The following is a 56615-nucleotide window of genomic DNA, read 5'->3' on the forward strand; positions in this document are numbered from 1 at the left end:
GAGGCCGGGGATGTCAACATATCTGGCGTTGACTTTTGGCACGCTGTTGAGTTCTCAAGGAACGGACACTTCCTTCGGACCGCCTTCCAGCGGGCCCTCCGGGCGCTTCGTTCTTTCGTGTTTGAAGCTTATCAGATGCTTTCCGCTCCGTTTTCCGGAGTTTCATTCATCGGATTCGCTTTCCGCCGCCCCTCTCGGTGCGACTCCGGAACTGTACGGGGACCGCCCCGCCACATGCAAATCGTCCCGCCCTGCACCGGCAGGACGGGACGATCAGCGGTTCGGGCACGCGTCAGGCGCGGCCCATCTCCTCGGCAATGGCGGCCGCGAAGGCGTCGATGTCGGCCTCCGTGGTGTCGTACGAACACATCCAGCGGACCTCGCCGGTGTGCTCGTTCCAGAAGTAGAAGCGGTAACGCTTCTGCAGTCGCTCGCTGACCTCGCGCGGGAGGATCGCGAAGACCGCGTTGGCCTGGACCGGGCGGACGACGGTCACGCCGTCGATGTCCCGGACGGCCGCCTCCAGCCGGCTCGCCATGGCGTTGGCGTGGCCGGCGTTGCGCAGATAGAGGTCGCCCGCGAGCAGCGCCTCGAACTGGACCGAGGCGAAGCGCATCTTCGATGCCAGCTGCATCGAGGTCTTGCGCAGGTACTTGATGTTGCGGACCTTCTCGGGGTTGAGCACGACCACGACCTCGCCGAAGAGCAGGCCGTTCTTCGTGCCGCCGTACGAGAGCACGTCCACGCCCACGTCCGTGGTGAAGGCGCGCAGCGGCACGCCGAGCGAGGCGGCGGCGTTGGCCAGGCGCGAGCCGTCCACGTGCACGAGCATGCCGTGCTGGTGGGCGTGGTCGACGATGGCCCGGATCTCCTCCACGGTGTAGAGGGTGCCGAGCTCGGTGCTCTGGGTGATCGAGACCGCGAGCGGCTGCGCGCGGTGCTCGTCGCCGAAGCCCCAGGCCTGCTGGTCGATGAGCTCGGGGGTGAGCTTGCCGTCCGGGGTGGGGACGGTGAGCAGCTTGATGCCGCCCATCTTCTCGGGGGCGCCGCCTTCGTCCACGTTGATGTGGGCGGACTCGGCCGCGATCACCGCGCCCCAGCGCGGGAGCAGGGCCTGGAGGGCGACGACGTTGGCGCCGGTGCCGTTGAAGACGGGGTACGCCTCGGCCGTCTCGCCGAAGTGGCGGCGGAAGACCTCCTGGAGGTTCGCCGTGTAGTCGTCCTCGCCGTAGGCGACCTGGTGGCCGCCGTTGGCCAGGGCGATGGCGGCCAGGATCTCGGGGTGCACGCCGGCGTAGTTGTCGCTGGCGAAGCCGCGGACGGCGGGGTCGTGCCGCCGTACCGCGTCCGTGCGGGTGGAGTCGGTCATCGGGCTGTCAGCCACAGGTGCTGTCCGTTCAGTTCTGCTGCGGGGCGGTCCCAGAGGCCCGCCAGGTTCTCGGCGAGGTCGGCGGTGTCGGTGAAGCCGGCGAACTTCGCGTCCGGCTTCTCGGCACGCATCTCGGGGCTGACCAGCGCCTTGATCACCAGGATCGCAGCCGCGGCGGTGGGCTCGCCGTCCTCGGCGGTGGTCTCCTTCTTGAAGGAGTCCGCCATGGCGAGGGTCCAGGCCTCGGTGGCCGCCTTGGCGGCCGCGTAGGCGGCGCCGCCGGCGGTGGGCTTGTGGGCGGCCGAAGCGGAGATCATGGCGTAGCGGCCGGACTCGCTGCGGATCAGGGCCGGCTGGAAGGCCAGCGAGGTGTGCTGGAGGGTGCGCACCACGGTGTCGTGCAGGAAGTCCCAGTCGTCGATCCGGGTGTCGAAGAACTTCTTGCTGCCGCGCCAGCCGCCGACCAGGTGGAACAGGCCGTCGACGTGGCCGTGCTCGGCCTCCAGGTGGTCGGCCCAGTCGTGGACCTCCTGAGGGTCGAGCAGGTCGATGACCTGCCCGCTGACCCGCGCGCCGGGGACGGCGGCCCGGACGGCGTCGAGGGCCTTCTCCAGCCGCTGCGCGTCGATGTCCGCGCCGATCACGGTGGCTCCGTCGGCGGCGAGGCGGCGCAGGACCGCCTGGCCGGCCGGGCCACTGGCTCCGGCGACGGCGATGACCTTGCCTGCGAGGTTTGCGCTCATGCGGCGACTCCCTGGATGCCCGCGCCGGTGATGCCGGTGGTGGAGGCGATGACGCCACGGAGCTTCTTCGAGAGGGCCTCGAAGAACATGCTCAGCGGGAACTCGTCCGGGAGGACGGCGTCGCACAGCGCCTTGTTGAGTGCCTTGCCGTCGGTGATGTCGAGCGGCAGCGCGTCGGTGCCCTTCGCCCAGGTGGAGGCGGGGTGCGGGGTGAGGTAGCGGGAGACCAGCTCGTAGGCGGCGATCCAGTGGGCCGGCTTCGGGCGGTCGATGCCGTCCCGGTACAGGGTCTCGATCTCGCCGCAGAGGGCGTTGGTGACCTGCGGGGCGCGCTCCCAGTCGATGGTGAGGCGGTTGTCGCGCCAACGCAGCGCGTCGTGCTTGTGCAGGTAGGCGAAGAGCAGCTGGCCGCCGAGGCCGTCGTAGTTGCGCACGCGGTCGCCGCTGACCGGGAAGCGGAACATCCGGTCGAACAGGACGGCGTACTGGACGTCGCGGGCGTGCGGGTTGCCCTCGGCCTCCAGCTTCACGGCCTCCTTGAAGGTCGTGAGGTCACAGCGGAGCTCCTCCAGGCCGTACATCCAGAACGGGCTGCGCTGCTTGATCATGAAGGGGTCGAACGGCAGGTCGCCGTGGCTGTGGGTGCGGTCGTGGACGAGGTCCCACAGGACGAAGGTCTCCTGCGCGCGCTGCTGGTCCTGGAGCAGGCCCTCGGCGTCGGCCGGGATCTCCAGGCCGAGCTGCTCGACGGCGCTGGTGGTGACGGCGCGGAAGCGGGCGGCCTCGCGGTCGCAGAAGATGCCGCCCCAGGTGAAACGTTCCGGCGCCTTGCGCACGGCCACGGTCTCGGGGAAGAGGACGGCGGAGTTGGTGTCGTAGCCGGCCGTGAAGTCGGTGAAGGTGATCGGCACGAACATCGGGTTGTCGAAGCGGGTGCGCTCCAGCTCGGCCAGCCACTCCGGCCAGACCACGTTCAGCAGGACGGCCTCGAGGTTGCGGTCCGGGTTGCCGTTCTGGGTGTACATCGGGAAGACGACGAGGTGCTCCAGGCCGTCCTCACGCTGGTCCGCGGGCTGGAAGGCGAGCAGCGAGTCCAGGAAGTCGGGCTCCCGGTAGCCGGTGTCGGCCCACTTCGCGAGGTCCGCGTCGACGGCCACGAGGTACTCGGCGTCGTGCGGGAAGAAGGGGGCGAGCTCCTCCACGGCGCCGCGCACGGTGGCGACCAGCGGGTCGACCGTGTGCCGCTGCACGGCGGCGAGGTCGATCGAGCCGTCCTTGGACTGGAGCGGGCGCAGGGCCTCGACGGCTTCCTTCAGGCGCAGCCAGGCCGGGTGGCCGGCGAGGCCGGAGACCGGAGCGTCGGCCGCCACAGCGAGCTTTGGCGAAAGATTCTGCATCGGGGACTCACTTCAACAGGAGGGTTTTCAACGAGACCACCATAAGTACGAAAGGTTCTCCTGTTCAAGAGGGGGCCTACCGACAGATCTCCCGTGACCGGGGGTGTCCACCGGCCGACGACCGGATGTCCGGCATGTGGACGGGGATCTGGATCTTCTGGACAGATGCACCGTGGGGATGCGAACCTCCCGCCATGCTCCCGGCGGTGACCCTGGTGGCCCGGCGCCACATCGACCTGCTCCGGGTGCCCTCGTGTTGTCGCGCCTTCTGCTGCGCGCGCGGCCTCTGCTGCCGCTGCCGCTGATCCGGCTCGGGGGGCGCCGCGGACGCGGCCCCGTACGCCGACCATGCCGCCTGTGTTCCGGCGCCGCCACCGGGGGGAAGTGACCCGCCTGGGGTGCGGCCCCGCCCGGTGCCCGGCCGCCCGCCCCACGCCGTTCCCTCCCCGCCCTGCCCGGTCCCTCTCCCAGGAGCCCCGTCATGACCTCCCTCCGCAAGCCGTTCGCCGCTCTGCTGGTCCTCGCCGCCGCCGCGCTGACCGCCTGCGCCCCGCAGGACACCGCGTCCGACGCGGGCGCGACCGCGTCGGGGACGGCCGGCGGCTGCGCGCCGGGCGCGCTGGCCACCCGTACCGCGGGGACGCTGACCATCGGCACCGACAAGCCGGCCTACGACCCGTGGTTCACCGAGGACAAGCCCGAGAACGGCAAGGGCTTCGAGTCCGCGGTGGCGTACGCGGTCGCCGAGAAGCTGGGCTACCCCAAGGAGAAGGTGTCCTGGACCGTCGCGCCGTTCGGCAAGGCCACCACGCCGGGCGCCAAGGACTTCGACTTCGACATCAACCAGGTCTCGGTCAGCGCCGAGCGCAAGCAGGCGGTGGACTTCTCCTCCGGGTACTACGACGTGCGGCAGGCCGTGATCGCGCTGAAGAACTCCAAGGCCGCCTCGGCCAGGAGCATCGCCGACCTGAAGGGCGCCAAGCTGGGCGCGCAGGTCGGCACCACCAGCCTGGACGTGGTCACCAACACGATCAGGCCGAGTACCCAGCCGGCCGTCTTCGACTCCAACGACCTGGCGAAGTCCGCGCTGAAGAACGGGCAGATCGAGGCCCTGGTGGTCGACCTTCCGACGGCGTTCTACATCACCGGCGCCGAGGTGACGGACGCCCAGGTGGTCGGGCAGTTCGAGGGCGCGGCGCAGGGCGAGCAGTTCGGGCTGGTGCTGGACAAGGGGTCGAAGCTCACCGGCTGCGTCAGCCAGGCCGTGGACGCGCTGCGGGCAGACGGCACGCTGGCCAAGCTGGAGAAGCAGTGGCTCTCCGACGCCGTCTCGGCGCCCGTGCTGAAGTGAGCGACCCCGCGATGAGCACCGACCCCGCGATGAGCACGGACCCGACGGTGAGCACGGCCCCGGCGATCGGCACCGGGCCCGCGGCGAGCCCGGACCCTGCGGTGGACACGAAGCCCGCGGCGGGCACGAAGCCTCCGGGCACCGTGCCCCGGAAGCGTGGGCCGGAGGACGCGCCGGACGACGGCTACCGCCCGTCCGCGCGCCGGCTGGCGCACGAGGCGTACCGGCGCGGCCGGGCCCGGCGTTCGGCGCTGATCGCCGGGGTGTCGACCCTGGCGACCGCGGTGGCGCTGTACCTGCTGGTGGTCAACTCCCCCGGCTGGGAGGCGACCCGGAAGACCTTCTTCAACGCCCACTACGCCCGCCAGGCGCTGCCCGAGGTGCTGAAGGGGCTGCGGATCAACCTGGAGCTGATGCTCGGCTGCGGGGCACTGATCCTGGTCCTCGGCCTGCTGCTGGCGGTGCTGCGGACGCTGCGCGGGCCGGTGTTCCTGCCGGCCCGGCTGCTGGCCACGGCGTACGTCGACTTCTTCCTCGGCCTGCCGATGATCATCTGCCTGCTGGTGATGGTCACCGGTGTGCCGGCGCTGCGGCTGGCCGGGGTGACCACCGATCCGATCCTGCTCGGCGGCGCCGCGCTGGTGCTGACGTACTCGGCGTACGTCTCGGAGGTGTTCCGGGCCGGCATCGACGCGGTGCACCCGAGCCAGCGGGCGGCGGCCCGTTCCCTGGGGCTCAGCAACGCCCAGGCCATGCGGTACGTGGTGCTGCCGCAGGCGGTCCGCCGGGTGGGGCCGCCGTTGCTGAACAACCTGGTCAGCCTGCAGAAGGACACCGGGCTGGTGTCGATCGGCGGGGCGATCGACGCCGTCTACGCGGCGAAGATCATCGCCGGCCGCTCGTTCAACTACACCCCGTACATCGTCGCCGGACTGGTCTTCATCGTGCTGACCGTCCCGCTCACCCGGTTCACCGACTGGCTGACCCGCCGGATGAACCGCCGTCAGCACCAGGGAGGTGCGGTATGACCACCTCCGGGACGGTACGGCCCGAGGTGCTGCGGCTGGAGTCGGTGCGCAAGACCTTCGGTTCCCAGGTGGTGCTGCGCGACGTCGGTCTGACGGTGCCCGAGCACTCCGTGACCGCGCTGATCGGGGCGTCCGGCTCCGGCAAGTCCACGCTGATGCGCTGCGCCAACCTGCTGGAGCGGATCGACGACGGCGCGATCTTCCTGGACGGCGAGGAGATCACCGACCCGCGGACCGACGAGGACGCCGTCCGCCGCCGGATCGGCGTGGTGTTCCAGTCCTACAACCTGTTCCCGCACCTGACGGTGCTGGAGAACATCACGCTGGCCCCGCGCCGCGTGCACCGGGTCGCCCGGGCCGAGGCGGAGGCGAAGGCGCTGGCGCTGCTGGACCGGCTCGGGCTGGCGGCCAAGGCGGCGGAGTACCCGGACCGGCTCTCCGGCGGCCAGCAGCAGCGCGTCGCCATCGTCCGGGCACTGGCCACCGGACCGCGGCTGCTGCTGCTCGACGAGATCACCGCGGCGCTGGACCCGGTGCTCGTGGGCGAGGTGCTCGCGGTGGTGCGGGACCTCAAGGAACAGGGCATGACGATGGTCATCTCCACCCACGAGATGGGTTTCGCCCGCGAGGTCGCCGACCAGGTCTGCTTCCTGGACGCCGGTGTGGTGCTCGAACAGGGCCCGCCGGAGCAGGTGTTCGGCGATCCGCAGGAGGAGCGGACCCGGCGGTTCCTCAGCCGGGTGGTCGCCTCGGGACGGCTCAACCCGTAGGCCCCCGGCCCCGGGCGGGTGCCCGCCGGAGTCACGCACTCCGGCGGGCACCACCATGCGCCCCTGTGCGCGCCCTGCTGCACACGGCCCCGAGCGGTGATCGTGGACGGTACGCCCGTCCGCGCCGTCCGGGAGGCCGCCGTTGCACGGACCAGTCGTGGTCAGCTGGCTGCTGGCCCTCCTCACCGCCGCCGCCGGCGGCTACTGTCTCACCCGGCTGCGCCGCTCCCCCTGCACCGACGGGCCGGCGACCGGTCGGCTGCACGCCTACGAGTCCGACGCCGCCGAGGCGTTGATGGGGTTCGGGATGGCCGCGATGGCGGTCTCCGGCAGCGCCGTGCCCGCCGCGGTCTGGGCCTGGGTGTTCGGCGCCCCGGCGGTGGCCTTCCTCCTGGCCTCGGCGACCGGCCCGGCCCGGCGGGCGCACCGGCTGCACCACGCGATCGGCGGGCTGGCGATGACGTACATGGCCCTGGCGATGGGATCGGCGCCCGGACACGGCCACCACCATGCGGCGAGCACGGGGACGCCGCTGCTGACCGGCGCGCTGCTGCTCTACTTCGGCGGCTACTCGCTCTGGGCCGGCACCCGGCTGCTCGCCGCCCCGGCCGGGGGGCCGGCGGTGGGCCCCGGGGGGCCGGCGGTGTCCGTCGCGGGCCCGGCGGCGGTGACCGCGGGGCTGCCGCGGGCCTGCCGGCTGTCGATGGGCATCGGCATGTTCGCCATGCTCCTGACGATGTGACGCGAACGGCGACCGGGCGCGGGCAACCGGGCAACGGGCGTGACCAGGCAAACGCGCGCGACCGGGCGACGGACGCGACCGGGCAACGGGCGTGACCGCGAAGCGCAGTGGGCCGAGCAGCCCCGCATCACCGTGAACGCGGTGCGCCGCGCAGCCCGCGTGGCCGGGAAGCGGTGCGCCGTACATCGCGAGCGACCGTGAGAGCCGACGAGCCCGGGACCGCGAGCCGCCGTGGAGCGTGCGCGACCGACCGATGCGCCGGGCCTGCCTTTCGGCCTCGCGTGGCGTTGGTCACTGGGTGGCCGAAAGTCGTTCCACCGGGCGCCGGCAGCGCTTAGGTTGGCAGGGAGCGCGTTGTCGCGTTCCGTGCGTACTCGGGGAGCCCATGCCATGACGGCCCTGCTCGGCCTGCTGCTGCTCGGACTGCTGCTCTCGACCGTGGCACCCCGGCTGTTGGCCCGGGCCCGCTGGGCGGAGCGCGAACCCGTGCTGGCCCTGCTGGTCTGGCAGTGCCTGGTGGTGGCCGTGCTGCTGTGCTGCGCACTGAGCCTCGTCCTGGCCGCCTCCGCCGCACTGCCCGAGCTGCGGGCCCTGGTGTTCGCGGGCGCGCCGCACGGCGTGGAGGCCGCGTACGGGCTCCAGGACGGCGAGGGCTGGGGACGGCTCTGTGCCGCGGTGCTGGCGGCGGGCGGGGTGCAGACCCTGCTGGCGCTGACCCGGGAGGTCCGCTCGGCGAAGGCCCTGCGCAACCGGCGGCACGCCCAACTGACCAGCCGGGCGCCCGAACTGCCGGAGTCCATCGACGCCCTGCGGAGCCGGCGGGAGCGCCTGGTGGTGCTGGAGAACATCCGGCCCGAGGCCTGGTCGCTGCCCGGTCACAACTCCCGGCTGGTGGTCACCACCGGGGCTCTCCAGCAGCTGACCGACCGGGAGTTGGCGGCCGTGCTGAGCCATGAGCGCGGACATGTCCGCGCCCGGCACCACTGGCTGTCGCAGTGCTCCCAGGCGCTCGCCTCGGGCTTCCCCGGTGTCGGCGTGTTCAGCGCCTTCCGGGACCAGGTGGGCGAGTTGGTGGAGCTGGCCGCGGACGACCGGGCGGCCCGCCGGCACGGCCGGCACACCACCGCCCTGGCGCTGGCCGAACTCAACCTGGGGAGCGGGGTGTTCGGCTCCTGCCCGCCGGGGCTCGCGCAGTCGCCGAAGCGGGTGGACCGGCTGCTCGCCGGGCGGCCCCGGCTTCCGGTGACCCACCGCCTGCGGCTCACCGTGGCGGCCCTGGCCGCCCCGGCGGCGGCCGTCCTGCTGGCTGCCGCACCGGGGCTCTCCACCCTGTTCTAGCCCACCCCGGACCCTGTTCCAGCCCCACCGGGGAAGCACCCTGACCCCGCCCGGACTCCGGCCCGTCCGGCCTGCACCCCGGTCCCAACGGGCCAGCACCCCGACCCCGCCGTGGCCCCGACCTCACCCGGCCCGGCCCACACCCCGATCCGGCCCACACCCCGGCCCGGCCCAGGAAGCACCCGGCCGACAGTAGAGCCTGCGGAAGGTCAGCCCTGCGCGGAGCAGCCGCCCTCCAGCGGGCCGCCGAGGGTGAGCGCCAGCACCTCGCGGTGCAACGGACGGGCCTCGGCGTAGCGCCGGCAGCCCTCCTCGGTGAGCGCGACCTGGATGCCGCGCCGGTCGTCCGGGCATATCGCGCGCGTGACCAGGCCGGCCTTCTCCAGGCGGCCGATCAGCCGGGAGAGCGCGCTCTGGCTCAGGTGCACGGTGTCGGCCAGCTCCTGGACCCGCAGCGTGTGGGCCTTGTCCGCGTTCCGTTCCTCGACCAGGCGCTCCAGCACCTCGAACTCGCTCATGCCCAGGCCGTGCTTCTCGCCCAGTTCACGGTCGAGCAGGCAGGCGGTAGCGGCCTGCCTGGCCAGCAGGTCACGCCAGGACGCGACCAGGGCCGTGTCCGCGTTGGAGTCGAGTTCAGCCACGCCGCCACGCTATCACATGCGCATGAAACTTATGCGTTCACATCTTATTCATTTGCATTGAATGCACACGCATGTAGTGTCCTCCGCATGACCACCGCGACCGTCACCACAGCTGACGAATCATCAATGAGCGGGCCGAACTGGACTCCCCGCCTCTGGGGCACGCTGATCGTGCTCTGCGCCGCGATGTTCCTCGACGCCCTGGACGTCTCCATGGTGGGCGTCGCCCTTCCGTCGATCGGCTCCGAGCTCAACCTCTCGACCTCCGCCCTGCAATGGGTGGTCTCCGGCTACGTGCTCGGCTACGGCGGCCTGCTGCTGCTCGGCGGGCGCGCCGCCGACCTGCTCGGCCGCCGCCGGGTCTTCCTCGTCGCCCTGGCCGTCTTCGCCGCCGCGTCGCTGCTCGGCGGCCTGGTCGACGACGGCGGGCTGCTGATCGTCGCGCGCTTCCTCAAGGGCGTCAGCGCGGCCTTCACCGCGCCGGCCGGCCTGTCGATCATCACCACGACCTTCGCCGAGGGCCCGGCCCGCAACCGCGCGCTGTCGATCTACACCACCTGCGGCGCCAGCGGCTTCTCGCTCGGCCTGGTGCTCAGCGGCCTGCTCACCTCGGTCGGCTGGCGCTGGACCTTCCTGATGCCCGTCCCGGTCGCGCTCCTGGCCCTGGTCTTCGCCGTCCGGCTGCTCCCCCGCCCGACCGAGGAGAGGGCCAAGGGCGGGTACGACGTGCTCGGCGCGGTCACCGGCACCGCCACCGTGCTGCTGCTGGTCTTCACCGTGACCGAGGCGCAGGGCGCCGGCTGGCTGAGCCTGCGCACGCTCGGCTCGCTGGCCGTGGTGGCCGCGCTGGCCGCCGCCTTCCTGGTGGTCGAGAGCCGCACCGCGCACCCGCTGGTCCGGCTCGGCATCTTCCGCAACGGCTCGGTCGCCCGGGCCAACGTCATCGCCTTCACCATGACCGGCGCCTACGGCGGCTTCCAGTTCGTGGTCACGCTGTACCTCCAGCACCTGCTCGGCTGGTCGGCACTGGAGATGGCGCTCGGCCTGCTCCCGGCCGGGGCGTTCATCGCGCTCTCCGCACCGCTGATGGGCCCGATCGTGGACCGTTTCGGCACCGGCCGGCTGCTGCCGATCGGCCTGCTCGCCCTGGTCGCCGCGTTCGCGCTGTTCCTGCGGCTGGACGAGCACAGCTCGTACCCGGCCCTGGTGCTGCCGTCGATGATCCTGCTGGGCGTCGGCTTCTCGCTGGCCTTCCCCTCGGTCAACATCGCCGCCACCGACGGCGTGGCCGACGAGGAGCAGGGGCTGGCCTCCGGCCTCGTCAACACCGCGATCCAGGTGGGAACCGCGGTGGTGCTCGCCGGGGCCACCGCGATGATCACCGCGGGCAGCGCCGGCGGTGACGGCGCCCAGGCACAGCTGGACGGCTACCGGCCCGCGCTGGTCTTCGTCACCGGGGTCGCGCTGCTGGGCTTCCTGATCGCCGCGGCGGGCGCGGTGCTCGACCGCCGGAAGAAGGCAACCACCGTGTCGGTGGCGGACTATGATTATCCGTCAGCAGACCTTGACGGCGGCCGGAACGGCGGCCCGGACGGTGACCTGGACGACCGGCGGGGCGGGATCCTGGCCAAGAGCTGAACGCCCCAAGCGACCGGCTCCTCGCCTTCCGGGCGGGCACCGGCTCCACCAAACCCCCGTGTTGGTGGAGCCGGCGCCTCCGTACGATCCGGCCCGTGCGCGCCCTGCCGCGTGCGGTTGCCGCGGTTCGGCCTCTCGCCCCGCCAGTATATTGGCCGGGAGCCAACGAACGTACGGAGCAGACACGATGGCACCTCGCGGGGATTCGGTCAATGAGGAAATGCGTCAACGCTCCCGCCGGCGCATCATGCACGCCACCGTCGAGCTCGTCGACCGGCACGGCTACGCCGGCACCACCCTGAGCGACATAGCCGAGCGGGCCGGACTCGCCCGCGGACTGCTCTCCTACTACTTCGACGGCAAACGGCTGCTGATGCAGTCGGCGACCCACCGGATGATGCACCAGACGCTGTCGGCGGCGCTGGGCGAACTGGCGCCGGAGGCCACCCCGGAGGCCCGGCTGGCCCGGGCGATCGACGCGGTGCTGGGGCTGGCGATGGACCACCCCCGGGTGATGCGCTCGCACCTGGCGCTGATCCTGGACCCGGACGCCGGTGCGTTCGTCCAGGACCCGGAGCAGCAGCAGCTCGGCGCCATCCTCCAGGGGCTGCTGCGCGACTGGGGCGCGCCGGACCCGGTCGCCGAGCACGCGGTGCTGCGCAGCGCGCTGATGGGCGGCTGCATAGGCGTGCTGCTGCCGGGCGCCGAACTCCCGCTGGCCCCGATCCGGGCCGACCTGTTCCGCCGCTACGACCTGGACTGGCGGCTCGGCCGGCCGCCGCAGCGGACCCCGCCGGAACGCGAACGGCCGCCGGCCCGCGGCTGAGCGGGGGCCCGGCGGGCGTGGGTGGGCGTCGGGCCGGCGGTGCTCCGCGTTCCGGATCCGTCGTGCGTCCGGCCGCCGTAGAGCGGGCTGTCAGCGCTCCTTCAGGATCGACGCGAGCAGGTCGATGGTGCGCTCGGGCGTGAGGCTGTCCACGCAGAGCCGCTCCATGACCTGGATGTACGCGTCGACGTCGTCCCGCTTGTCGAGGTAGAGCGCGCTGGTGAGCTGCTCCAGGTAGACCACGTCGGCGAGGTCCTGCTCGGGGAAGCGGAGGATGGTGAAGGCCCCGGACTCGCCGGCGTGCGCGCCGAAGCGGAACGGCATCACCTGGATCACCACGTTGGCCTGCTCGGCGACGTCGATCAGGTACTGCACCTGACCGCGCATCACCTTCGGCCCGCCGACCGGGCGGCGCAGCGCGGCCTCGTCGATGACGGCCCAGAGCCGGGGGCTGTTGCCCTCGGTGAGCAGCTTCTGGCGGCGCAGCCGGAGGCTGACCCGGCGTTCGACCTCCTCCTCGCTGATCACCGGCCGGCTCTGGCCGAACACCGCCCGCGCGTACTCCTCGGACTGCAGCAGCCCGGGGATGAACTGCACCTCGTACGTGCGGATCAGCGCGGCGGCCTCCTCCAGGCCGACGTAGGTCTGGAACCAGCCCGGCAGGACGTCGTTGAAACTGTGCCACCAGCCGGACTTGTTGGCCTCGCGGACGAGGCCGAGCAGGGCCTCGCGCTCGCCGCCGTCGTCGACGCCGTAGAGGCTGAGCAGGTCGGCGACGTCGCGCTCCTTGAAGCTGACGCGGCCGAGCTCCATGCGGCTGATCTTGGACTCGGAGGCGCGGATCGCGTAGCCCGCGTCCTCGCGGGTGATGCCGCGCGTCTCGCGGAGCCGGCGAAGCTGCGAGCCGAGGAGGATCCGGCGGACCATCGAGCCGCCGCCCGGCTGAACTGTGGTCATGCGGTCGAAACCTCCACCTAGGGCAAACAGCGCACAGTCTGCCATCAGTTGAGCGCTCACGGTGCCGATACTGACGGATGTTCCTATCAGTTCTGCACCTCTCACACCAGGATGCACGTGCATTCGGCTCTTGCATATGCCATTTGAACAACTGCACGTGAATCGACTCTTGCATCTGCAGTGAGCGCAGAGGACCATGGTGCACGTGCACCTGCACATCCCTGGCAATCCCGCGGGCTCCGCGTCGACCCCACGCGCGACTCCGCGCACCAGCCCGGCAGCGCCCCCGCGCCACCGGGCGTTCGTGTGCGCGCGCGCCTGGTCGAGGGGGCGGCCGTGCGGCCGAGCGAGTCGGAGGTGACCGGCATGACCCCGGCGGGTCCAGCCGTGTCCGCCCCCTTATGGGAGGAGCTCTTCATGAGCACCGGTACGGCCTTGGCAGTCGATCCCCATGTGGTCACCTGTACGCTCGCCCCTCGCTACGAAGCCGTCAGAACCGCGCGCGACTTCGCCAGGACGGCTCTTCAGCGCTGGGGACTGGACGAGCTGTTCGACGATGTCGCGCTGGTGGCCTCGGAGCTGGTGACCAACGCCCTGCGGCACGCGATCGGCGCGCGCCCCGGCACGGCGGGCGGCGCACTCGACGACTACGACTTCCCCGTCCAGCCCACGGCCGATGGACGGCTGCCGATCCGAATAAGCCTGGTACACCGCGCACCGCAGGTGGTCTGCGCGGTCAGCGACCCGAGCAGCATCGGGCCGGTGGCCCGGGAGGCCGACTTCGTCGCCGAATCGGGGCGCGGGCTCCACCTGGTGGACTCCTTCAGCCGTTCCTGGGGCTGGCACCCGCTGGGCAGCGGCAAGGTGGTCTGGGCGCTGTTCGAGGCGGAGCGCACCGCCGTGAACGCCGTCCCCGAGCTCGGCGGCCGGCACCGCCGCTCGGCCTAGCAGCAGGACGCTCCGCCCGGCGGAGACCACGCGGCCACGCGGCGGCCGCAGGACACGGCGTCCGGCGGGACCACGGGAGACGACGTCCGGCAGGACCCTCCCGGCCCGACCACGGGACGCCCGAGCGGGTGACGACGAACGGCCCGCCACCGGCCGGCGGACCCCCGGGGGACCACACCACCCGGGTGCGCGGCCGCGGCTCACGCTCTCCCGGTCCGCCCCCGACGGGGCGCACCCCGGACGGCGCAGGAGCCGGACAACACAACAGCGACAGGACAAGCGGAGAAGACAAAGGCCGTCGCGGTGTCAGCACCCACGACGGCCCCCCGATGGAGAAGGCGGCGGCCGGTCAGACCGCCAGGTGGTCGAACTCCCCGTCCTTGGCCCCCAGCAGCAGCGCGGCGATCTCGGCCCGGGTGTAGATCAGTGCCGGACCGTCGGGGAAGCGCGAGTTGCGCATCGCCACCTCGCCCCCCGGGAGGGCGGCGAACTCGACGCAGTTGCCCTGAGAGTTGCTGTGCAGGCTCTTCTGCCAGACCACGTCCTTGAGGTCCGCAGCCGCCATCCCGTTGTACGCGTCGTACGTGTTGTGCATAGAAATCTCCCGAAGAGCTCCGGAGTGGTCGTCCAGCTCGGCGCCCCGGCACAACAGCCGAACGACTGGGCCGGCCCCGTACCGGCCCGGCACAACGCCTCACTTGACGTGATGATAGCTCCAGTGCACGTGCATCAGCACGGGACGGTGCAGGTGCACGGGTCGTTCGCCGCCAAACTGCAACTCTTCACGACCCCACCACCTGACGGCACGTAAGCGGACATAGCCGACTGAATCGGCGGATCGCCGATAACCGCCCGTAGGCGGCCCCCCGCTGAATGTTGATCTTCGAATGCCGGGAGTCGCACTCCCGTGACCCTCCGTCAGACGCCACCGTGCCTGTGAGACATCTCACGCGACGGGGGTGCAACGGGAGGGGCCGTCAAGCGCGTCAGAGAAGATGTCCCGGCCGCGCGGGGGTTTGGCGGAGTATGTCCGATTTTCGGGCGGCCCGCCCGTCCCGGTTCGGCAGCCGACTGCAGGGTGGGCGGCCAGATGTCCTACGATCTCCGCCATGAGCACCGCAGCCATCCCGGGCGCGCCACTGCCCGTCCGCACTCCAGGCTCCCGTGCGCGGGGGCGCCACCGCCGCCCCGAGCGCCCCGAGATCCCGGCCGGGTCCCCGGCCCTGGTGCTCGCGGTGCCCGCGACCGCCGGGCCCGAGTCCCGTTCCGTGGTCGAGGAACTGCTGTCCATCGTGCGCAGCGAGCAGAACGGCGTGCAGACGGCGGCCGGCTACCTGCCGGGCGACACGGGCGAGGGCGAGTCCGCCGGCACCGCCGGTGACGAGCACACCGTCGCCGAACTGCTGGCGCACGCCGCCGAGGCGGGCCTGCCGGCACCGGTCGTGGTGCCGCTGCTCCCCGGCCCGCACGGCTTCCTGGCCGACCTGCACGCGCTCGCCGCCGAGTACGGCGCCCACGTCACCGACGTGCTGGGCCCGCACCCGCTGCTGGCCGAGGCCGTCCACGTCCGGCTCTCCGAGGCCGGTCTGGCCCGCGCCGACCGCGCCCGCCTGTTCGCCATCGCCACCGCCGCCGACGGCGTTGTGCTCACCACCGTCGGGGGCCAGGAGGCGGCCGACGCCGCCGGGATCACCGGAATGCTGCTGGCCGCCCGGCTGGCCGTGCCGGTCGTCCCCGCCGCGCTCGACGTGCCGGGATCGGTGGCCGCGGCCGTCGCCCACCTCAAGGAGATGGGCGCCCAGAACCCGGCGCTGGCCCCACTGGTGATCGGCCCCGAGGCCGACTCCGAGCTGCTCGCCACGGCCGCCGAGGAGACCGGCTGCCCGTCCGCCGCCCCGCTGGGCGCGTACCCGACGGTGGGCCAGCTGATCGCCTCCACCTACCTGGCCGTGCTTCCGGCCGCCGACCCCGAGGCGCACGCCGAGGAGTCCGCGGTCGAGGAGGGCGGCGGGCGCCACGCCGCCCAGTAGCAGCCCACTGCGGACAGACCGCACGAAGGGGCCCGGAGCGCACTCCGGGCCCCTTCGGCCGTCCTCCCCCCGTCTCTCCCCGTCCGCTAGCCGCCCACCCGGCCGGTGGGCGCGGCGGCGTCCTTGAGGCCCAGGGCGGGCGTCTGCACCGGCCGGGACTGCGCGGCGAACGAGGCCACCGGCGTACTGCTCGCGTTCCACTGCGGCTGCGCGGTTCCGCCGCCGTCCGCCCGGCGCACCTGGAGCACCTCGGACTGCCCGGCCCGGCGCAGCAGGATGTTCCCGGGTGGCCCGGGCTCCGGGTCGACCCAGAGTTCGTTGCCGCCGGCCGAGGACGGGGGCGGTGACCGGGGCGGCCCCGTCCGGTCCCCTCCAGGTCTCCCCGGTCTCGGTGCGCGGGCCGACCCAGCGCAGCGCGGCGTGCCGGACGTCGGCCCGGCGGGAGCTGGTGATGTGGACTTGGGCGCGCCCCTCGGCGCTGCCCTCGACCCGGACGCCACGGGTCAGGTTGAGCACCTCGGCGCCGACGGTGACGCCCCCTCCGGCCGGGACCCGCGGGTGCGCGTACTTCAGCGGTGCCTCCAGGGTGACGCCGGGTCCGCTGACGGACCGGACGACGGCCAGGTCGTAGCGGGTGGAGGAGCCGTCCTCGCCCGGCGGGCCGGTCGGGGTGACGGACAGTTCGTCGCCGGGCCGCCAACCGGCGGGCGGGGCGGCCAGGGTGACGGTGGTGTCGCCGGCCCGCAGGCCGCCGGCGGCGCGTACCCAGGCGGTCTTGGCGGCGCCGTCCAGCCGCAGGTACCCGGCGCCGGTGACCCGGAGGCCGACGTCGGTGTCGACCAACCTTCATGCCGTCGCCCCGGAACCGCTTCTCGTCGACGGCCGGGAAGCGCAGGGTGTGCACGGCGGTGTCGTCGGGGGCGAGGGCGAGGGTGCCGCGGACCTCGACGTTGCCCGCCGAGGCGAGGGTGACGGTGCGGCCGGCGGCGAAGGTGAGGGCGCCGCCCGGTTCGACCAGCAGCGAGGCGACGGTGGCGTCGGTGTCCAGCAGCACCTTGTCGGTGATCCGGACGGCGCTCTGCGGGCCGGGCACCCTGCCGCCCCAGCCGGTCGGGTCGGACCACGGGCGGCCGTTCCGGTCGACGGCGGGCGCGGCGGCGGGCTGCCCGGGGGCGGCGCCCTCCGCGGCGCCGGCGGAGGGCGGCGGCGCGGCGTCGCCGTGGTCCATGGCTCCGTCGCCTCCCGTCCCGGCCGGGCTCGTGGCGGTGCCCCCGGCGGCGACGGGCGCCGTGGGGCCGGTCAGCGAGCGTCGCAGGGCCTCCTCGCCGCCGATCGCCGCGAACGCCGTGCCGACCGCGAGCCGGCGCAGCATTGTGCGGCGACTTAAGGGAGTTCGGGCCGCTTCAGGCGGGATGTCCGGTCTGCGATGCTTTGCCCGGCGATGCGCTCCGCGGGGCCCGGCGGCCGGCCGGCCCGCGTCCGGCTCCTCGCCCATGGCCATCGCTGCGTAGCCCTCCCCCCGGACGGCTGCGTCGGTCCCGACCTCCTGAAGCACAGGCAGTTGCATTGACCGCGGCGGGCGTTGCGCGAAAACGGTCATTTCTGATCATGGTGGACAGCCTTTCCGCAGGCTTTCCGCAAACCGTGACGAGCGTCACACATGTTTGCGGTTTGAACTTAAGTCTGCTTAACGTGCTCCCCGTTCGTGGCCACACGGACCCAGCTCATCCGCAACGCCGAGTCCTGCCGTCGGGTGCGCTGGCAGCGCAGAACGCACCACGGCAGGAGCGGGGGAACCACAGGTAAGTCGCCCCGGACCGGTCCGCGTACCGGTTCAGGGCTAGGGGTGAAGCCGCGTCCACAGCGCGGCCGGGCAACTCCAGCCCGAATCCGACAGCTCACCTCGCAGGCGTGGGAGAGGACCGCGTCTTCATGCTGCCCACCAACGGCACCCGCCTGTCCAGCCGCACCCGCCGCGCGATCGCCACCCTCGGCGTCGTCGGCATCGGTCTCACCGTCCCCTGCCTGACCTCCGGCACCGCCTCCGCCGCCTCCGTCGCCACCTGGGACAAGGTCGCGCAGTGCGAGAGCAGCGGCAACTGGAGCATCAACACCGGCAACGGCTTCTACGGCGGCCTCCAGTTCACCAACAGCACCTGGGCGGAGTTCGGCGGCACCGCGTACGCGGCCCGCGCCGACCTCGCCACCAAGGACCAGCAGATCGCGATCGCCGAGAAGGTGCTCGCCGTCCAGGGCCCCGGTGCCTGGCCCGTCTGCTCCGTCCAGGCCGGCCTGACCAAGGGCGGCACCCCCGCCGCGGTCGACACCACCACGGCCGCCAAGCCCGCCGCGCAGACCCCGGCCCCGGCCGCGCCCGCCGCGCAGGCCCCCGCCGCCAAGCCGGCCGCGCCGAAGGCCGACCAGGCCCCGGCCTCCACCGACTCCGCCAAGCCGCAGTCCGGCCAGAACTGGTCGAAGAAGTGGCAGGACAAGGCCGCCTCCAACGACTACACCGTCGTCGCCGGCGACTGGCTCTCCTCGATCGCCGACAAGAACAACGTCCAGGGCGGCTGGGAGCGGCTGTACGAGCTCAACCGCTCCACCCTGACCGACGGCCCGCACGTCATCTACCCCGGTCAGCACCTGACCCTCGGTGACCGCGCCCAGGCCTCGGACGAGTCCGGCAAGGGCTTCAACTGGTTCGACCGGAGCTCCGGCAACTCCGGCCAGGCCGCCGCCGCCAAGCCCGCCGCCCAGACCCAGGCCCCGGCCGCCAAGCCGGCCGCCCAGACCCAGACCCAGGCGCCCGCCCAGGCCGCCACCGGCAGCATGGCCGCCGCGGTCGCCTTCGCCGAGTCGAAGGTCGGCCAGGCGTACGTCTACGGGGGCACCGGCAACGGCGGCTGGGACTGCTCCGGCCTGACCCAGGCCGCGCTGCGCGCCGCGGGCGTCTCCATCCCGCGCGTCGCCGCCGACCAGGCCGCCGCCTCCACCCACGTCTCGCTGGACGCGCTCAAGCCGGGCGACCTGCTGTTCTGGTCCAACAACGGCCAGGACTCCGGCGTCTACCACGTCGCGATCTACGTCGGCAACGGCGCGTACGTCGAGGCCGCCAACCCGAGCGCGGGCGTGCGGACCGAGACCATCGCCAACTGGGCCCCGGACTTCGCCGGCCGGGTCTGATCCCCCGGCGCGCGGCTCCCGGGCCCGCGCAGGTACGCCGAAGCCCCCGGGAAGAGCCTGGTCGCTCTTCCCGGGGGCTTCGGCCTGCCCGCCCACGGGCAGCGGGTGCGGGTCCGGTGGAGGCCGTGGTGGAGTCGGGGCGCAGCGGGCATGCTGCTGCTCCGCACCCGAGAAGGAGTCACCCATGGCCCAGGTCACCGTCACCCTCGACGCCAATCTCGCCATCGACGTGATGATGCTCGCCGGGACCCGGAGCCCGCAGGACGCCGTGGAGCTGGTCCTGCGCGACTACCTGGCCCGGGGCCGGCGCACCGGGAGCCGGACCGGCGACGCCGTCGACGGCCGGCGGTCGGGCCACGAACGCCCGACGGCCCAGGAGGGCTGACGAACGCACGACCGGGGCCCGGAGAGCGGATTGCTCTCCGGGCCCCGGTCGTGGTCGCTCAGCGGGCGCCTGCGCCCGTGGAACCGCGCATCACCAGCTCCGGCTGGAACATGAACTCCCCGCGCTGGGCGGCGTTCCCGCCGACCTCCTCCAGCAGGGCGTCGACGGCCGCGGTGGCCATCGCCTCGACCGGCTGGCGGATGGTGGTCAGCGGGGGCTCGGTGAACGCTATGAGCGGCGAGTCGTCGAAGCCGACCACCGACACGTCCTGCGGCACCGAGAGCCCGCGCTGGCGCACCGCCCGGATCGCGCCGAGCGCCATCATGTCGCTGCCGCAGACGATCGCGGTGCAGCCCTTGTCGAGCAGCGCGCCGGCCGCCGCGTGCCCGCCCTCCACGCTGAACAGCGTGTGGTGGACGAGGTCCTGGGCCTCCTCGGTGGTCCGGCCGAGCACCTCGCGCATGGCCGCGGTGAAGCCCTCGATCTTCCGCAGCACCGGCACGTACCGGCGCTGCCCGACGGCCAGGCCGATCCGCTCGTGGCCGAGTTCGGCCAGGTGCTGGACGGCCATCCACATCGCGGCCCGGTCGTCCGGCGAGATGAACGGCGCGTCGATCTTCTCGCTGAAACCGTTGATCAGGACGAACGGCACCTGCCGGCCGGTCAGCCGGGCGTACCGGTCGTGATCGGCGGTGGTGTCGGCGTGCAGGCCGGAGACGAAGACGATGCCCGCCACGCCCCGGTCGACCAGCATCTCCACCAGTTCGTCCTCGGTGGAGCCGCCGGGCGTCTGGGTGCAGAGCACCGGCGTGAAGCCGTGCCGGCTCAGCACCTGCTCGATCACCTGCGCGAGCGCGGGGAAGATCGGGTTGCTCAGCTCCGGGGTGATCAGCCCGATCAGGCCCGCGCTGCGCTGGCGCAGCCGGGTCGGCCGCTCGTAGCCGAGCACGTCCAGCGCCGCCAGCACGGTCTGCCTGGTGGCGGCGGAGACGTTCGCCTTGCCGTTGAGTACGCGGGAGACGGTGGCTTCGCTGACCCCCGCCTGCGCCGCGATGTCTGAGAGTCGCGCCGTAGTCACGGTCCCAGAGCCTATTGCAACCACGTCAGACCGCCCACCAGTCGGTGCTGTCCGGAGCGAGCACCGTCTCGCCGCCGTCCACCACGGCGTCCGCGGAGGAGAGCAGCAGGCGGCCGGGCGCCGGTATCCGGACCGGTTCCGCGGTGGTGTTCACGGTGCAGACGAAGGAGCCGCGGCGGAACACCAGGGTGCCCTCGGGGCTGTCCAGCCACTCCACGCCGGTGCCGGCGCCGAGGTCGGCCTGTGCGCGGCGGACGGCCAGCGCGCTGCGGTACAGCTCCAGGGTGGACGTCGGGTCGCCGGTCTGCGCCTCGACGCTGAGCTGCGCCCACTCGGCGGGCTGCGGAAGCCAGCTCGGGCCGCCGGCGACCGGGCCGAAGCCGTACGGAGCCTCGGTGCCGGACCACGGGATCGGGACGCGGCAGCCGTCGCGGTAGCCGTCCTGGCCGGCCTGGCGGAAGAAGGACGGGTCCTGGCGGACCTCGTCGGGCAGGTCGGTGACGTCCGGCAGGCCGAGCTCCTCGCCCTGGTAGACGTACGCGGAGCCGGGCAGCGCGAGCATCAGCAGGGTGGCGGCGCGGGCGCGGCGCAGGCCGAGCCGGCGGTCGCCGGGGGTGCGGATCTGGGTGCCGAGGCCGGGCTCGTTGGCGAACCGGGTGGCGTGCCGGGTGACGTCGTGGTTGGACAGCACCCAGGTGGTGGGGGCGTCGACCGGGCGCATCGAGTCGAGCGAGAGGTCGATCACCTCGCGCAGCTCGGCCGAGTCCCAGGAGGTGCCCAGGTACTGGAAGTTGAAGGCCTGGTGCAGCTCGTCGGGGCGCACGTAGTTGGCGGTGCGCTGGACGGTGGGGGTCCACGCCTCGGCGACGCCGATCCGCTGGCCCGGGTACTCGTCCAGGATCCGCCGCCAGCTGCGGTAGATCTCGTGCACGCCGTCCTGGTCGAAGAACGGCATGACGTCGTTGCCGAGCAGCTTGAGCTGGTCGCCGCCGCCGAGGTCGGGCAGGCCGGGGGCCTTCACCAGGCCGTGGGCGACGTCGATCCGGAAGCCGTCGACGCCCATGTCGAGCCAGAACCGCAGGATCGAGCGGAACTCGTCGGCGACGGCCGGGTTCTCCCAGTTGAAGTCGGGCTGCTCCGGGGCGAACAGGTGCAGGTACCAGTCGCCCAGGGTCCCGTCCGGGTTCTCGGTGCGGGTCCAGGCCGGGCCGCCGAAGATGGACTCCCAGTCGTTGGGCGGCAGTTCGCCGTTCTCACCCTTGCCGGGCCGGAAGTGGTAGCGGTCGCGCAGAGGGGACGCAGGGCCCTCGCGCAGGGCACGCTGGAACCACTCGTGCTGGTCGGAGGAGTGGTTGGGGACGAGGTCCACGATGATCCGCAGGCCCAGCGCGTGGGCGTCGCGGATCAGCCCGTCGGCGTCCAGCAGGGTGCCGAACATCGGGTCCACCGCGCGGTAGTCCGCCACGTCGTAGCCGGCGTCGGCCTGCGGCGAGGCGTAGAACGGCGAGAGCCAGACGGCGTCCACGCCGAGGTCGCGCAGGTAGGGCAGACGGCTGCGGATGCCGGGCAGGTCGCCCATGCCGTCCCCGTTGGAGTCGGCGAAGCTGCGCGGGTACACCTGGTAGATGACCGCGTCCCGCCACCAGTCTCTGGACGCGCCGGCGCCGGCCTCGTGAGCGGTGGCGTCGGCGGCGGGCCGGGAGGTGTCGGCCAGGTTCTGGGTCATGGACGGTATCCCTTGGGACTAGAGAGCGGCAGGTCAGGACTTGGAGGCGCCGGCGGTCAGGCCGGTGACCAGGTGACGCTGCACCAGGTAGAAGAGGACCGAGGACGGGATCGCGATCAGTACGGCGGTCGCCGCCATCAGGTTCCACTGGGCGTCGTGCTCGCTGACGAAGGTCTGCAGGCCGACCGCCAGGGTGTACTTGTCGGAGCTGAGCATGAAGGTGGAGGCGAAGGCCACCTCGGCCCATGCGGTCAGGAAGGAGTAGAACGCGGCCACGGCCAGGCCCGGCCTGGCGAGCGGGAGCACCAGCCGCCAGAAGGTGCCGAACGGGGAGAGCCCGTCGACCCGGCCGGCCTCGTCGATCTCCACCGGGATGGTGTCGAAGTAGCCCTTCAGCAGCCAGGCGCAGTACGGCACCGTGGTGGTCGAGTAGACCAGGATCAGGCCGAGGTAGCTGTCCAGCAGGTCGAGCTCGGAGAGGATCGTGTACATCGGCACGATCAGCACCGCGATCGGGAACATCTGGGTGACCAGCAGCGACCACATCAGCGGCTTGTGGCCGGGGAAGCGCATCCGGGAGACGGCGTAGCCCGTGGTGGCGGCGATCAGCACGCCGAAGACGGTGGTGACGCCGGAGACCAGGAACGCGTTGCCGAACCAGGTGAAGAAGTCGGTGTCGAACAGCACCGTGTGGTAGTTCGACAGCGTCATCTTGTCGAGGATGGCGCCCGGGTGGAGGTAGTCCGTCTTGTCCGGGCCGAGCGAGACGTAGAGGATCCAGACCACCGGGAAGAGCGCGATCAGGCTGGCCAGGATCAGCGCGCCGTGGGACAGCGCGCGGGAGGCCGGGCTCGCCTGTCCGCGCGGGCGGACCTTGGGCGGACGGCCGGCCGGCGGCGCGGGACGCGCGGCGGCGGCGGTGGTGGGTCGGTCGGTGGTGGTGCTCATCGGGGGTACCTGCCTTCGTGGTCGCTGGGGGGACGGGGCGTCAGCCGTTGGCCTGCTCGTTGCGGGCCAGCCAGCGCCGGTAGAAGGCGGTGAAGACGATCAGGATGGAGAGCAGGATGACGCCGTACGCGGCGGACTGCGCGTAGTCCCGGGGCTGCTGGCCGAAGCCGAGCCGGTAGGCCCAGGTGACCAGCAGCTGGGCGTCGGGCGCGTTGCCGCCGAACAGCAGGAAGATGACGGCGAACTGGTTGAACGTCCAGATCACGCCGAGCAGCACCACGGTCGAGGAGACGGTGCGCAGCCCCGGCAGGGTGACGTGGCGGAACCGCTGCCACGGGGTGGCGCCGTCCATCTCGGCCGCCTCGTACAGCTCGGCCGGGATCGACTGGAGGCCGCCGAGCAGCGAGATCATCATGAACGGCACGCCGACCCAGGTGTTGACCAGGATGGCGGCCGCCTTCTGCGCCAACGGGTCGTCCAGCCAGCCGGGTTCGGGCAGGTGCAGGGCGGAGAGCAGGCTGTTGACGGCGCCGCCGTCGGCGAGCATCAGCCGCCAGGAGAAGACGGTGACGAAGGTCGGCACGGCCCAGGGCAGGATGAGCAGCATCCGGTAGACGGCGCGGCCGCGCAGCTTCTGGTTGAGCAGCAGGGCGAGGCCGAGGCCGACGGTGTAGTGCAGGCAGACGCAGATCGCGGTCCAGGCGATGGTCCAGACGAAGTGCGACCAGAAGCGGTCGTACGAGCCCGGGCCCCAGAGGATGTCCGCGTAGTTGTCGAAGCCGACGAACTTGTAGCTGGCGGGGATCTCGTTGACGCCGATCTTGCGGGCGGCGTTGAGGCTGTTGGCGTCGGTGAGGGTGAGCCAGAAGCCCTCGGCGAGCGGGTAGAGCACCAGTACGCCCAGCACGATCACGACCGGCGCGATCATCGCGTAGGCGTACCAGTGCTTGGCGTACGAGCGCTTGAGGCGCTCCATCAGGCCCGGACGCGGATCGCGCTCCCGGCTGCCCTGGCCGGTGGCGCCCTGCACGGCGACTGACATGTTCGACACCTTCTCGGGGAGGTCCGCCGCCTCGCTACGGCGACTGCTGCTACGGGTCTGGCCGCCCGGCCCGCCGGGGGTGGCGGGCCGGGCGGCTCGGGTGACTACTTGGCGAAGCCCGGGAGGAGCTTGGCGTAGTCGGTGGCGACGGTGTTCAGGCCGTCCTGGGTGCCGGTGCCCTGGACCACCTTGCCGAGGTTGGTGCCCAGCGAGGCGAACAGCGAGCTGTACTCGGGCAGTTCGGGGCGGGGACGGGCGCTGGTGAGCACGCTCTGGAAGCCGGCGATGCCGGGGTCGGCCTTGACCTCGGGGGTGAAGGCGTCGGCGCGGGTCGGCAGGGTGGAGTTCTTCTGCGCGATGAACGCCTGGCTCTCGGCGGAGGTCATGTAGGCGGCGAACTTCTCGGCGGCGGCCTTGTGGGCCTTGTCCGAGCCGGCGTAGACGGAGATGTTGTGGCCACCGGTGGGGGCGCCGGCCTTGCCGGCGGAGCCGGCCGGGACGGGGGCGATGCCGAGGTTGTTCTTGTCGGCGAACGCGGTGCCCTTGTAGATGTTGGTGATCTCCCAGGGACCCTGGATGATCGCCGCGACCTTGCCGCTGTTGAAGGCGTCCATCATGTGCGCGTAGGCGTCGCTGGTGACGTCGGCCTTGGCGGTGCCCGGCGCGGTGAACATCGTCTTGTAGGTCTCGATGCCCTTGACGGCCTCGGCCGAGCCGATGGTGATCTTCTTCCCGGCGGCGTCGACGGTGTCGGTGCCCTCGCCGAACAGGAACGGCATCGCGTAGTAGCCGTCGGCGGCCTTCAGCCAGAAGCCGTCCACGCCGGCCTTCTCCTTGACGGCGGCCGCGGCGGTCTTCAGCTCGTCCCAGGTCTTGGGGGCGGCGGTGATGCCGGCCTTGGTGAAGAGCTCCTTGTTGTAGAGCAGGCCGAGGGTGTCGGTGACCAGCGGGACGCCGTACAGCTTGCCCTCGTACTTGGCCTGCTGGACGAGGCTGGGCTGGAAGGCGCCGGCGTCGGCGGCGGCCGGGGTGCCGTCCAGCGGCTCCAGGTAGCCGGCCTTGGCGAAGGCGGCGGTCCAGCCGACCTCGGAGCGGAACACGTCCGGAGCGCCCTTGGCCCCCATGGCGGTCTGGAGCTTGTTCTGCGCCTGGTCGAACGGCACGTTGACGAAGTCGACCTTGACGTTCGGGTTGGCCTCTTCGAACTTCTTGACGAGGGCCTGGTAGTTCGGGGCCTCGTTGGTGGCGTTCGACGTGTCCCAGTACGTGAGGGTGACCGGCCCGTCGGCCTTGCCGTCCGAGCTGGAGCCGCTGCTGCCACAGGCAGCCATCGAGACCGCGAGGGCCACAACGAGGGCAGAGGCCGCGATGCCACGCCGCATGAGAACTCCTTGGGAGGGGTGGGGGTGCCCGAGATGTTGGGAGACAGGCGCATAATGGCTGCCTCGTGCCGACCGCACCGTTGCTGCCGTCGGGCTCGGAAGGAAGTTAACAGCGGCGCAATCGCCACGGAAAGTCCTTGCAGCAAGTTTCTGCAAGAAATGGGGATCGTTACGCCCGCGTGTCCTGGACGTGGCCGCACGGTAGTTGACAGGCGGCCAAGGCGTGGCGCTTTGTCCGTTTCCTCCCGATAGAGACCCCGGTAATTAATACGCTGGGTTGCCGAAAGGCCTTGCAGCAGACTGGTCCCATGCGAATCAGAGCCGCCACCGGGGAAGACCTGCCACTGCTGCGCGAGCTGGAACGGGCCGCCGGGGCACCGTTCGCCGCCATCGGGATGCCGGAGATCGCCGAGGACGAGCCGCCCACCGTCGAGGAGCTGGCCCACTTCCTGGACGGGGGCACCGCACTGGTCGCCCTCTCCGACGAGGGCGACGAGGGCGACAGCGGGGGCGGCGGGGGCGGTGAGAGCGACGGGGACAGCGGGGGCGCGGGGCGCGCCGGGGGCGAAGGCGGCACCCCGGTCGGCTACCTGCTGGCCGAGCCGGTGGACGGCGCCCTCCACATCGAGCAGGTGTCCGTCCACCCCGGCCACGCGCGCCGCGGCATCGGCCGGGCGCTGATCGAGCACCTGGCGGCCACCACCGACGCGCCCGCCCTGACCCTCACCACCTTCGCCGACGTCCCGTGGAACGCCCCCTACTACGCCCGCCTCGGCTTCCGGCCGCTCGCCGACGCCGAGGTCACCCCGGGTCTGCGGGAGATCCGCCGCCGCGAGGCCGGGCACGGCCTCGACCGTTGGCCGCGGCTCTGCATGCGCAGGGAGCTCGGCACGGGCGGGCTCAGCTGACGCCCAGCCTCAGCACCGTGGTCGAGCGGAACTCCTCCCCCGGCCGCAGCTCGGTGCCGGGGAAGGCGGGGTGGTGCGGGGAGTCCGGGAAGTGCTGCGTCTCCAGCGCGATCCCGGCGAACGGCCCGTACGGCACGCCGCTCGCACCGGTCACGGCGCCCTGGAACTTGTTGGCGGTGTAGACCTGCACGCCCGGCTCGGTGGTCAGCACCTCCAGGGTGCGGCCGCTGGCCGGGTCCTCCAGCAGCGCCGCCCGGGCCGGGGTGCCGTCGGCCGGGCGCGGGCGGAGCACCCAGTTGTGGTCGTAGCCGCCGGGCCCGGTCAGCTGCGGGTGCTCGTCCTGCACCGACTTGCCGATCGGCCGGGGGGAGGTGAAGTCGAACGGCGTGCCGGCCACCGGCTCCGTCCGCCCGTACGGGATCTGCCGGTGGTCGGCGGGGGTGTACTCGTCGGCGTCCAGGGTGAGCAGGTGACCGAGGACGTCGCCGCTGCCCTCGCCCGCGAGGTTGAAGTACGCGTGGTTGGTGAGGTTGAGGACGGTCGGCCTGCTGGTGGTCGCGCGATAGCCGATCACCAGCTCGCCGGCGGCGCTCAGCGTGTAGTCGACGGTGACGTCGAGCGCGCCGGGGAAGCCCTGGTCGCCGTCCGGGCTGTGCAGGTGCAGCCGGACGCCGTCGGGCAGCGGCTCGGACTCCCACATCCGGTGCACGAAGCCGTCCGGACCGCCGTGCAGGGTGACGCCGCCGCCGGTCGGGGCGAGCGGGTGCTCCTCGCCGTCGATGGTGACCTTGCTGCCGTCGATGCGGTTGGCGTACCGGCCGACCACCGCGCCGTAGTGCCGGGCCGGGCCGAGGATCTCGGCGAGCCGGTCGCTGGAGAGCAGCACCTGGGCGGGGCGGCCGGTGCGGTCGGGGGCGGTCAGGGAGTGCAGGGTGGCGCCGAGGGTGAGCACGGTCGCCTCGTACGGGCCGGCCCGCAGCGTCCAGCGCTCGATCGCGGCGCCCGCGCCCGCGGGTTCGAGCGGCTCGCGCCGCACACCGGTCGCCTGCGACCCGTTCGCCGGGGGCGTCGCCATGACCTGCTCCTCACTGGCGGCCGCGGTGCGCCGCGGCCCCCTGGTACCGGGTCCGTCCGGGGCTCGCCGCCCCGTGGGCCAGCCTAGTCAGCGGGGCGGCGGCGGGGGCGCTCCTGCCGCCCCGCGCGCCGCCGTCAGGCTTCCGCCCGCCGTCGTACCTTCGCTCGCCAGAAGGCGTCCGTCCGTCGAAGGCGTCCGCCCGCCGTCGTACTTCCGTCCGTCGTCAGGCTTCCACCGTGCCGCCGTCCCGGCCGGCCGCGCCCTCGCGCCCGTCCTCGGTGCCCTCGCGCTGCTCGGGCGGCAGGCCGAGCGCCGAGGCGAGCCCGTCCGGGCCGCTTCCCGCCTTGCGGTAGACGGCGGCCAGCCGCCGGTTCACCAGGCTGAGGTGCACGCCCAGCTCGTCGGCGATCCGCTGCGGCGGCACGCCCCGAACGGCGAGCCGGGCGACGTCCCACTCGGGCTGGCTCAGCATCTCCCGGACGTCGCCGAGGCGGTTGGGCCGCAGGCCGTAGTTGGCCAGCTCGCGGCGGGCCCGGTCGACCAGGCCGTCGGCGGCGCAGTGCTGGGCCAGTTCGATGCCCTGGTAGAGGAACTCCTGGGCGTCCTCCAGCCGGCCGACCCTGCGCAGCGCCGCACCGAGGTCCACCAGCGCGACGGCGTGCTCGTAGCCGGCCGGCGACTGGCCGAGGTGGCGCACGGCCTCCTCCAGCAGCTCGACCGCCTGCTGGCCGTCCGCGATCTCGGCGTGCAGCCGCAACGCTGTGCCGATCGCCGAGGCGGTACCGAACCGGCGGGCGTCCCGGACGGACCGCTCCGCGTACGCGCGGGCCCGCTCGGGCTCGTCCTCGGCGAGCGCGACCGCGAGGTGGCCGGCCCAGGGCGCCCACACGGTGTTGTGCCAGCCGCGGGCGTCCAGCTGGGCGCCGGCCTCGGTGAGGGCGGCGGCGGCCCCGGCTTTGCGGCCCTTGGCGAGCAGCAGCTTGCCGTAGAGGGAGGCCGCGTCGGGCAGCACCATCGCGGTGGCGTGGTACGGCGGGCTGAAGCCGAACCCGATCGCGAGGTCCCAGGCCTCGTTGGTGCGGCCGCGGGCGATCAGGGTGTCCACCAGGACGCCGACCGCGTCCCAGGCGAGCGGCAGCTTGGGGCCGATCCGCTCGGAGAGCCGCAGGGCGCGGCGCAGGAAGTCCTCGGCCTCGGCGAGCAGGCCGCGGCGGAACCGGGCCAGGCCCATCAGGAAGTACGCGAAGCCGCGGTGGGCACCGCTCCAGCCGGCGATCTCGAACTGGACGATGGCGTCGCCGAAGAGCCGCTCGGCCTGCGCGATGCGGTCGCTGTAGGTGTACGAGAGACCGAGCGTGGCGGGCAGTTCGAAGCCCCAGGTGCTGTCCGTCCAGCCGAGGCCCTTGGGCAGCCGGCCCTGGTCGAGGACCTGGTCCGCGTGGCGCAGCACCTCGGCGGAGGGCTCGCCGCGCAGGGTGAGGTCCCAGGCGCGCAGTGCGAGGACGGCCCGGTCGGCGGCCTCGCGGCCGGTGAGGCTGCGGCAGAGCTCGCCCAGCCGCTCGGAGCGGGCCGGACCGTCCTCCTCGGACTTGCGGTAGGCGTGCCACATGAACGCGGCGGCCTCCAGCCGGAGCCGGCCCGCGGAGTCGTCCTCCGTCTGCTCGGCCTCGTCCTGGCAGACCCGCGCGGCCTCGCCGAGCTGGCCGCTGTGCGCGAGGACCTCGGAGAGCCGGAAGGTGGCGTCGACCCGGAGCGAGGGGCGCAGCGGTCCCTCGTCGGGATCGAGGGCGAGCTTCAGCTGGTTGACGGTGGCCATCGGGTCGGTGAGCAGCGCGGAGCAGCCCAGCTCGTACAGCACCTCGGCGCGGATGTCGTCGTCCGGTGGCTCGGCGAGGGCGCGGTGCAGGCAGCGCTGGGCCGCCTCGGGCGCGCCGATCAGCAGGTGTTCCTGGGCGGCCTTGCGCAGCTTGCGGACGGTGCGGTCGTCCCCCTCACCGGGGAAGGTCTCGACCAGGTGGCGGGAGGCGGCGAGCAGTCCGAGCCCGGCGTTCTCGATCTCGGCGGCGGCCACCCCGTGCATGCCGGTCTTGGTGGACTCCTTCATGGTGTTGTAGATCGAGCTGCCGATCAGCGGGTGGACGAACTCCAGGTTCCCGTTCGGCGTCTGGGTGAGGACGCGCTGCTTGCGCAGCTGCTTGATGGACTCGCGGGAGGCCTCGGGGCTCTGGGTGGAGATCCGGGCGGCGAGGTCCGGCCGGATGTCGGTGCCGAGCATCGCGCAGGCCCAGGCGAACCGCAGGGTGCTGGCGCCGAGCCGCTCCAGCCAGCCGGTGAGGGTCGTCCCGGTGGCGTCCACGGCGAGTTCGCGCAGCTGTTGGGAGTTCTCCTCGACCGGGTCGAGCTCCTGGTCGCGCACCTGGTCCAGGAGGGCGACGGCCTCGAACGGGTTCCCGTTGACGACGTTCCAGAACTCGTAGCAGAAGGCGTCCTCGGCCTTGTCGCCGAGTTCGGCGCGGACCATGTCGGTGACCGAGACCAGGGTGAGCCGGCCGAGTTCGTGCCGGCGGGTGGCGAGGGAGGTGACGGCTGCCTGGTGCTCCTGGGCCTCGGGCTGCCAGTCCGCGATGTCGTCCCGGTAGGCGAAGACCAGCAGGACGGGCAGCTCGCTCGCGCGGAGGGCGAACGAGGCGAGCCAGGCGAGCGATTCGAGGTCGGACCAGTGCAGGTCGTCGACGATCATCACCAGCGGCGCCCGGCGCGGGGCGAGCTGGGTCAGGACGTAGTCGAGGCCGTCGCGCACGCCCTGCGGGTCGAGGCGGCGGGCCCCGGCCTTCGGCTGCTTGAGCCCCATGGCCGGACCGACGACCTCCTCCCAGGTGCCCATGACCTGCCGGAACTCGGCGGGGTCGAGGCTGCCGAGGACGGGCTGGAGCAGCTGGCGCAGGACGTGGTACGGCTCGTTGGACTGACGCTCGCCGCCACGGGCGAACAGGACGGTGGCGCCCTCGCGGAGCTTGGCGATCCGGCGGACCTCGTGCAGCAGGCTGGTCTTGCCGATGCCGGGCCGTCCGGAGAAGGTGAGCAGCTCGCCGATCTCGGTGCCGCCGGCGGCGAACTCGCGGCAGAGCTTCTCCACCGCGGCCTCGGCCGAGCGGAGTTCGGCGTCACGGTCGCGCAGCCTGACCCGGTGCGGAACGGTCTCCGACTCCCGCCCATCGGCACCCGCCCCCGCCCGAAGTTCGTGTCCCTGCTCGGTCACCCTCGCGCCTCCGCCTCGCCGTACCCTGCTCCTGGAGCCGAGGTTAGCGCCGTGGGGGGCGTGCTGTCGGGCATTCGCCCAGGCTGGAACGGAGATTGAGGGTTCGGACAGCTTGCCAAGGGCAATTGCCCTATATCCCTAACGTCCGATCATTGCATCGGATACTCTACGGCCCCCGAGCCAAGTTGATCTTGCCATGCCGATTTGCGCACCGCGTTCAGCCGCTCCAACTCGCCCTCCCCCACGACCAGCACAGGCACCACCAGCACCCCCACCCTCCGCCGCACCGGGAGTCCGATGTCTGACGACACCTCACTTCAGATTCCGTTCCCGCACCGCCGAAGCCCGCACGCTCCGCACGCCGCCGAACTGCACCGCGACTGGCTGACCCGCCACCCGCTGCTCCCGGACCCCTCGCACCCCTCCTACGCGCACTGGGACGTCGTCGCCCTCGCAGCCCTCGGCTACCCCGATGCCGGGCCGGACGAACTCGCCCTGGCCGCCGACCTGATGGGCTTCTACTTCCTCTTCGACGACCAGTTCGACGGCCCCCTCGGCCGCCGCCCCGCCGAAGTGGCCCCGATCTGCGAGCGGCTCATCTCCGTCCTGCACGGCGGCAGGCCCGACCCCTCCTCCGCCGTCGAGACCGCCTTCGCGGACCTCTGGGAACGCAGCGTACGCGGGATGCCCGCGCGTTGGCAGGCACGCGCCGCGTACAACTGGGAGTGGTACCTGGCCAGCCACCCCGCCGAGGCCGCCGGCCGGATCTCCGAGCGGCCCCCGGACCGCGACGGCTACCTGGCCCTGCGCCGCGGCACCGCAGCGATGGAGACCATCTTCGACATGGTGGAGTGCCTCGGCCACTTCGAGGTGCCCGCCGCCATACTCCACCACCCGGTGCTCCGCCAGATCCGCCAGCTCGCCGCCGACATCCCCTCGCTGAGCAACGACGTCCGGTCGTTCCCGCTGGAGGCGCCCCGTGGCGACGTCAACAACCTGGTGATGATCGTGCAGCGGGAGCGCCACTGCTCGGCCGAGGAGGCCTGCGCCGTGGTGATGGACGAGGCCCAGCTGATGGTCGAGCGCTGCCGCGGGCTGTACGACCGCCTCCCCGACGTCCACCGCGAACTGGGCCTGTCCCGGGTGGAGCGCACCATCGCGCAGCGCTACGCCGACGGCCTGGTCACCTGGCTCGCCGGGTACCTCAACTGGGAGTCCCACACCGGCCGTTACCTCGCCGCCTGAGCCCGACCGGCTCCGCGCGAACCCGGACGCACACCCGTCCGGGCCCGGGCCGGCCCTCGTCGGCATGACGGAAAACGGCCGAATAGGCACCCTCCGTGGAAGCGTTCTGTACGGACCGTAGCCGTGCCCGCCGTCCGCGGCTAGGGTGCCAGACGGCGGGCGCCCCGGCGGCGCCCGGCCCACGTGCGCGTCCGCACCCTCCGCCGGACCGCCGGGCCACCGGTCCGCGGTCCGGCGCACCGCCCGGCCCGAGCGCGCCGCGGCGGTGCCCCCCGACCACGCGAGGAGGCCCCCAGAGCATGACGGTCTACCAGCCCCCCGGCACCCCTGGCTCCATCGTCAACTACCGCCCCCGGTACGAGCACTGGATCGGCGGGCGATGGACGCCGCCGGTCCGCGGCGAGTACTTCGAGAACCCCAGCCCGGTCACCGGCGAGGTCTTCACCGAGGTCGCCCGCGGCACCGCCGAGGACATCGAGGCCGCGCTCGACGCCGCCCACGCCGCCGCCCCGGCCTGGGGCCGCACCGCGCCCGCCGAGCGCGCCCAGGTGCTGCTGCGGATCGCCGACCGGATGGAGGCGAACCTGGAGGCGCTGGCCGTCGCGGAGAGCTGGGAGAACGGCAAGCCGGTGCGCGAGACGCTGGCCGCCGACCTGCCGCTCGCCGTCGACCACCTGCGCTACTTCGCCGGCGCGCTGCGCGCCCAGGAGGGCGGCCTCTCCCAGTTGGACGAGGACACCGTGGCGTACCACTTCCACGAGCCGCTGGGCGTGGTCGGCCAGATCATCCCGTGGAACTTCCCCATCCTGATGGCGGTCTGGAAGCTCGCCCCGGCCCTGGCGGGCGGCAACGCGGTGGTGCTCAAGCCCGCCGAGCAGACCCCGGCGTCGATCCTGGTGCTGGTCGAGCTGATCGCCGACCTGCTGCCGCCCGGCGTGCTCAACGTGGTCAACGGCTTCGGCCTGGAGGCCGGGCGCCCGCTGGCCTCCAGCAGCCGGATCCGCAAGATCGCCTTCACCGGCGAGACCACCACCGGCCGCCTGATCTCCCAGTACGCCAGCGGCAACCTGATACCGGTCTCGCTGGAGCTCGGCGGCAAGAGCCCCAACCTGTTCTTCGCCGACGTCGCGGCCGAGCAGGACGCCTTCTACGGCAAGGCGCTGGAGGGCTTCGCGATGTTCGCCCTCAACCAGGGCGAGGTCTGCACCTGCCCGAGCCGGGCGCTGATCCAGTCCACGGTCTACGACCGGCTGCTGGCCGACGGCCTGGAGCGGGTGCGGTCGATGCGCCAGGGCAACCCGCTGGACACCGAGACCCAGGTCGGCGCCCAGGCCAGCGACGACCAGCTGAAGAAGATCCTCTCCTACATCGAGATCGGCCAGGCCGAGGGCGCCAAGGTGCTGGCCGGCGGCGAACGCGCCGACCTCGGCGGGTCGCTCGCGGGCGGCTACTACGTGACGCCCACCGTCTTCGAGGGCGTCAACGGCATGCGGATCTTCCAGGAGGAGATCTTCGGCCCGGTCCTCGCGGTCACCCGCTTCGAGGACTTCGACGACGGCATCGCCCTCGCCAACGACACCCTGTACGGCCTCGGCGCGGGCGTGTGGTCCCGGGACGGCAACACCGCGTACCGGGCCGGACGGGCCATCCAGGCCGGCCGCGTCTGGACCAACTGCTACCACGCCTACCCCGCGCACGCGGCCTTCGGCGGCTACAAGAACTCCGGCATCGGCCGGGAGACCCACAAGGCGGTGCTGGAGCACTACCAGCAGACCAAGAACCTCCTGGTGAGCTACTCCCCCGACGCGCTCGGCCTCTTCTAGGCCCCCGGGTAGGCCCCCGGGCAAGGGGCCCCCGCGGGCAAGGGGCTTCTGAGCGCAGGCCTCCGGCGCGGGTGCCGGGCGCGACCCGCCCCCGGCAGGCCCGCTGCGGGGCACGCCCCGCCCGGGAGCACCGGGCCCGAAAACGCGGAGTGGGAAGTCGGGCCGGCCGACTTCCCACTCCGTTACCACTCCCCGTGGTCCGCGGCCGGGCACCCGGGTGGGGCGCCCGGCCGCGTTTCTCCCGAGCTCACCCGCCGAGCAGCCGCGCCTTGGCGGTCGCGAACTCCTCAGGGGTGAGCAGGCCCTGCTGGGCCATCCGGCCCAGATCGGCGAGCTTGTCCGCGAGGTCCGGCGCCCCGGCGGACGCGGCGGGAAGCCCGGACGCGGCGGACGCGATGGGCACGGCGGGAAGGCCGGACGCGGTGGGCACGGCGGACGCGGCCGGCCCCGGCTGCGCAGCCGCGACGACCGCGACGGCCGGTGCGGCCGTTCCCGCCGGGGCGGCCAGCTGGGCCTGCAACGCGGCGATCGCCTCGTTCTGGTCCTGCTCACCCCGGCGACGGTCGGCCGCACCGCGGCCGGCCGCGTACGCGGCGCCGCCCACCACCAGACCGCGCACCAGGGGCGCGCCCACCGGCCGCATCACCCGCACCGGGCGGATCGGGCGCAGAGGTCGGAACATGGCGTCCTCACTTCCCGGCCGCGCGGTGCGCCTCGGCGGCGCGAACGGCCTCGTCGATGTGTTCCGGCGGGATCCGGACGCCCGAGGCGATCCGCCCGCCGATCGCGCGCAGCGCCTCGGCGGTCTCCTGCGCCCAGACGTGTTCGATCAGCACCAGCAGCGCCACCGTCCCCGGCGCCAGCAGCTCGGCCGCCTCCTGGGCGTCCTCCGGTCCGATCAGCGGCAGTTCGGCGCTCCCGTCCGGTACGACGCCGCGCAGGTGCTCGAAGTCGGCGAGTTCTCCGTACGTCGCCTCGCCCTCCGGGTGCCGCGTCACCACCAGCGAGTCGATCACCCGGACGTCGCCGCCGGTGCGCAGCTTGGCGAGCGCTTCGGCGGCCTCGACGGTGATGGTCTGCTGCGGGAACGTCAGGACGAGCAGTTCGGCCGGGCCCATACGGGGCTCCCTTCTCCATGCAAATCGCCCATAGCGGATCTAAGCACACGAAAATGGAAAATCTCCGACGCGCCGCCGACATTCCCGGACACGCCCGGGCGACGCAATAAACAGGAGGTCCCTATCCCTCGTCCCCCTGGGAGACCCCATGACCATCGCCGTCGCCAAGCTGTCCGACCCGGCCGTCCGCGCCTTCGTCGCCGCGGTCAACTCGGGCGACCGGACCGCCTTCCGCGATCTGCTCACCCCCGACGCGACCATGTCCGACGACGGTTCCGACCGCGACGTCGACGACTGGACCGAGCGCGAGATCTTCTCCAGCCGCGGCCACATGGACGTCCAGTCCGAGTCCGACGGCGGGCACGCGCTGATCGCCAACTACAGCAACGACACCTGGGGCGAGATGCGCACCGCCTGGCGCTTCACCGTCGACCACGGGAAGATCTCGCGCTTCGAGACCGGCCAGGCCTAGGGTCCGGCCCTCAGGCGGGCAGCCCGAGGCAGCCGCGCACCGCGCGGATCAGGTTCCGCGAGCGGACGTCGCCCGTGACCCCGGGCTGCATGCCGTTGGTGACGTAGCCGAAGCCCAGCCCGAGGTCGGGGTCGGCGAAGCCGAGCGAGCCGCCCCGGCCCGGGTGGCCGAAGCTGGCCGGCGAGGCCATCAGCGAGGTCGGGCCGTGCCGGAAGAAGCCGAGGCCGAACGTCGAGTTGACGATCAGTACCCGGTCCGGCCCGCTGACCGCCGGGCCGACCGCGCGGGCCAGCAGCTCCGGCCCGAACAGCGCCGGCAGGACCTCACCGGCCCCGCCGTGCCGGTCGGCCGCGCCGACCAGCGCCGCGTAGAACCGGGCCAGCGAACGGGCGGTGCCGATCCCGCCCGCGCCGGGGATCTCGGCGGCCTGGACCGCCGGGTCGTTGAGGTCCACCCCGGGCCGCACCGAGGCGAAGGCGCGGGCGGTCAGCGAGGCCGGGTCCTGGTAGGCGTCCCGCACCGCCTGCTTGGGACGCAGCCGCAGCCCGCTCGGCCCCGTCCGGGCGGCCTCCGGCGCGGGCAGGTCCACCAGCCGGCCCACCCGCGGGGCGGCGCCGGCCGGCAGCCCGATCCACAGGTCGAGGCCGAGCGGCCGGGCGATCTCCTCGGCGAAGTACTGCCCGACGGTCCGCCCGCTCACCCGCCGGACCACCTCGCCGACCAGCCAGCCGAAGGTGTACGGGTGGTAGCCGTGCGCGGTGCCGGGCTCCCAGGCGGGCGCCTGGGCGGCGACGGCCGCCGCCGCCCGCTCCCAGGTCAGCACGTCCTCCAGGCGCAGCGGCACGTCCAGGGCGGGTACCCCGGCCTGGTGCGAGAGCAGCCAGCTCACCGGCACCCGGTCCTTGCCGGCCGCCTTGAACTCGGGCCAGTACGAGGCGACCGGCGCGTCCAGGTCGAGCTGCCCGCGGTCGGCCAGCAGCAGCGCGGTGGTGGCTGTCAGGCCCTTGGTGACCGAGCGCAGCACCTGCGCGGTGTCGGCCGTCCACGGCACGGCCGGTGCGGGCCGCCCGCCGACCTCCGGCCGGGCGTCGCCGCCCCACAGGTCGACCACCTTGCGGCCGCGCACGTACAGCGCGAAGGCCGCGCCCAGCTCGCCGTACTCCCGGAAGTTGCGGGCGAAGGCGTCGCGCACCGGCTCGAAGCCCTCGGCCGTCCCGCCCCAGATCTCCACCACCGCGTGCCGCCCAGCCTCGTCCGAATGCGTACCGTGCCCGTGTCCGGAGTCCGTGCGGAGTCCGTGCGCAGTTCCGTTCGGTGCGTTCGAACCGGGCCCGGAAACCCTAACCTGTCCGTCATGACCAACCCTGCCGAAGAGCTGCTGGACGTCGTCGACGAGCACGACCGGGTGATCGGGACCGCCCGGCGCGGAGAGGTGTACCGGGACGGGCTGACCCACCGCTGCGTCTTCATCCTGGTCCGCGACCCGGCCGGGCGCATCTTCGTGCACCGGCGCACCGACACCAAGCTGTTCGCCCCCGGCGCGCACGACGTGTTCGTCGGCGGCGTGGTCGGCGCGGGCGAGTCGTACGCGAGCGCCGCCGTCCGGGAGGCCGAGGAGGAGCTCGGCGTGCACGGGATCGAGCCGCAGCCGCTGTTCAAGTTCCTGTACCGGGGCGGCGGGCTCTCCTGGTGGTGCGACGTGTACGAGGCCCGCTGGGACGGCCCGGTGTCGCCGCAGGAGTCCGAGGTCGCCTGGCACGCCTGGCTCACCCCGGCGGAGCTGGACGAGCGGCTGGCGCGCGACGAGTTCGTCCCCGACGGGCTGGAGGCGTACCGCCGCTACCGCGAGCTGCGCGGATAGCGCGGCCGGATAGGGTGGCGCGCATGGCCTCCCGTACGCCGTCGGCGTCGCCCCCGTCCGCGCGCCCCCGCCGGAGCACCGACCGGAGCAGCGACCGGACCACCGGCCCCGACACCGGGCCGGCCGGCGGTACGGGCGCGGCCAAGGCGGCGGGCGACGCGGCGGGCAAGGGCGGTGGCAAGGGTGGTGAGAAGCCCCGCCGTCGGCTGAGCGTGGACGAGCGGCGCGAGCAGCTGATCGCCGTCGCGCTGGAGCTGTTCAGCCGCCGCCCGCCGGAGGAGGTCTCGATCGACGACATCGCGGCCGCCGCCGGGGCCTCCCGCCCGCTGGTCTACCACTACTTCCCGGGCAAGCAGGCGCTGTACGAGGAGTCGCTGCGCCGGGCCGGACGCGAGCTGGCCGGCCGGTTCGAGGAACCGCACGAGGGCCCGCTCTCCGACCGGCTCCACCGGGTGATGGGCCGCTACCTGGACTTCGTGCAGAGCCACGGCCCCGGCTTCGCCGCACTTCTGCGCGGCGGCTCGGTCGCGGCCAGCGCCGGGACGACCGCGGTGATCGACGACGTCCGGCAGGCCGCGGCCGACCAGATCCTGGCGCACCTGGCCCTCCCCTCGCCCAGCCCGGGCGTGCGGCTCACCGTCCGCGCCTGGATCGCCAATGCCGAGATCACCTCGCTGGAGTGGCTGGCCGAGCGCTCGGTGCCGCTGGAGGAGCTCCAGCTCCACCTGGTCCAGGAGTTCGTCGCCTCGCTGACCCTGACCGCCGCCCGCGAGCCCGCGCTGGCCGCCGAGTTCGCCGGGTTCTTCGCCGGGGAACGCCCCGACGGCCCGGCCGGGCGGCTCGTGCGCGACCTCGCCGGGCTGTTCGCCGTCCCGGGCATCGCGGACGCCGTCGCCGCGCTGGCGGCCGGGCCCTCGGACTGACGGACCGGCTGGCCGACCCACCGGCTGACCGGCTGACCGGCTGACCGGCCGACGGACCGGAGAGCTGACGGGCCGACGGACTCCGCGACCCGCGGACCGACCGGCTCCGCGGCCGGCTGACCGACCGCCGCCGGCCCCGCCGGAGTGGCCGCCGGTTCTGCCCCGACCGCGGGCTCTGATAGGAATGTCCACGGATCCGACGGCGCATCCGGTCACCGGCGCGCACGGACCACCGGACCACCGAACGCAGACGCAGCAGAGCGGGGGGCTCATCAGTTGACCCAGGACGGCCAGTTCACCGCGGAGACCAATCCCTTCGCCGCCGCGGAGCAGGTGTCCGCGACGCTCGGCGCGCTCACCGAGGCCCTCCTCGCACCGCACGCCTCCCGCCACCCGGCGGCCTCGCTCACCACGCTGCGCGGCGGCACCCACCCGTCGGCCGAGTCGCTGTTCAACCTGCGGCTCGCCCCCAACGGCCCGGTGTACGACGCCGTCGACCGGCTCGGCACCGTCGTCACCGCCGGGACGGCCCGCCCCGGCACCGGCGCCCCGGTGGCCGGACCGGCCACGGACGCGCTGCTCGCCCGGTACGGCGGCGGTGCGGTGCGCGGCGCGGTGGCCGACCGGGGCACCCTCTCGGCAGCGCTGTTCGAGCTGCCGGTGTCCGGTGAGGCCGCCGACCCCAAGCTCCGCCCGCCGTTCGCCGCCGCGCTGGCCGCGCTCGCCTCCGGGCAGCAGACCCGGCAGCCGGTCGAGCTGGCCACCGGCGCCGGCGCCGAGGTCCGCCTCGTCGTACCGCCCGGCTTCCACCCGCTGACCTCCCCGGGCGGTCCGCCCGGCGTCTCTGCCCGTACGGTGCCCACCAGCCCTGCCGCCGCCGACGCCGCGGCCGCCGGTAAGGGCCTCGACCCGGCCACCGCCGCGGCCGCCACCGAGCTGACCGCCCATCTGGCCGAGGTGGCCGAGGAGTTGTTCAGCGGCACCGGCCCGGCGCCGCGCCGCGACTTCGCGGTGATCGCCGCCACCCTGGCGGACGTCCTCACCGCTTCGGGCACCGTCTACGCGGGCGTCTGCGCGGTCGAGGTGGACGGCCGCCCGAGCGACGCCACCCTGGTGGTCTCGCTGGCCCGGCACCCGCTGCCGATCGCCGGCCTCGCCACCGAACTGGCCACCGTCCGCCGGCACGCCGAGGTCTGGACGGTGCTGCTGCCGGCCGGCCCGGCCGCCGTCCTGGTCGAGGGACGCAGCGTCCCGGTGCCCGGCACGCTGGCCGCCGACGGCGGACGGCGCTGGGCGGTCACCTCGGTGGTGGAGGCGTTCGTCCCGCTGCCGGACGGCGTCTCGGTGCTCTGCGTCCAGCTCACCACGGGCCAGCCGCAGGACTGGGACCTGTACACCGAGGCCTTCGCCGAACTGCTGACGAGCGTGCAGTTCGGCTGGGACGGCGTCGCCGGCACGCTCACCGCCCCGGCCGTCCCGGTGCAGACCCCTCCCCCGGTCCTCACCCCGACGCCGGCCCGCGGCGTCACCGCGGCCCCGGCTCCCGCCGCACCGGCACCGGCACCGGCCCCCGTGGCCGCACCGGCCCCCGCGGAGCCCGCCGCCGCGGAGCCCGCCGCCGCCGGCCTTCCGTCGCTACCGACGGTCTTCACCGATCCCGCCCCCGCCGACCCGACGCCGCTGCCGGTGCACCTGCGCGGGACCCCGGTGCGCGTCCCTCCGGCCGACTTCAACCCCTTCGCCCCGGTCGCCGACCGGACGCCGGCCGAGCCGATCCTCGTCCCGGACGACGGACCGGACGCCGCGTCCGCGGGCACCCCGGTGGCGGTCCCGCCGCCGGACTTCGACCCCTTCGGCGTGCTGCCCCCGACGCTCACCGACACCACCGTGCCGGTCGCCGAGGAGGACGACCGCCCCAAGGGCACCCCGGTGATGATCCCGCCGCCGGACTTCAACCCCTTCGCCTTCGCCCCGCTGCCCATGAACGCCGTCGCCCCGGCCGCGGCACCAGCGGCCGCGTCGGCCCCGGTCACCGATCCGTTCGGCACGGTGACGGCCGACCAGCCGAGCGACCCCTTCGGCACCACCCTCCCGCAGCAGTCGGCCCCCGTCCCGCCGCCGCCCTCGGCGCCGCCGGCCGTCCCCGCGCCGACGGTCACCCTGCCGTCCGAGGAGGAGTCGCAGGAGGAGGACCGGAAGCCCAAGGGCACTCCGGTGATGATCCCGCCGCCGGACTTCAACCCCTTCGCACCGCCGTCCGGCATGTTCACCCAGGACGCCCCGGCCGCCCCGCCGGCCGTCGCACCGGAGAACAGCCCCTTCGGCTGAGGTCCACCGTGGAGGGTCGCCCCACCGGGGCGGCCCTCCGACGCTCCACCCCACCCCGAGGCCGCGCCACCCCACCCCCGGAGCACGGCCCCGCCCCGCCCCCGGACAAGGGCACAGACGGCCGCGGTTGGCGCCGTCCCAGGTCAACCCGCCCTCCCCGCACGCGCGGTCATGTTCACGCCCGCCAACTGGTACAGACCTATTGCCAGTTGCCGGCCGGCTCCCTACTCTCGGGGAGCACAGGATCCTCTGCGGCACCCCGACGGCCCGAGGTCTCCCGCTCCGCGCCGCCCCACGGCCGGAGCGCCCGCACGCTGCTCCACGCACCTGACACCTCCCCACAGGTAACGGGGCGACCCGGCATGCCCGGAGACCCCGGGACAGGAGCCACAACCATGCGCAGACGTCGGATCAAGCTGCCGCTGCTGGCGGCCGGGACACTGCTCGTCCCGCTGCTCGCCGCCTCCCTGCCCGCCACCGCCGCCCACGCCGCCGGGTCCGTCACCGCGGCCTTCACCAAGGGCAGCGACTGGGGCAGCGGCTACGAGGGCAGCTACACCATCACCAACGGATCCAGCACCACCGTCAACGGCTGGACCCTGGAGTTCGACCTGCCGTCGGGCAACACCGTCGCCTCGCTGTGGAACGCGGGCTACACCACGGCGAGTTCGCACGTGACGGTCAAGAACCCGGGCTGGGCCGCCGCCCTGCCGCCCGGCGGCACCTACAACTTCGGCTTCAACATCGCCTACTCGGGCAGCTACAAGCCGCTGCTCAACTGCAAGCTGAACGGCCAGCCGTGCGACGGCACCGGCGGGGACCAGACCGCGCCGAGCACTCCGGGCGGGCTCCGGGCGGGGAACACCACCCAGACCACCGTCGACCTCTCCTGGACGGCGAGCACCGACAACGTCGCGGTCACCGGCTACGACGTGTTCCAGGGCGGCACCAAGGTGGCCACCACGGACGGCGCCACCACCGCGGTCACCGTCCAGGGCCTGACCGCCGGCACCGCCTACCAGTTCACCGTCCAGGCCTTCGACGCGGCGGGCAACCGCTCGGCCGCCGCCGGCCCGGTCAGCGCCACCACCAAGCCCCCGGCCGACCCGGACAAGCAGCCGCCGACCGCCCCCGGCACCCCCACCGTCTCCGGCTCCGACGCCAACAGCATCTCGCTGGCCTGGGCGGCCAGCACCGACAACGTCGGCGTCACCGCCTACGACGTCTACAACGGCACCGCGCTCGCCGCCACCGTCACCACGCCGTCCGCCACCGTGGGCAACCTGGCGCCGGACACCTCGTACACCTTCACGGTGAAGGCCCGTGACGCGGCCGGCAACGTCTCCCCCGCCTCCGGCCCGGTCACCGGCAAGACCAAGGCCGGCGGCACCAACCCCGGCGCGCTGAAGATCGGCTACTTCACGCAGTGGAGCATCTACGCCCGCGGCTACAGCGTGAAGAAGCTCGACACCTCCGGCTCGGCGGGCCGGCTCACCACGCTCAACTACGCCTTCGCCAACATCCACCCGACCACCAAGCAGTGCTTCATCACCAACAAGGCGGCCGGCCCGGACAACGACCCGAACGCGGGCGACGGCGCCGGTGACGCCTGGGCCGACTTCGGCAAGGGCTGGGACGCCGGCAGCTCGGTGGCCGGCACCACCGACACCTGGGACCAGCCGCTGGCCGGCAACTTCAACCAGCTGAAGCAGCTCAAGGCCAAGTACCCCAACCTCAAGATCCAGATTTCGCTGGGCGGTTGGTCGTACAGCAAGTGGTTCTCCGACGCGGCCGCCACCGACGCCTCCCGCAAGGCGCTGGTCAGCTCCTGCATCGACATGTACATCAAGGGCAACCTGCCGGTCATCGACGGCCGCGGCGGCGCCGGCAGCGCGGCCAACATCTTCGACGGCATCGACCTCGACTGGGAGTGGCCGGCCTCCGGCGGGCACGACGGGAACATCTTCCGGCCCACCGACAAGGCCAACTACACCCTGCTGGCCCAGGAGTTCCGCCGCCAGCTGGACGCGCTCGGCGCCACCACCGGCAAGCACTACACGCTGAGCGCCTTCCTCCCGGCCGACCCGGCGAAGATCACCGCGGGCATCGACGTCCCGGGCCTTTTCGGCGCCTTCGACTTCGCCACCGTCCAGGGCTACGACTACCACGGCGGCTGGGAGATGAGCACCAACCAGCAGTCGGCGCTCAAGCTCGCGGCCGGCGACCCGTCCACCCCGGACCGGCAGTTCAGCTCGGAGATCGCGATCAACGCGTACGTCAACGGCGGCGCCCCGAAGAGCAAGCTCACCCTGGGCATCCCGTTCTACGGCCGCGGCTGGACGGGCGTGCCGCGCGGCACCACCAACGGCCTCTTCCAGAGCGCGACCGGCCCCGCGCCGGGCACCTACGAGGCCGGGTTCGAGGACTACCACAAGCTCAAGGAGTACGCCACGAGCGGTGGTTACACCCTCTACCGGGACCCGGTGGCCGGCCACGCGTACCTGTACAACGGCTCGGTGTTCTACACCTACGACGACCCGACCGAGATGGCCCGCAAGACCGCCTGGATCAAGTCCCAGGGGCTGGCCGGCGCGATGATCTGGGCCTTCGACGGTGACACCGCCAACGGCGAGCTGATGGCCGCGGTGGACAACGGCCTGAAGTAGACCGGCGGTCGGGGTGCGAAGCCCGGCCCGCCGCGCCCGCTCAGTCGGCGCGGCGGGCCAGGTGCACCACGTCCGGCACGCCCCGGGCGACCGGGATCTCGTGGGTGACCACGTCCGAGAAGCCCGCCGCGCGCAGCGCCTCCTCGAAGTCCGGGGAGGGCTGCGCGCTCCAGACCGCCAGCACCCCGCCCGGCTGCAGCCGGTGCCACAGCACGGCCAGCCCGTCCGCCCCGTACAGCCCGGCGTTGGAGTCGGTGACCGTCCAGTCCGGGCCGTTGTCGATGTCGAGGCAGAGCGCGTGGTAGCGCTCGCCGTCCGCCCCTGCCAGGTACTCCAGCAGGTCGGTGTGGAGCACCGCCACCCGGTCGTCGTCCAGCGCGCCGGCCGAGAACGCCGCCAGCGGGCCGGTCCGGTGCCAGTCGATGATCGCGTTCTCGCGCTCGACGATCGCGATCCGCCCCCAGCGCCGCTCGGCCACCGCGTACGCCAGCGAGAAGCCGACGCCGAGCCCGCCGATCAGCACCGACGGCCGCTCGGCCGCGTCGCCCGTCCGGTCCAGCTCGTCCAGCGCCGCCTGGATCAGCAGCCGCTCCGAGCGCCCGTCCGCGGTGTCCATCAGGAAGCAGCCGTTCGCGATGATCTCGAAGTGCCGCCCGCGCTGCCGCAGCACCACCTCGCCGAAGGGGCCCTCCCGCCGGTCGAGCGTGACGACGGCGTCGTGGCCGTCCCGTTCGGGCAGTGCGGTGGACATCCGGTTTCCTCTGCGTACTCGGCTGCTCGGACTACCCGCCCGACAATAGCGGAGGCCGGCCCGGGACCGGTTACGTCGTGAGCAGCACGCCCGCGTAGCTGACCCCGGCCACCATCACCCAGGAGCCGAGGCCGAGCAGCGCGATCCGCCCGCCGGTGCGCAGCAGGGTGGGCAGGTGCACGGCGCTGCCGAGGCCGAACAGGGCCGCCGCCAGCAGCAGCTCCTGCGCGTCCCCGGCCAGGGTGAGCGCCCGGTCGGGCAGCACGCCGACAGAGCGCAGCGCGATCATCACCAGGAAGCCGGCCACGAAGAGCGGGACGATCGGCGGCCGCTTGCCGACCGGGGCCTGGCCGTCCGCCTCGCCCCGGCGGGCCCGTCGCACCGCGACGGCGACCCCGGCCACCAGCGGCGCCAGCAGCACCACCCGCATCAGCTTGACCAGCACCGCCTCGCGCAGCGCGCCCGGCCCGCCGGTCTGCGCGGTGGCGACCACCTGTCCGACGTCGTGCACGCTGGCACCGACCCAGCGCCCGAACTCCGCCTCGCCGAGCCCGAGCGGCTGCTGGAGCAGCGGCAGGACGGCGATCGCCAGGGTGCCGCAGAGCGTGACGAGGGCGACGGACGCGGCGACGTCCTCCTCCTCGCTGCCGGCGGCCTGGCTGACCGCGCCGATCGCCGAGGCCCCGCAGATCGAGTACCCGGTGGCGACGAGCAGCGGCTGGTCGCCGGGCAGGCCGAGCCGGCGCCCGAGCCACCAGGTGCCGGCGAAGGTGGCCGCGACCACCGCGAGCACCATGGCGACGGTGGCCCAGCCGAGCCCGAGCACGTCGTCCAGGCTGAGCTTGAGGCCGAGCAGCACGATGCCGAGCCGCATCAGCCGCCGCCCGGCGGTGGAGAGGCCGGGCCGGGCGACGCCGCGGACCACGGGCCGCAGCCCGGGCAGGTGGGCGGCCGCGATGCCGAGCACGACGGCGGCGGTGAGCTTGGGCACCGCGGGAACGGCCTGGTGGACGGCGAGCGCGGCGGCCACGCCGAGCGCCGCGAGCAGCAGGCCGGGGGCGTCCCCGCCGAGCGGGGGCAGCAGGCGGGTGCGGACGCGCCGCTCCCGGATGGTCAGTGCCATGTCGTGCTCACTGCTGGTCGTCGGCGGGCAGCCGGTAGACCCGCCGGATGCTGGTGCCCAGCCGGGAGACGTCGGCGCCGTACACGTGGATCGAGATGGCGGTGGAGCTACAGGCGTTGCGGACGAGGTGGATGTCGCCGGGAGGGGCGAAGGCGGCGACGGTGCCGGCCGGTCCGACCACGTGCTCGGTCTCGACCAGGTGGGCGGTGCGCCCGTCGGAGACCAGCCGGTACCGGGTCTCGCTCTCCTGTCCTCGGTGGACGCCGGCCACGCACCAGGAGACGTGGTCGTGGATCGGGGTCTGCTGGCCGGGCAGCCAGACCAGCGCGACGACCGAGAAGCTGCCGTCGCTCTCGGCGTGCAGGACGTGCTGGCGGTAGCGGTCCGGGTCACCCTCGCGCTGGGCGTCGGTGAGCAGGCCCTCGTCGCCCAGATGCGGGGCGAGACGTTCGCCGACCAGGTAGGCGGTGAGTTCGGGCGGCAGACCGCGGTCCACGACCGCACGGATCTCGCCGACCAGGGCGGTCATGCGCTCGGTGAGCCGGTCGCTGCCGACCGTGGCGGAGGGTGTCATGCCAGCAGGTTCGGCCCAGTCGACCTATCACGTCCAACGAGGGTTCTTTCGCAATACCCCAAACAGGGCTTATGAATCGCTCGCCGGCACCGGCCCGGCCGGATGTGGCTCTCAGCAGCCGACGCGCGCCGCGGCCGCCGACCGCAGGTGGTCCAGCACCAGCGCGGTGGCCGGGATGCGGCGGTGCTCGCGCAGCACGTACGCGCAGACCTGCCGGCGCAGGTGCGGTTCGACGGCTCGCCCGGTGACCTTGCGGTGGCACATGAAGGAGAGGACCAGCGCGGGCATCAGCGCGATCCCGACCCCGGCGGCGACGAGGCTCTGCACGGCGAGGTTGTCGTCGGTCGAGAAGACGATGTCGGGCGCGAAGCCCTCCTCCGCGCAGACGTGCAGCAGGTTGGCCCGGCAGCGCGGGCAGCCGGCGATCCAGCGCTCGCCGTCCAGGTCGGCCAGCCGGACGGCGTGCCGGCGGCCCAGCGGGTGGCCGACCGGCAGCAGCACGGTGAGCAGGTCCTCCATCAGCGGGATCTCGTCCAGCCCGTCCGGCACCTCGGTGGCGGCGCCCGGGTAGCGGAAGGCCAGGGCGATGTCGCACTCTCCGCGGAGCAGGCGCTGGACGGAGTCCGGCGGCTCGGCCTCCAGCAGTTCGACCCGGACACCGGGGTGCTCGGCGAGCAGCCGGGCCATCGCCTCGGGTATCAGGGTGGCGTTGGCGCTGGGGAAGGCGCAGACCCGGACCCGCCCTGCGCGCAGCCTGGCGAGCGCGGCGAGCTGCTGCTGGGCGGCGGAGAGACTGCCGAGGATCAGCTCGGCGTGCCGGGAGAGTGCCTCGCCGGCCTCGGTGAGCCGCAGCCCGCGCCCGGCCCGGGTGAACAGCGGCACCCCGACGGACCGCTCCAGCGCCTTCATCTGCTGGGTGATGGCGGGCTGGGTGTAGCCGAGTTCACGGGCGGCCGCCGAGTAGGAGCCGGCCCGGACCACCTCGTGGAAGGTCCTGATGTGCCGTGAGTCGAATACCGGCTCCACTGCCCCTCCGCCCGCCCGTGCCCGTTCTGTCGGGCGCAATCATAAGCAGACTTTGGAGAGCGCTCACCTAACCCCGACCGCACCTATGGTTTACGGACGAACCTCCCGCCCCACCACTCCTCCGGCCCCGCACCTCCGGCCCCACTCCTCCGGCCACGGGCGCCCGGACCGCTACGGCTGGGCGGACGGCGGCAGCCCCATCGACACCTCGGCCTTCGCCACCGGCGCCCCGCCCCGCATGCTCGGGCTGTGCCGACTGCGGGCCTCGACCCAGCGGGCCAGCCAGGAGAGCAGCAGGCACATCCCGATGTAGACCGGCGCGATCACCATCACCACCGGGATGAACGGCAGGTCGTAGTCCAGGTTGGTCGCGATCAGCTTGCCGGCGTGCAGGAACTCCTCGTAGGTGATCAGGAAGCCCAGCGAGGTGTCCTTGAGCGCCACCACCAGCTGGCTGATGATGGCCGGCAGCATCGCGCGGTTGGCCTGCGGCACCAGGACGTACGCCATCACCTGGGTCTTGCGCATCCCCAGCGCGTACGCCGCCTCGCGCTGCCCGGCCGGCACCGCCAGCACGCCGGCCCGGAGGACCTCGGCCAGCACGGAGCCGTTGTACAGCACCAGGCCGGCCACCAGCGCCCAGAGCGGCTCCACCTGGAGCGCGGCGAAGATGAAGAAGATCATCACCAGCAGCGGCATGGCCCGGAAGAACTCCACCACCAGCGTGGAGAGCCCGCGCACCACCCGGTGGTCGGAGAGCCGCCCGGCGGCGAACAGCGCGCCGAACGGCAGCGCGAACAGCACCGTCCAGCCGAAGGCCTTGAGCGTGTTGGCGAGCCCGCGCAGCAGCAGGTCCTGGACGCCCTCGTACTGGAAGGCCGTCCACTTCCCGTAGGTGAACTGCTCGGTGTGGAAGAGCATGTAGACGATCCAGCCGACCAGCGCGGCGATCGCCGCCAGCGCGATCATCCCGTAGAGCCGGTGCCTGGCGAGCGCCCTGGGGCCGGGGATGTCGTAGAGCGCCGAGGATTCCACCGTCACCGGGCCACCGCCACTCGTCGTTCCAGCAGGTTGAAGACGGCACTGATGGACAGTGTGATGATCAGGTAGCCGACGGCGATCCAGACGAAGGTCCAGACGATGCCGTAGCCCATCTCGTTGATGGTCCGGTAGGTGCCGAGCAGCTCGGTCACGCTGAACGCGCCGGCGATCGCGGTGTTCTTGGCCAGCGCGATCATCACGCTGCCGATCGGCGCGACCACCGACCGGTACGCCTGCGGAAGCACCACCAGGCCCATCGTCTGGCCGAAGGTCATCCCCAGGCTGCGGGCCGCCTCGCCCTGGCCGGTGGGCACGGTGTTGACGCCTGAACGCATCGCCTCGCAGACGAACGCCGAGGTGTAGCAGCCGAGGGCGAGGACGGCGAAGGCGAAGAAGGGGAGGGTGATGTCGAACCGCGGCAGGCCAAGCACCACGATGAAGAACAGCAGCGTCAGCGGGGTGTTGCGCAGCAGGGTCACCCACGTGGTGCCGAAGACCCGGAGCGGCTTCACCGGTGAGACCCGGAAGCTCGCGATCAGCACCCCGAGCACCAGCGCCAGCACGGCGCTCACCACGAAGAGCGAGAGGGTGCCGAGGAACCCGTGCCAGTAGATCGACCAGTTGTCGGTCAGCGTTTTCACAGCGGCCCTCTCAGTACCGGTCGATCGGCGGCGGGGTGGGGGCGGGCACCCCGGAGAGGCCGAGGGTGGCGTCGTAGGCCTTCCTCCAGTCGCCGTTCTCCTGGTGGTGCGCCAGGGCGTCGTTCAGTGCGCCGCGCAGCACCGTGTCGTTCTTCGGCGTCCCGATCCCGTACGGCTCCTGGGAGAACAGCGGCCCGACCACCTTCATCTCGTCCGGCACCTTGGCCGCGTAGCCCATCAGGATCGTGTTGTCCGTGGTCACGGCGTCCACCTGGGCCGTGATCAGGTTGTCCACGCAGGCCGAGTAGGTGTCGTAGGCGATCAGCCTGGCCTTCGGGTACTGCTTCTGGATCCGCTGGTAGGGCGTCGAACCGGCCGCCGAACAGACCTTCCTGCCGGCGAGGTCCTCCGGGCCCTGGATCGTGTTGTCGTTCCTGCGCACCAGCAGCGACTGGCCGGCCAGGTAGTACGGGCCCGCGAAGCCGACCAGCTTCTTCCGGTTGTCGTTGATGGTGTACGTGCCGACGTAGTAGTCCACCTGACCGTTCTGCAGCGCGGTCTCGCGGTTGGCGGAGGCGATCGTCCTGAACTCGATCTGCTCCGGGGTGAAGCCGAGGTCGGCGGCGACCATCTTGGCGATCTCGATGTCGAAGCCCGAGTACTCCCCGGTGGCCGGGTTCTTCTGGCCCAGGTAGGGCTGGTCCTCCTTGGCCCCGACAACCAGGTGGCCCCGGCGGCGGGCTTCGTCCAGGGTGGGCGAGCCCGTGATGCCCGCGCCGCTCTGCACCTGGTAACTGGGCAGCGAACTGGGCTGCGGACCCTTCGGCGGCGGGGTGCCCTCCTTGCCGCAGCCGGCGAGCAGCGCCGTCAGGACCGCGAGGGCCACGATCTTCTTCACGACACCGCCCTCTCCACGACGCGGCCTTCTCATGACGCGGCTCCCATGGAACGGCTCTCACGGTGCGGCCTTCTCATGGCGCGGCTCTCACGACGCGGCCTTCTCATGACGCGGCCTCAGTGCTTCAGGATCTTGGACAGGAAGTCCCGGGCGCGCTCGCTCTCGGGGGCGCCGAAGAACGCCTCGGGAGCGCGGTCCTCGACGATCCGCCCGTCCGCCATGAAGACGACCCGGTTGGCCGAGGCCCGGGCGAATCCCATCTCGTGGGTGACCACCACCATGGTCATGCCCTCGTGCGCGAGCTGGCGCATGACGTCCAGCACCTCGTTGATCATCTCGGGGTCGAGCGCCGAGGTCGGCTCGTCGAAGAGCAGCGCCTTCGGCTCCATGGCGAGCGCGCGGGCGATCGCCACCCGCTGTTGCTGGCCGCCGGAGAGCTGGGCCGGGTACTTACCGGCGTGCGCGACCAGCCCGACCCGCTCCAGCAGCGCCAGGGACTTCGCGTCGGCCTGCGCCCTCGGGCGTCCGCGGACCTTGATCTGGGCCAGCGAGACGTTCTGCAGCACGGTCTTGTGCGCGAAGAGGTTGAAGGACTGGAAGACCATCCCGACGTCGGCTCGAAGCCCGGCCAGCCCCTTGCCCTCCTCGGGCAGCGGGCGGCCGTCGATGAGGATGCTGCCCGCCTCGATCGGCTCCAGGCGGTTGATCGCCCGGCAGAGGGTGGACTTGCCCGACCCGGACGGCCCGATCACCACCACGACCTCGCCGCGCCCGACCGTCAGCTCGATGTCCTGCAGCACGTGCAGGTCCCCGAAGTGCTTGTTGACGCCGCGGAGCTCGATCAGGGGCGCGAAGGCGGAGCCGGGCTCCCCGGAAGCGGGCGCGGCAGCGGTCACCGGCTGCTCCGACCCTTCATCAGCCAGCCCAGCGCGGCACCGGCGATCAGCGTGGCGAGCAGGGCGATCCACAGCGGCGCGGTGACGGTGAAGACCCAGAACTGGATCTGCACCCTGTCGAGGTTGGCGAACAGGAACCACACCGCGAGCACGATGATGACGCCGATCCCGATGTACCGGGTGGGGATGCCACCGATCTCATCGCGCTTGGATCCGGACGAGCCGTCTGAAATCTTGGTCACACGCGCAGTCTGCGGCGAGATCGGACGGTTTGTCCGGTTACGCGCCCGCCGGGTAACCCGCACGGGGCAACCCTGTCCCGTGCGGGTTTCACGCCCGGCCCCGGGTGCCCGGCCGAGCACCGGGCACGGCCGAGCACCGGGCACGGCCGAGCACCGGGCAGTGCCAAGCACCGGCTCCGCCAAACACCGGCACCGCCGATGACCGGCTCGGCCGAGTACCCGGGCACCGCCGAGCACCGGCCCCGGCTACCGCTCGTCGCGCCAGGAGCGCCAGAGCGCCGCGTACGGGCCGCCGGCCGCCACCAGATCCGGGTGGCTGCCGTACTCGCTGATCCGCCCGCCCTCGACCACCGCGATCACGTCCGCGTCGTGCGCGGTGTGCAGCCGGTGGGCGATGGCGATGACCGTCCGCCCCTCCAACACCCGGGAGAGCGAGCGCTCCAGGTGCCGGGCGGCCCGCGGGTCCAGCAGAGAGGTGGCCTCGTCCAGCACCAGGGTGTGCGGGTCGGCCAGCACTAGCCGGGCCAGCGCCAGCTGCTGCGCCTGCGGCGGGGTGAGCGCGGCACCGCCCGAGCCGACCTCGGTGTCCAGGCCTTCCGCCAGCGCGTCCGCCCACTCCCCTGCGTTCACCGCGTCCAGTGCGGCGCGCAGCTCGGTGTCGTCGGCGTCCGGCGCGGCCAGCCGCAGGTTGTCGCGCAGGGTTCCGACGAAGACGTGGTGCTCCTGGTTGACCAGCGCGACCTGGGCCCGGACCCGCTCGGCCGGCATCCGTGCCAGCGGCGCCCCGCCGAGCGTCACGCTGCCCCGGCCGGGTGCGTAGATCCCGGCCAGCAGGCGGCCCAGGGTGGACTTCCCCGCGCCGGACGGCCCGACCAGGGCCACCCGGCTGCCCGGGGCGACGTCCAGACTGATGCCGTGCAGCACGTCGGCGCCCTCGTGGTAGCCGAACCGGACGTCCTTCGCCTCGACCCGGCGGCCGTCCGGCCGGGCGTCCTCGTCGCTCTCGTGCTCCGGCACCTCGCGGACCCCGACCAGCCGGGCCAGCGAGGCCTGCCCGATCTGCAGCTCGTCGTACCAGCGCAGGATCAGGTCGACCGGGTTGATGAGAGCCTGCGCGTAGAGCACCCCGGTGGTCAGCTGGCCGACGGTGATCCAGCCCCGCAGCGTGAACAGACCGCCGAGCACCAGGGTGCCGAGCACCGCCAGGGTGTAGGCCGCGTCGATGGTCGGGAACCAGACCGAGCGGAGCCAGAGGGTGTACCGCTCCCAGGCGAGCCACTCGCCGAGCTTGCGGTCGGTCAGCCGGACCCGCTCGTCGCCGAGCCGCAGCGCCTCGACCGTCCGCCCGGCGTCGACCGTCTCGGCGAGCACGGTGTTCACCGCGGCGTAGCCGGCCGACTCGTTCCGGTAGGACTGCGGGGCGCGCCGGAAGTACCAGCGCGAGGTGGCCAGCAGCAGGGGGAGGCCGATCAGCGAGGTGAGGGCGAGCAGCGGCGAGGTGACCACCAGCGCCCCCAGCACCAGCAGCAGCGAGACCACGGCGACGGCCAGCTCGGGCACCGCCTCGCGGATCGACTTGTCCAGCCGGTCGATGTCGGTGGTGCCGCGGGAGACCAGGTCGCCCGTGCCGGCCCGCTCCAGGACCCCGGTCGGCAGGGTCACCGAGCGGACCAGGAAGTCCTCCCGGAGGTCCGCCAGGACCCGCTCGCCGAGGATGCTGCCGCGCAACCGCGACCACCAGGTGAAGGCCGACTGCACGACCAGCGCCAGAAGGTACCAGCCGACGGCGACCGCGATGGTGGACTCGGCCGTACCGGTGGCCAGCGACTCGACCAGGGTGCCGAGCACCCACGGCCCGACCAGCCCCGCGACGGTGGCCACCGAGTGCAGCGCCACCACCGAGGAGAACCCGGCCCGGTGCCGCCGGGCGAGCAGCCCCAGGTAGGCGCGGACGGCGGCCGGGGAGCCGACCGGAAGGGTGGTGGCCGGCCCCTGTTCCCGTTGGACGGGGGGCTTCATACGGTGCTCCTCGGATGGTCTGGTTGCCGGCGGTACGGGTGCGGGTTACGGCGGCGCGGGTGCGGGTTACGGCGGTGCGGGTGATGCGGGTGCTGCCCGGCCGCCGCGCTCCTCCGCGGCGTCGCCCGGTTCGGTGCGGAGCCGTTCGGAAGCCGGTCCGGGTACGGGGCCGTGCCGTTCACACGCCCTCCCCGACCGGGGCCGGCTCCTCGTCGCGGGTGACCACGGCGCGGTAGACGGGCTCGGTGTGCATCAGCTCCCGGTGCCGCCCGGCCGCGACGGCCCGGCCGTCCTGGAGCAGCACCACCCGGTCCGCCTGGTCGAGCAGCAACGGGCTGGTCGCGAACACCACGGTGGTACGCCCCTCCCTGTTCTTGCGGAGCCCGGCCGCGATCCGCGACTCGGTGTGCGCGTCGACCGCGCTGGTGGGCTCGTCCAGGACGAGCACCGGCGGGTCGGCCAGCAGCGAGCGGGCCAGCGCCAGCCGCTGGCGCTGGCCGCCGGAGAGCGAGCGGCCGCGCTCGGTGATCCCGGCCCGCATCGCATCGCCTCCGCAGTCGGGCGAGCCGTCCACCAGGGCGTCCAGCACGTCCTCCGCACGGGCGGCGGCCAGCGCCTCGGCGGGTGTGACCCGCCCGGAGGCGGGGACGTCGAGCAGGGCGGCCAGGGTGCCGGAGAGCAGCACCGGTTCCTTGTCGTGGACCAGCACCGCCGCCCGCGCCTCGGCCAACGGAACGGCATCCAGTTCGGTGCCGCCGAGCCGGGCCGACGGCTGCGGCTGCTCGCCGTCGGCCAGCGGCACGTGCCCGCCGAGCCGCTCGGCCAGCTCCCCGGCGAAGTCCGGGTCACCGCACACCACCGCGGTCAGCTCGCCGGCCCGGACGGTCAGCCCGGAGGCCGGGTCGTACAGGTCGGACTGCGCGGGCCTGGTCAGCTCCGCGTCAGGCGTGCCGGTGGTCCGGCTGAGCGAGAGCACCCGGACGGCCCGCCCGGCGGAGACCCGGGCGACGCTCCAGGCGTGCGCGGCCTCACCGAGGATGCGCAGCGGCGCCGCCAGGAACGCGGTGGCGCCGTAGACGGCGATCAGCGCGCCGATGCCCATCCGCCCGGTCGCGGCCAGGTGGGCGCCGTACCACGTGACGCCGACCACGAACAGGCCTGGCAGCAGCACCTGTTGGGCCTGCATCAGCGACCAGATCCGGGCCGAGCGGACGGCGGCGGAACGGACCTTCTGGGAGGCCGCCCGGTAGCGGGCGAGGAACAGCTCCTCACCTCCGATGCCGCGCAGCACCCGGAGCCCGGCGACGGTGTCGGCGGCCAGCTCGGTGGCCTTGCCGCCCAGCGCCCGCTGCTCGGTGTAGCGCCGCTCGAACGGGCCGAGCAGCGGCCAGACCGCGGCGGCCAGCACCGGGACGCCGAGCAGCACGACGAGGCCGAGCACCGGCTCCGCGATCAGCACCGCGGTGCTGACGGCCAGCCAGACGATCACCGCGCCGCGGACCCGTGCGACCAGCTCGACGTACCAGCCGATCTTCTCGACGTCGCCGCTGCCGACCGCGACGATCTCGCCGGTGGCGATCCGCCGGGAGAGCCCGGTGCCGAGGTGCGAGGCCTGGCGGGCCACCAGCTGGCGGACCTGGGTAGCGGCGTGGATCCAGTTCCACACCGCCTGCCGGTGCAGCAGGACGGCGCCGAGCGCGGCGACGGCGGAGAGGGCGAGCGCGGCGGCGCCGGCCCGCCAGACACCGGCGGCATCACCGTCGACGGCGGCCTGGACGCCCAGGCCGAGCGGCACCGGCAGGGCCGCCTGGCTGCCCATCTCCAGCAGTGCCCAGCAGGTGGCGCGCACCTGGCCGCGCCGCTGGCTGCGCTGGAGCCAGCGCAGGAAGGCGAGGGGGGAGGAGAGGTCTGGGCCGCCGGGATCGGCCAGCGGCAGGGTCTTGAGCGGCATGACGCTCCGTTGCGGGTGGGACGGGCGGGTGGCACAGAAGGCGCGGGTCGCGCGCCGATGCGAGGAGCGGGGATGCGGCCGGCACGGTCACGGCCGGGGCTGTTCAGGAGGTCATGGCAGCGAGCCTGCCAACCCGAATGTGACCTACGCAACAGGTTTTCAGCGCCGCGCGCCCCCGCTCGCGCCCCTCCCTGGACGCCCGGGGCGTCCGATCGGACCCTCGGCAAGCCACTGCGTGCGCCGGTACACCGCGCTGGAAAATTCCTTTCCGCTTCGGGAACAAACCCGGCCGCCCCACCGGTTGCCCCTGTGGAAGCAGATGGACGACCAGGAGGGCACCCCGTCCCGTGAGCAGCATCCCCACCGTCACCCTCAACGACGGCTCGCAGATCCCGCAGCTCGGCTTCGGCGTCTGGCAGGTCCCGGACGCGGAGGCCACCGCGGCCGTCCGCAGCGCCATCGGGGCGGGCTACCGCTCGATCGACACCGCGGCCATCTACGAGAACGAGGCCGGCACCGGCCAGGCCGTCGCCGAGGCCCTCGCCGGCGGAGTGGCCCGCGAGGACCTCTACATCACGACGAAGCTGTGGAACTCCGGCACCCGTGACTGGTCCGGCGAGCAGGGCCGCGACGCCGTGCTGCGCGAGTTCGACGCCTCGCTCGCCAAGCTCGGCCTCGACTACGTGGACCTCTACCTGATCCACTGGCCGCGCCCGATGCACGGCAGCTACCTCAACGTCTGGAAGGCCTTCGAGCAGCTGCTCGCCGACGGCCGGGTGAAGTCGGTCGGCGTCTCCAACTTCGGTACCCAGCAGCTCACCCGCCTGCTCGACGAGGCCTCGGTCAAGCCGGTGCTGAACCAGGTCGAGCTGCACCCCTACTTCCCGCAGGACGAGCTGCGCGCCTTCCACGCCGAGCACGGCATCGCCACGGAGGCCTGGAGCCCGCTGGGCCAGGGCAAGGAGCTGCTCTCCGAGCCGGCCCTGGCGGAGATCGCCGAGAAGCACGGCCGCACCGTCGCCCAGGTGGTGCTCCGCTGGCACCTGCAGAGCGGCATCATCGCGATCCCGAAGTCGGTCACCCCGTCGCGGATCAAGGAGAACCTGGACGTCACCGGCTTCGAGCTGGACGCGGCCGACCTCGCCGCGATCGCGGGCGTCGCCACCGGCAAGCGGATCGGGCCGGACCCGCAGGAGTTCGACTGGAACTGACGCGTCCCGGCCCGGGTGCGTCCGGCGGCCCCGCCGGGCACGCCCGGGCCGGAACCGGGCCCGGCTCGTCGTCCGGGCGCGAAGCGGCCGTCGTACCCGGCATGCCCGTCACGCGCGGCACGGCCCTCAGGGGCGACGCGGCCGTCAAGCCCGAAGGCCGCTCTCCCTCTGACGGGTCGGCGGCCTTCAGTGCGTTGGCGAATCGTTTTGGCTGGAGCTCAAAGGGCGAAGCCTAGAGCCGAGCCGCCTTGGCGATCAGCGCGAGCGCGGGCTCGTGCTCGTGCTCGTCGAGCGGCGACAGCAGCAGCCGCTGGACCTGGGCGACGCCCGCGGCCGAGCGGTGCAGCAGGTCCTGACCCGCCGGCGAGAGCGACAGCAGGTTGCGCCGCCCGTCCGAGGGGTCGCGCCGACGCTGGACCAGGCCGCGCCGGACCAGCCGGCTCACCATCTCGGCCATCGTGGCCTTGTCCAGCGAGGCCAGCTCGCCGACCGTGCGCTGGTCGGCGCCCGGCTCCAGTTCGAGCGCGTCGAGCACCGCGTACTGCGGCGCCGTCAGCTCCGAACCGACGTGCTCCGACCAGAGCTTGGTGTGCACCTGCTGGCTCACCCTGATCAGGTAGCCGATCGCCCGCTGGGCGTCCAGCATCGGCCGCGCGTCGGTGAGGACGGCGACCGCAGCGGGTTCAAGCCTGGCTATCTTGGCCATCACCCGCACGATCTCCAGCTGCTCCTCCGCCGTGAGCGGCTCGAAGAGCGTGCGCTGCACGCGGACCACGCCACCCGTGGCCTCGCGCACCGCCTGTGCGCCGCTCTGCGAGAGAGCGAGCAGTTTGCGCCGGCCGTCGGCCGGGTCGCGGCGTCGCAGCACCAGGCCACGCCGGACCAGCCGGGCGACCATCTCGGCCATCGTGGCCTTGTCCAGCGACGCGCGCTCGCCGACCGTCCGCTGGTCCGCACCCGGTTCGAGGGCGAGGACCAGCAGTACGGCGAACTGCGGAGCCGTGAGATCGGCTCCGACATGTTCTGACCACAGCCTGGTGTG

Annotated in this window: 49 protein-coding genes and 1 riboswitch (1 of these 50 running past the window's edge); of the genes, 20 read left to right on the top strand and 29 right to left on the bottom strand. The window is 73.1% G+C overall.

The genetic code is table 11. The annotated features are described in order from the left end of the window. Positions 1–292: 292 nt before the first annotated feature. From J5Y04_RS00005 to J5Y04_RS00015, 3 genes are read right to left on the bottom strand one after another with little or no spacing between them, the layout of a single operon-like run. Positions 293–1369, bottom strand: a complete 1077-nt coding sequence (locus J5Y04_RS00005; RefSeq protein ID WP_209409897.1) for a low specificity L-threonine aldolase — start codon at positions 1367–1369, stop codon at positions 293–295. Then, on the bottom strand, positions 1366–2112 hold the full coding sequence (locus tag J5Y04_RS00010; protein WP_148641573.1) for an SDR family NAD(P)-dependent oxidoreductase: 747 nt from the start codon (positions 2110–2112) through the stop codon (positions 1366–1368). The genes J5Y04_RS00005 and J5Y04_RS00010 overlap by 4 nt, the downstream gene beginning before the upstream one ends. Continuing rightward, complete coding sequence (locus J5Y04_RS00015; protein WP_209408410.1) at positions 2109–3509, bottom strand: DUF6421 family protein; 1401 nt, start codon at positions 3507–3509, stop codon at positions 2109–2111. The genes J5Y04_RS00010 and J5Y04_RS00015 overlap by 4 nt, the downstream gene beginning before the upstream one ends. Before the next feature lie 481 nt (positions 3510–3990). On the opposite strand from J5Y04_RS00015, the gene J5Y04_RS00020 reads away from it, so the two are divergent. From J5Y04_RS00020 to J5Y04_RS00040, 5 genes are all read left to right on the top strand, one after another. Further along, a complete protein-coding gene (locus tag J5Y04_RS00020; protein WP_209408413.1) occupies positions 3991–4860 on the top strand; it encodes an ABC transporter substrate-binding protein in 870 nt (289 codons plus the stop codon). A gap of 11 nt (positions 4861–4871) precedes the next feature. Beyond that, positions 4872–5888, top strand: a complete 1017-nt coding sequence (locus J5Y04_RS00025) for an amino acid ABC transporter permease (RefSeq protein WP_245203920.1) — start codon at positions 4872–4874, stop codon at positions 5886–5888. Next, positions 5885–6658, top strand: a complete 774-nt coding sequence (locus J5Y04_RS00030) for an amino acid ABC transporter ATP-binding protein (protein ID WP_245203921.1) — start codon at positions 5885–5887, stop codon at positions 6656–6658. The genes J5Y04_RS00025 and J5Y04_RS00030 overlap by 4 nt, the downstream gene beginning before the upstream one ends. Before the next feature lie 142 nt (positions 6659–6800). Beyond that, positions 6801–7400 carry a DUF5134 domain-containing protein gene (locus J5Y04_RS00035; RefSeq protein ID WP_209408415.1) on the top strand — a complete coding sequence of 200 codons (600 nt, stop codon included), beginning with the start codon at positions 6801–6803 and terminating at the stop codon, positions 7398–7400. 390 nt (positions 7401–7790) lie between these two features. Continuing rightward, on the top strand, positions 7791–8738 hold the full coding sequence (locus tag J5Y04_RS00040) for a M56 family metallopeptidase (RefSeq protein WP_209408420.1): 948 nt from the start codon (positions 7791–7793) through the stop codon (positions 8736–8738). 209 nt (positions 8739–8947) lie between these two features. Here the strand turns inward: J5Y04_RS00040 and J5Y04_RS00045 are convergent, their stop codons facing one another. After that, the gene (locus tag J5Y04_RS00045) at positions 8948–9379 is read right to left on the bottom strand and encodes a MarR family winged helix-turn-helix transcriptional regulator (RefSeq protein ID WP_209408422.1); all 432 of its coding nucleotides are present in this window, start codon (positions 9377–9379) and stop codon (positions 8948–8950) included. Positions 9380–9466: 87 nt separating this feature from the next. On the opposite strand from J5Y04_RS00045, the gene J5Y04_RS00050 reads away from it, so the two are divergent. Both J5Y04_RS00050 and J5Y04_RS00055 read left to right on the top strand, forming a co-directional pair. After that, complete coding sequence (locus tag J5Y04_RS00050; RefSeq protein WP_209408425.1) at positions 9467–11017, top strand: MFS transporter; 1551 nt, start codon at positions 9467–9469, stop codon at positions 11015–11017. Positions 11018–11237: 220 nt separating this feature from the next. Further along, entirely contained in the window at positions 11238–11843 is a 606-nt protein-coding gene (locus J5Y04_RS00055; protein ID WP_245203923.1) for a TetR/AcrR family transcriptional regulator, read from the top strand. A gap of 90 nt (positions 11844–11933) precedes the next feature. Here the strand turns inward: J5Y04_RS00055 and J5Y04_RS00060 are convergent, their stop codons facing one another. Beyond that, positions 11934–12800, bottom strand: coding sequence for a helix-turn-helix transcriptional regulator (locus J5Y04_RS00060; RefSeq protein ID WP_209408429.1), 867 nt, complete (start codon positions 12798–12800; stop codon positions 11934–11936). 417 nt (positions 12801–13217) lie between these two features. Here J5Y04_RS00060 and J5Y04_RS00065 point away from each other — a divergent pair, with 417 nt between their 5' ends. After that, positions 13218–13748, top strand: a complete 531-nt coding sequence (locus J5Y04_RS00065; protein WP_245203925.1) for an ATP-binding protein — start codon at positions 13218–13220, stop codon at positions 13746–13748. A 349-nt stretch (positions 13749–14097) separates the two neighbouring features. Here J5Y04_RS00065 and J5Y04_RS00070 read toward each other — a convergent pair whose 3' ends face one another. Next, positions 14098–14343, bottom strand: coding sequence for a DUF397 domain-containing protein (locus J5Y04_RS00070; RefSeq protein ID WP_148641582.1), 246 nt, complete (start codon positions 14341–14343; stop codon positions 14098–14100). Between the two features lie 514 nt (positions 14344–14857). Here J5Y04_RS00070 and J5Y04_RS00075 point away from each other — a divergent pair. Then, on the top strand, positions 14858–15778 hold the full coding sequence (locus J5Y04_RS00075; protein WP_245203927.1) for a hypothetical protein: 921 nt from the start codon (positions 14858–14860) through the stop codon (positions 15776–15778). Positions 15779–15864: 86 nt separating this feature from the next. Here the strand turns inward: J5Y04_RS00075 and J5Y04_RS00080 are convergent, their stop codons facing one another. Beyond that, positions 15865–16017 (bottom strand): hypothetical protein, encoded by a 153-nt coding sequence (locus J5Y04_RS00080; protein WP_209408431.1) that lies wholly within the window; start codon positions 16015–16017, stop codon positions 15865–15867. Positions 16018–17502: 1485 nt separating this feature from the next. Next, positions 17503–17703, top strand: a riboswitch (cyclic di-AMP (ydaO/yuaA leader). Here J5Y04_RS00080 and J5Y04_RS43110 point away from each other — a divergent pair. Both J5Y04_RS43110 and J5Y04_RS00090 read left to right on the top strand, forming a co-directional pair. Further along, positions 17690–18961, top strand: coding sequence for a transglycosylase family protein (locus J5Y04_RS43110; RefSeq protein WP_209408433.1), 1272 nt, complete (start codon positions 17690–17692; stop codon positions 18959–18961). (Overlaps the previous riboswitch by 14 nt.) Before the next feature lie 184 nt (positions 18962–19145). Continuing rightward, positions 19146–19346 (top strand): hypothetical protein, encoded by a 201-nt coding sequence (locus J5Y04_RS00090; RefSeq protein WP_209408435.1) that lies wholly within the window; start codon positions 19146–19148, stop codon positions 19344–19346. Between the two features lie 58 nt (positions 19347–19404). On the opposite strand, the gene J5Y04_RS00095 is transcribed toward J5Y04_RS00090, so the two are convergent. The 5 genes from J5Y04_RS00095 to J5Y04_RS00115 all read right to left on the bottom strand — a co-directional run bounded on the left by J5Y04_RS00095 (position 19405) and on the right by J5Y04_RS00115 (position 25522). After that, a complete protein-coding gene (locus J5Y04_RS00095) occupies positions 19405–20424 on the bottom strand; it encodes a LacI family DNA-binding transcriptional regulator (RefSeq protein ID WP_209408437.1) in 1020 nt (339 codons plus the stop codon). A 25-nt stretch (positions 20425–20449) separates the two neighbouring features. Further along, positions 20450–22150, bottom strand: a complete 1701-nt coding sequence (locus J5Y04_RS00100) for a glycoside hydrolase family 13 protein (protein WP_209408439.1) — start codon at positions 22148–22150, stop codon at positions 20450–20452. A gap of 33 nt (positions 22151–22183) precedes the next feature. Next, positions 22184–23098, bottom strand: a complete 915-nt coding sequence (locus tag J5Y04_RS00105) for a sugar ABC transporter permease (RefSeq protein ID WP_209408442.1) — start codon at positions 23096–23098, stop codon at positions 22184–22186. A gap of 40 nt (positions 23099–23138) precedes the next feature. Next, entirely contained in the window at positions 23139–24140 is a 1002-nt protein-coding gene (locus J5Y04_RS00110) for a carbohydrate ABC transporter permease (protein WP_209408450.1), read from the bottom strand. Between the two features lie 104 nt (positions 24141–24244). Further along, positions 24245–25522, bottom strand: coding sequence for an extracellular solute-binding protein (locus J5Y04_RS00115; RefSeq protein WP_209408462.1), 1278 nt, complete (start codon positions 25520–25522; stop codon positions 24245–24247). 308 nt (positions 25523–25830) lie between these two features. Between J5Y04_RS00115 and J5Y04_RS00120 the strand changes: the two genes are divergently transcribed. Further along, on the top strand, positions 25831–26430 hold the full coding sequence (locus J5Y04_RS00120) for a GNAT family N-acetyltransferase (RefSeq protein WP_209408465.1): 600 nt from the start codon (positions 25831–25833) through the stop codon (positions 26428–26430). Here J5Y04_RS00120 and J5Y04_RS00125 read toward each other — a convergent pair. Both J5Y04_RS00125 and J5Y04_RS00130 read right to left on the bottom strand, forming a co-directional pair. Continuing rightward, positions 26423–27505 (bottom strand): aldose epimerase family protein, encoded by a 1083-nt coding sequence (locus J5Y04_RS00125; RefSeq protein ID WP_209408468.1) that lies wholly within the window; start codon positions 27503–27505, stop codon positions 26423–26425. The genes J5Y04_RS00120 and J5Y04_RS00125 overlap by 8 nt on opposite strands. A 223-nt stretch (positions 27506–27728) precedes the next feature. After that, entirely contained in the window at positions 27729–30764 is a 3036-nt protein-coding gene (locus J5Y04_RS00130) for an AAA family ATPase (RefSeq protein ID WP_307852846.1), read from the bottom strand. 297 nt (positions 30765–31061) lie between these two features. On the opposite strand from J5Y04_RS00130, the gene J5Y04_RS00135 reads away from it, so the two are divergent. Further along, positions 31062–32009, top strand: a complete 948-nt coding sequence (locus J5Y04_RS00135) for a terpene cyclase (RefSeq protein WP_209408472.1) — start codon at positions 31062–31064, stop codon at positions 32007–32009. Between the two features lie 299 nt (positions 32010–32308). Beyond that, a complete protein-coding gene (locus tag J5Y04_RS00140; protein WP_148641596.1) occupies positions 32309–33832 on the top strand; it encodes an aldehyde dehydrogenase family protein in 1524 nt (507 codons plus the stop codon). Positions 33833–34079: 247 nt separating this feature from the next. Here J5Y04_RS00140 and J5Y04_RS00145 read toward each other — a convergent pair whose 3' ends face one another. Together J5Y04_RS00145 and J5Y04_RS00150 are read right to left on the bottom strand one after the other, a co-directional pair. Then, positions 34080–34514 (bottom strand): SHOCT domain-containing protein, encoded by a 435-nt coding sequence (locus J5Y04_RS00145; RefSeq protein WP_209408479.1) that lies wholly within the window; start codon positions 34512–34514, stop codon positions 34080–34082. Positions 34515–34521: 7 nt separating this feature from the next. Beyond that, positions 34522–34950, bottom strand: a complete 429-nt coding sequence (locus tag J5Y04_RS00150) for a DUF6325 family protein (RefSeq protein ID WP_209408484.1) — start codon at positions 34948–34950, stop codon at positions 34522–34524. Between the two features lie 148 nt (positions 34951–35098). On the opposite strand from J5Y04_RS00150, the gene J5Y04_RS00155 reads away from it, so the two are divergent. Next, entirely contained in the window at positions 35099–35422 is a 324-nt protein-coding gene (locus J5Y04_RS00155) for a nuclear transport factor 2 family protein (protein WP_209408488.1), read from the top strand. A 10-nt stretch (positions 35423–35432) separates the two neighbouring features. On the opposite strand, the gene J5Y04_RS00160 is transcribed toward J5Y04_RS00155, so the two are convergent. Further along, complete coding sequence (locus J5Y04_RS00160) at positions 35433–36656, bottom strand: serine hydrolase domain-containing protein (protein WP_209408493.1); 1224 nt, start codon at positions 36654–36656, stop codon at positions 35433–35435. 120 nt (positions 36657–36776) lie between these two features. Here J5Y04_RS00160 and J5Y04_RS00165 point away from each other — a divergent pair, with 120 nt between their 5' ends. From J5Y04_RS00165 to J5Y04_RS42780, 4 genes are all read left to right on the top strand, one after another. Then, the gene (locus J5Y04_RS00165) at positions 36777–37283 is read left to right on the top strand and encodes an NUDIX hydrolase (RefSeq protein WP_209408497.1); all 507 of its coding nucleotides are present in this window, start codon (positions 36777–36779) and stop codon (positions 37281–37283) included. A gap of 23 nt (positions 37284–37306) precedes the next feature. Continuing rightward, complete coding sequence (locus J5Y04_RS00170; RefSeq protein WP_374105927.1) at positions 37307–38206, top strand: TetR/AcrR family transcriptional regulator; 900 nt, start codon at positions 37307–37309, stop codon at positions 38204–38206. A 276-nt stretch (positions 38207–38482) separates the two neighbouring features. Then, positions 38483–40534: a hypothetical protein gene (locus tag J5Y04_RS00175; RefSeq protein ID WP_209408500.1), complete on the top strand. Its 2052-nt coding sequence runs from the start codon at positions 38483–38485 to the stop codon at positions 40532–40534. A gap of 395 nt (positions 40535–40929) precedes the next feature. Continuing rightward, positions 40930–43200, top strand: coding sequence for a glycoside hydrolase family 18 chitinase (locus J5Y04_RS42780; protein ID WP_209408503.1), 2271 nt, complete (start codon positions 40930–40932; stop codon positions 43198–43200). Positions 43201–43240: 40 nt separating this feature from the next. Here the strand turns inward: J5Y04_RS42780 and J5Y04_RS00185 are convergent, their stop codons facing one another. The 11 genes from J5Y04_RS00185 to J5Y04_RS00235 form a co-directional block, all read right to left on the bottom strand. Beyond that, positions 43241–43951, bottom strand: coding sequence for a spermidine synthase (locus J5Y04_RS00185; protein WP_209408506.1), 711 nt, complete (start codon positions 43949–43951; stop codon positions 43241–43243). 70 nt (positions 43952–44021) lie between these two features. Then, positions 44022–45074: a YeiH family protein gene (locus J5Y04_RS00190; protein ID WP_209408509.1), complete on the bottom strand. Its 1053-nt coding sequence runs from the start codon at positions 45072–45074 to the stop codon at positions 44022–44024. A 7-nt stretch (positions 45075–45081) separates the two neighbouring features. Next, complete coding sequence (locus tag J5Y04_RS00195; RefSeq protein ID WP_148641608.1) at positions 45082–45648, bottom strand: cysteine dioxygenase family protein; 567 nt, start codon at positions 45646–45648, stop codon at positions 45082–45084. 111 nt (positions 45649–45759) lie between these two features. Then, entirely contained in the window at positions 45760–46674 is a 915-nt protein-coding gene (locus J5Y04_RS00200; RefSeq protein WP_209408511.1) for a LysR family transcriptional regulator, read from the bottom strand. Positions 46675–46845: 171 nt separating this feature from the next. Beyond that, a complete protein-coding gene (locus J5Y04_RS00205; protein WP_209408514.1) occupies positions 46846–47715 on the bottom strand; it encodes an amino acid ABC transporter permease in 870 nt (289 codons plus the stop codon). Further along, positions 47712–48356: an amino acid ABC transporter permease gene (locus tag J5Y04_RS00210; RefSeq protein ID WP_209408517.1), complete on the bottom strand. Its 645-nt coding sequence runs from the start codon at positions 48354–48356 to the stop codon at positions 47712–47714. Before J5Y04_RS00210 ends, J5Y04_RS00205 begins: the two co-directional genes overlap by 4 nt. A gap of 10 nt (positions 48357–48366) precedes the next feature. After that, positions 48367–49287: a glutamate ABC transporter substrate-binding protein gene (locus J5Y04_RS00215; protein WP_209408520.1), complete on the bottom strand. Its 921-nt coding sequence runs from the start codon at positions 49285–49287 to the stop codon at positions 48367–48369. A gap of 83 nt (positions 49288–49370) precedes the next feature. Next, positions 49371–50150: an amino acid ABC transporter ATP-binding protein gene (locus J5Y04_RS00220; protein ID WP_374105928.1), complete on the bottom strand. Its 780-nt coding sequence runs from the start codon at positions 50148–50150 to the stop codon at positions 49371–49373. Beyond that, the gene (locus tag J5Y04_RS43400) at positions 50147–50392 is read right to left on the bottom strand and encodes a LapA family protein (RefSeq protein ID WP_209408523.1); all 246 of its coding nucleotides are present in this window, start codon (positions 50390–50392) and stop codon (positions 50147–50149) included. Before J5Y04_RS43400 ends, J5Y04_RS00220 begins: the two co-directional genes overlap by 4 nt. 246 nt (positions 50393–50638) lie before the next feature. After that, positions 50639–52411, bottom strand: a complete 1773-nt coding sequence (locus J5Y04_RS00230; protein ID WP_209408526.1) for an ABC transporter ATP-binding protein — start codon at positions 52409–52411, stop codon at positions 50639–50641. A 178-nt stretch (positions 52412–52589) separates the two neighbouring features. After that, on the bottom strand, positions 52590–54362 hold the full coding sequence (locus tag J5Y04_RS00235; protein WP_209408528.1) for an ABC transporter ATP-binding protein: 1773 nt from the start codon (positions 54360–54362) through the stop codon (positions 52590–52592). Between the two features lie 347 nt (positions 54363–54709). Here J5Y04_RS00235 and J5Y04_RS00240 point away from each other — a divergent pair, with 347 nt between their 5' ends. Further along, a complete protein-coding gene (locus J5Y04_RS00240) occupies positions 54710–55573 on the top strand; it encodes an aldo/keto reductase (RefSeq protein WP_209408532.1) in 864 nt (287 codons plus the stop codon). A gap of 232 nt (positions 55574–55805) precedes the next feature. Here J5Y04_RS00240 and J5Y04_RS41215 read toward each other — a convergent pair whose 3' ends face one another. Continuing rightward, positions 55806–56615 carry the 3' portion of a MarR family winged helix-turn-helix transcriptional regulator gene (locus J5Y04_RS41215; protein WP_307852847.1) on the bottom strand. Its footprint extends 57 nt past the window's final position, so 810 of the gene's 867 nt are visible here — the last part of the coding sequence; the start codon falls outside the window, past its right edge; the stop codon is at positions 55806–55808.

It is taken from the genome of Kitasatospora sp. RG8 (genome assembly GCF_017813315.1).
Classification (GTDB): domain Bacteria; phylum Actinomycetota; class Actinomycetes; order Streptomycetales; family Streptomycetaceae; genus Kitasatospora.

Excerpts from the sequence above, each read along its gene's own strand:
- J5Y04_RS00005 (WP_209409897.1), bottom strand. The coding sequence starts at position 1,369 with ATGACCGACTCCACCCGCACGGACGCGGTACGGCGGCACGACCCCGCC.
- J5Y04_RS00010 (WP_148641573.1), bottom strand. The coding sequence starts at position 2,112 with ATGAGCGCAAACCTCGCAGGCAAGGTCATCGCCGTCGCCGGAGCCAGT.
- J5Y04_RS00015 (WP_209408410.1), bottom strand. The coding sequence starts at position 3,509 with ATGCAGAATCTTTCGCCAAAGCTCGCTGTGGCGGCCGACGCTCCGGTC.
- J5Y04_RS00020 (WP_209408413.1), top strand. The coding sequence starts at position 3,991 with ATGACCTCCCTCCGCAAGCCGTTCGCCGCTCTGCTGGTCCTCGCCGCC.
- J5Y04_RS00025 (WP_245203920.1), top strand. The coding sequence starts at position 4,872 with ATGAGCACCGACCCCGCGATGAGCACGGACCCGACGGTGAGCACGGCC.
- J5Y04_RS00030 (WP_245203921.1), top strand. The coding sequence starts at position 5,885 with ATGACCACCTCCGGGACGGTACGGCCCGAGGTGCTGCGGCTGGAGTCG.
- J5Y04_RS00040 (WP_209408420.1), top strand. The coding sequence starts at position 7,791 with ATGACGGCCCTGCTCGGCCTGCTGCTGCTCGGACTGCTGCTCTCGACC.
- J5Y04_RS00050 (WP_209408425.1), top strand. The coding sequence starts at position 9,467 with ATGACCACCGCGACCGTCACCACAGCTGACGAATCATCAATGAGCGGG.
- J5Y04_RS00055 (WP_245203923.1), top strand. The coding sequence starts at position 11,238 with ATGCGTCAACGCTCCCGCCGGCGCATCATGCACGCCACCGTCGAGCTC.
- J5Y04_RS00060 (WP_209408429.1), bottom strand. The coding sequence starts at position 12,800 with ATGACCACAGTTCAGCCGGGCGGCGGCTCGATGGTCCGCCGGATCCTC.
- J5Y04_RS00065 (WP_245203925.1), top strand. The coding sequence starts at position 13,218 with ATGAGCACCGGTACGGCCTTGGCAGTCGATCCCCATGTGGTCACCTGT.
- J5Y04_RS00070 (WP_148641582.1), bottom strand. The coding sequence starts at position 14,343 with ATGCACAACACGTACGACGCGTACAACGGGATGGCGGCTGCGGACCTC.
- J5Y04_RS00075 (WP_245203927.1), top strand. The coding sequence starts at position 14,858 with ATGAGCACCGCAGCCATCCCGGGCGCGCCACTGCCCGTCCGCACTCCA.
- J5Y04_RS00090 (WP_209408435.1), top strand. The coding sequence starts at position 19,146 with ATGGCCCAGGTCACCGTCACCCTCGACGCCAATCTCGCCATCGACGTG.
- J5Y04_RS00100 (WP_209408439.1), bottom strand. The coding sequence starts at position 22,150 with ATGACCCAGAACCTGGCCGACACCTCCCGGCCCGCCGCCGACGCCACC.
- J5Y04_RS00105 (WP_209408442.1), bottom strand. The coding sequence starts at position 23,098 with ATGAGCACCACCACCGACCGACCCACCACCGCCGCCGCCGCGCGTCCC.
- J5Y04_RS00110 (WP_209408450.1), bottom strand. The coding sequence starts at position 24,140 with ATGTCAGTCGCCGTGCAGGGCGCCACCGGCCAGGGCAGCCGGGAGCGC.
- J5Y04_RS00115 (WP_209408462.1), bottom strand. The coding sequence starts at position 25,522 with ATGCGGCGTGGCATCGCGGCCTCTGCCCTCGTTGTGGCCCTCGCGGTC.
- J5Y04_RS00120 (WP_209408465.1), top strand. The coding sequence starts at position 25,831 with ATGCGAATCAGAGCCGCCACCGGGGAAGACCTGCCACTGCTGCGCGAG.
- J5Y04_RS00125 (WP_209408468.1), bottom strand. The coding sequence starts at position 27,505 with ATGGCGACGCCCCCGGCGAACGGGTCGCAGGCGACCGGTGTGCGGCGC.
- J5Y04_RS00135 (WP_209408472.1), top strand. The coding sequence starts at position 31,062 with ATGTCTGACGACACCTCACTTCAGATTCCGTTCCCGCACCGCCGAAGC.
- J5Y04_RS00140 (WP_148641596.1), top strand. The coding sequence starts at position 32,309 with ATGACGGTCTACCAGCCCCCCGGCACCCCTGGCTCCATCGTCAACTAC.
- J5Y04_RS00145 (WP_209408479.1), bottom strand. The coding sequence starts at position 34,514 with ATGTTCCGACCTCTGCGCCCGATCCGCCCGGTGCGGGTGATGCGGCCG.
- J5Y04_RS00150 (WP_209408484.1), bottom strand. The coding sequence starts at position 34,950 with ATGGGCCCGGCCGAACTGCTCGTCCTGACGTTCCCGCAGCAGACCATC.
- J5Y04_RS00155 (WP_209408488.1), top strand. The coding sequence starts at position 35,099 with ATGACCATCGCCGTCGCCAAGCTGTCCGACCCGGCCGTCCGCGCCTTC.
- J5Y04_RS00165 (WP_209408497.1), top strand. The coding sequence starts at position 36,777 with ATGACCAACCCTGCCGAAGAGCTGCTGGACGTCGTCGACGAGCACGAC.
- J5Y04_RS00170 (WP_374105927.1), top strand. The coding sequence starts at position 37,307 with ATGGCCTCCCGTACGCCGTCGGCGTCGCCCCCGTCCGCGCGCCCCCGC.
- J5Y04_RS42780 (WP_209408503.1), top strand. The coding sequence starts at position 40,930 with ATGCGCAGACGTCGGATCAAGCTGCCGCTGCTGGCGGCCGGGACACTG.
- J5Y04_RS00185 (WP_209408506.1), bottom strand. The coding sequence starts at position 43,951 with ATGTCCACCGCACTGCCCGAACGGGACGGCCACGACGCCGTCGTCACG.
- J5Y04_RS00190 (WP_209408509.1), bottom strand. The coding sequence starts at position 45,074 with ATGGCACTGACCATCCGGGAGCGGCGCGTCCGCACCCGCCTGCTGCCC.
- J5Y04_RS00195 (WP_148641608.1), bottom strand. The coding sequence starts at position 45,648 with ATGACACCCTCCGCCACGGTCGGCAGCGACCGGCTCACCGAGCGCATG.
- J5Y04_RS00215 (WP_209408520.1), bottom strand. The coding sequence starts at position 49,287 with ATGAGAAGGCCGCGTCGTGGAGAGGGCGGTGTCGTGAAGAAGATCGTG.
- J5Y04_RS00230 (WP_209408526.1), bottom strand. The coding sequence starts at position 52,411 with ATGAAGCCCCCCGTCCAACGGGAACAGGGGCCGGCCACCACCCTTCCG.
- J5Y04_RS00235 (WP_209408528.1), bottom strand. The coding sequence starts at position 54,362 with ATGCCGCTCAAGACCCTGCCGCTGGCCGATCCCGGCGGCCCAGACCTC.